48 protein-coding genes, 3 tRNA genes, 1 other RNA gene and 1 pseudogene are annotated in these 57,671 nt (G+C 33.6%); 25 read left to right on the forward strand and 28 right to left on the reverse strand.

Annotated features, from left to right (window positions below; all coding sequences use genetic code 11):
* Positions 1-153: 153 nt before the first annotated feature.
* Positions 154-1,125, reverse strand: coding sequence for a helix-turn-helix transcriptional regulator (locus J3U36_RS07650; RefSeq protein WP_267378761.1), 972 nt, complete (start codon positions 1,123-1,125; stop codon positions 154-156).
* A 127-nt stretch (positions 1,126-1,252) separates the two neighbouring features.
* Between J3U36_RS07650 and J3U36_RS07655 the strand changes: the two genes are divergently transcribed.
* The gene (locus tag J3U36_RS07655) at positions 1,253-1,633 is read left to right on the forward strand and encodes a VOC family protein (RefSeq protein WP_267352264.1); all 381 of its coding nucleotides are present in this window, start codon (positions 1,253-1,255) and stop codon (positions 1,631-1,633) included.
* Between the two features lie 287 nt (positions 1,634-1,920).
* On the opposite strand, the gene J3U36_RS07660 is transcribed toward J3U36_RS07655, so the two are convergent.
* From J3U36_RS07660 to J3U36_RS07730, 15 genes and pseudogenes are all read right to left on the reverse strand, one after another.
* A tRNA-Gly gene (locus tag J3U36_RS07660) sits at positions 1,921-1,996 on the reverse strand.
* Between the two features lie 19 nt (positions 1,997-2,015).
* Positions 2,016-2,103: transfer RNA gene (locus J3U36_RS07665), tRNA-Leu, on the reverse strand.
* A 223-nt stretch (positions 2,104-2,326) separates the two neighbouring features.
* Entirely contained in the window at positions 2,327-2,881 is a 555-nt protein-coding gene (gene pgsA, locus J3U36_RS07670) for a CDP-diacylglycerol--glycerol-3-phosphate 3-phosphatidyltransferase (RefSeq protein ID WP_267350991.1), read from the reverse strand.
* A gap of 106 nt (positions 2,882-2,987) precedes the next feature.
* Positions 2,988-4,823, reverse strand: coding sequence for an excinuclease ABC subunit UvrC (gene uvrC, locus J3U36_RS07675; protein ID WP_267378758.1), 1,836 nt, complete (start codon positions 4,821-4,823; stop codon positions 2,988-2,990).
* Position 4,824: 1 nt separating this feature from the next.
* Entirely contained in the window at positions 4,825-5,502 is a 678-nt protein-coding gene (artM, locus tag J3U36_RS07680) for an arginine ABC transporter permease ArtM (protein ID WP_267378755.1), read from the reverse strand.
* A 9-nt stretch (positions 5,503-5,511) separates the two neighbouring features.
* A complete protein-coding gene (gene artQ, locus J3U36_RS07685) occupies positions 5,512-6,243 on the reverse strand; it encodes an arginine ABC transporter permease ArtQ (protein WP_416379825.1) in 732 nt (243 codons plus the stop codon).
* A 131-nt stretch (positions 6,244-6,374) separates the two neighbouring features.
* Positions 6,375-7,109, reverse strand: a complete 735-nt coding sequence (locus tag J3U36_RS07690) for a transporter substrate-binding domain-containing protein (RefSeq protein ID WP_267378750.1) — start codon at positions 7,107-7,109, stop codon at positions 6,375-6,377.
* 23 nt (positions 7,110-7,132) lie between these two features.
* On the reverse strand, positions 7,133-7,861 hold the full coding sequence (gene artP / locus J3U36_RS07695; protein WP_267378748.1) for an arginine ABC transporter ATP-binding protein ArtP: 729 nt from the start codon (positions 7,859-7,861) through the stop codon (positions 7,133-7,135).
* A 173-nt stretch (positions 7,862-8,034) separates the two neighbouring features.
* Positions 8,035-8,670 (reverse strand): annotated as a pseudogene (locus J3U36_RS07700) (SanA/YdcF family protein); the annotation flags it as partial.
* Between the two features lies 1 nt (position 8,671).
* Positions 8,672-9,361, reverse strand: coding sequence for a CidB/LrgB family autolysis modulator (locus tag J3U36_RS07705; RefSeq protein WP_267350978.1), 690 nt, complete (start codon positions 9,359-9,361; stop codon positions 8,672-8,674).
* On the reverse strand, positions 9,358-9,813 hold the full coding sequence (locus J3U36_RS07710) for a CidA/LrgA family protein (RefSeq protein ID WP_267350977.1): 456 nt from the start codon (positions 9,811-9,813) through the stop codon (positions 9,358-9,360). The genes J3U36_RS07705 and J3U36_RS07710 overlap by 4 nt, the downstream gene beginning before the upstream one ends.
* Positions 9,814-9,893: 80 nt before the next feature.
* Entirely contained in the window at positions 9,894-11,327 is a 1,434-nt protein-coding gene (sbcB, locus tag J3U36_RS07715; RefSeq protein WP_267378744.1) for an exodeoxyribonuclease I, read from the reverse strand.
* Positions 11,328-11,619: 292 nt separating this feature from the next.
* Positions 11,620-12,675, reverse strand: a complete 1,056-nt coding sequence (locus J3U36_RS07720; protein ID WP_267378743.1) for an alpha/beta fold hydrolase — start codon at positions 12,673-12,675, stop codon at positions 11,620-11,622.
* A gap of 278 nt (positions 12,676-12,953) precedes the next feature.
* Positions 12,954-13,466, reverse strand: coding sequence for a ubiquinone anaerobic biosynthesis accessory factor UbiT (gene ubiT / locus J3U36_RS07725; protein ID WP_267378740.1), 513 nt, complete (start codon positions 13,464-13,466; stop codon positions 12,954-12,956).
* On the reverse strand, positions 13,467-15,095 hold the full coding sequence (locus J3U36_RS07730; protein ID WP_065557733.1) for a Na+/H+ antiporter: 1,629 nt from the start codon (positions 15,093-15,095) through the stop codon (positions 13,467-13,469).
* A 159-nt stretch (positions 15,096-15,254) separates the two neighbouring features.
* Between J3U36_RS07730 and recO the strand changes: the two genes are divergently transcribed.
* Positions 15,255-15,947 carry a DNA repair protein RecO gene (gene recO / locus J3U36_RS07735; protein ID WP_267378738.1) on the forward strand — a complete coding sequence of 231 codons (693 nt, stop codon included), beginning with the start codon at positions 15,255-15,257 and terminating at the stop codon, positions 15,945-15,947.
* A gap of 23 nt (positions 15,948-15,970) precedes the next feature.
* Here recO and J3U36_RS07740 read toward each other — a convergent pair whose 3' ends face one another.
* Complete coding sequence (locus J3U36_RS07740) at positions 15,971-16,426, reverse strand: YaiI/YqxD family protein (protein WP_267378736.1); 456 nt, start codon at positions 16,424-16,426, stop codon at positions 15,971-15,973.
* Positions 16,427-16,670: 244 nt separating this feature from the next.
* On the opposite strand from J3U36_RS07740, the gene thrS reads away from it, so the two are divergent.
* From thrS to J3U36_RS07790, 10 genes are all read left to right on the forward strand, one after another.
* Complete coding sequence (thrS, locus tag J3U36_RS07745) at positions 16,671-18,596, forward strand: threonine--tRNA ligase (RefSeq protein WP_267350967.1); 1,926 nt, start codon at positions 16,671-16,673, stop codon at positions 18,594-18,596.
* A gap of 27 nt (positions 18,597-18,623) precedes the next feature.
* Entirely contained in the window at positions 18,624-19,163 is a 540-nt protein-coding gene (infC, locus tag J3U36_RS07750) for a translation initiation factor IF-3 (protein WP_065557737.1), read from the forward strand.
* 85 nt (positions 19,164-19,248) lie between these two features.
* Entirely contained in the window at positions 19,249-19,446 is a 198-nt protein-coding gene (rpmI, locus tag J3U36_RS07755) for a 50S ribosomal protein L35 (protein WP_065557738.1), read from the forward strand.
* A 32-nt stretch (positions 19,447-19,478) separates the two neighbouring features.
* Positions 19,479-19,832 (forward strand): 50S ribosomal protein L20, encoded by a 354-nt coding sequence (gene rplT, locus J3U36_RS07760; RefSeq protein ID WP_024496189.1) that lies wholly within the window; start codon positions 19,479-19,481, stop codon positions 19,830-19,832.
* Between the two features lie 216 nt (positions 19,833-20,048).
* Positions 20,049-21,032 carry a phenylalanine--tRNA ligase subunit alpha gene (gene pheS / locus J3U36_RS07765; RefSeq protein WP_267350965.1) on the forward strand — a complete coding sequence of 328 codons (984 nt, stop codon included), beginning with the start codon at positions 20,049-20,051 and terminating at the stop codon, positions 21,030-21,032.
* Positions 21,033-21,048: 16 nt separating this feature from the next.
* On the forward strand, positions 21,049-23,436 hold the full coding sequence (gene pheT, locus J3U36_RS07770; RefSeq protein WP_267378733.1) for a phenylalanine--tRNA ligase subunit beta: 2,388 nt from the start codon (positions 21,049-21,051) through the stop codon (positions 23,434-23,436).
* Between the two features lie 5 nt (positions 23,437-23,441).
* Entirely contained in the window at positions 23,442-23,735 is a 294-nt protein-coding gene (locus J3U36_RS07775) for an integration host factor subunit alpha (protein WP_065557741.1), read from the forward strand.
* Between the two features lie 140 nt (positions 23,736-23,875).
* An RNA gene (ffs, locus tag J3U36_RS07780) (signal recognition particle sRNA small type) lies at positions 23,876-23,971 on the forward strand.
* Between the two features lie 181 nt (positions 23,972-24,152).
* A complete protein-coding gene (gene htpX, locus J3U36_RS07785; RefSeq protein WP_267378731.1) occupies positions 24,153-25,022 on the forward strand; it encodes a protease HtpX in 870 nt (289 codons plus the stop codon).
* 138 nt (positions 25,023-25,160) lie between these two features.
* On the forward strand, positions 25,161-27,098 hold the full coding sequence (locus J3U36_RS07790) for a peptidase U32 family protein (protein ID WP_267378851.1): 1,938 nt from the start codon (positions 25,161-25,163) through the stop codon (positions 27,096-27,098).
* 289 nt (positions 27,099-27,387) lie between these two features.
* On the opposite strand, the gene J3U36_RS07795 is transcribed toward J3U36_RS07790, so the two are convergent.
* Positions 27,388-27,786, reverse strand: a complete 399-nt coding sequence (locus J3U36_RS07795; RefSeq protein WP_267359769.1) for a phage/plasmid replication domain-containing protein — start codon at positions 27,784-27,786, stop codon at positions 27,388-27,390.
* 196 nt (positions 27,787-27,982) lie between these two features.
* Here J3U36_RS07795 and J3U36_RS07800 point away from each other — a divergent pair, with 196 nt between their 5' ends.
* From J3U36_RS07800 to J3U36_RS07810, 3 genes are all read left to right on the forward strand, one after another.
* Positions 27,983-28,201 (forward strand): hypothetical protein, encoded by a 219-nt coding sequence (locus J3U36_RS07800; protein ID WP_267378726.1) that lies wholly within the window; start codon positions 27,983-27,985, stop codon positions 28,199-28,201.
* A 591-nt stretch (positions 28,202-28,792) separates the two neighbouring features.
* A complete protein-coding gene (locus tag J3U36_RS07805) occupies positions 28,793-29,506 on the forward strand; it encodes a helix-turn-helix domain-containing protein (RefSeq protein WP_065557746.1) in 714 nt (237 codons plus the stop codon).
* Positions 29,507-29,569: 63 nt separating this feature from the next.
* On the forward strand, positions 29,570-30,625 hold the full coding sequence (locus J3U36_RS07810) for a YdgH/BhsA/McbA-like domain containing protein (RefSeq protein WP_267378723.1): 1,056 nt from the start codon (positions 29,570-29,572) through the stop codon (positions 30,623-30,625).
* A 46-nt stretch (positions 30,626-30,671) separates the two neighbouring features.
* Here the strand turns inward: J3U36_RS07810 and hrpA are convergent, their stop codons facing one another.
* Positions 30,672-34,553 (reverse strand): ATP-dependent RNA helicase HrpA, encoded by a 3,882-nt coding sequence (gene hrpA / locus J3U36_RS07815; protein WP_416379822.1) that lies wholly within the window; start codon positions 34,551-34,553, stop codon positions 30,672-30,674.
* A gap of 73 nt (positions 34,554-34,626) precedes the next feature.
* Between hrpA and J3U36_RS07820 the strand changes: the two genes are divergently transcribed.
* The 4 genes from J3U36_RS07820 (at position 34,627) to J3U36_RS07835 (ending at position 40,515) form a co-directional block, all read left to right on the forward strand.
* Positions 34,627-35,046, forward strand: coding sequence for an META domain-containing protein (locus J3U36_RS07820; RefSeq protein ID WP_065557749.1), 420 nt, complete (start codon positions 34,627-34,629; stop codon positions 35,044-35,046).
* Positions 35,047-35,380: 334 nt separating this feature from the next.
* On the forward strand, positions 35,381-36,793 hold the full coding sequence (gene pykF, locus J3U36_RS07825) for a pyruvate kinase PykF (RefSeq protein ID WP_267350949.1): 1,413 nt from the start codon (positions 35,381-35,383) through the stop codon (positions 36,791-36,793).
* Positions 36,794-36,918: 125 nt separating this feature from the next.
* Positions 36,919-38,979 carry a polyphosphate kinase 1 gene (ppk1, locus tag J3U36_RS07830; protein ID WP_267350947.1) on the forward strand — a complete coding sequence of 687 codons (2,061 nt, stop codon included), beginning with the start codon at positions 36,919-36,921 and terminating at the stop codon, positions 38,977-38,979.
* 66 nt (positions 38,980-39,045) lie between these two features.
* The gene (locus tag J3U36_RS07835; protein ID WP_416379824.1) at positions 39,046-40,515 is read left to right on the forward strand and encodes an exopolyphosphatase; all 1,470 of its coding nucleotides are present in this window, start codon (positions 39,046-39,048) and stop codon (positions 40,513-40,515) included.
* A gap of 80 nt (positions 40,516-40,595) precedes the next feature.
* Here the strand turns inward: J3U36_RS07835 and J3U36_RS07840 are convergent, their stop codons facing one another.
* The 3 genes from J3U36_RS07840 to J3U36_RS07850 all read right to left on the reverse strand — a co-directional run bounded on the left by J3U36_RS07840 (position 40,596) and on the right by J3U36_RS07850 (position 45,894).
* Positions 40,596-42,059 (reverse strand): DASS family sodium-coupled anion symporter, encoded by a 1,464-nt coding sequence (locus tag J3U36_RS07840; protein ID WP_267378713.1) that lies wholly within the window; start codon positions 42,057-42,059, stop codon positions 40,596-40,598.
* 81 nt (positions 42,060-42,140) lie between these two features.
* Positions 42,141-43,106 (reverse strand): FAD:protein FMN transferase, encoded by a 966-nt coding sequence (locus J3U36_RS07845; RefSeq protein ID WP_267378710.1) that lies wholly within the window; start codon positions 43,104-43,106, stop codon positions 42,141-42,143.
* A gap of 16 nt (positions 43,107-43,122) precedes the next feature.
* Positions 43,123-45,894, reverse strand: a complete 2,772-nt coding sequence (locus tag J3U36_RS07850) for a flavocytochrome c (RefSeq protein WP_267378707.1) — start codon at positions 45,892-45,894, stop codon at positions 43,123-43,125.
* Between the two features lie 503 nt (positions 45,895-46,397).
* Between J3U36_RS07850 and J3U36_RS07855 the strand changes: the two genes are divergently transcribed.
* Positions 46,398-47,450 carry a hypothetical protein gene (locus tag J3U36_RS07855; protein WP_267378704.1) on the forward strand — a complete coding sequence of 351 codons (1,053 nt, stop codon included), beginning with the start codon at positions 46,398-46,400 and terminating at the stop codon, positions 47,448-47,450.
* A 63-nt stretch (positions 47,451-47,513) separates the two neighbouring features.
* Here the strand turns inward: J3U36_RS07855 and J3U36_RS07860 are convergent, their stop codons facing one another.
* Positions 47,514-47,882, reverse strand: a complete 369-nt coding sequence (locus J3U36_RS07860; protein WP_267378702.1) for a YbaN family protein — start codon at positions 47,880-47,882, stop codon at positions 47,514-47,516.
* A 278-nt stretch (positions 47,883-48,160) separates the two neighbouring features.
* On the opposite strand from J3U36_RS07860, the gene J3U36_RS07865 reads away from it, so the two are divergent.
* Both J3U36_RS07865 and J3U36_RS07870 read left to right on the forward strand, forming a co-directional pair.
* Positions 48,161-49,750 carry an ATP-dependent nuclease gene (locus J3U36_RS07865; RefSeq protein ID WP_267378700.1) on the forward strand — a complete coding sequence of 530 codons (1,590 nt, stop codon included), beginning with the start codon at positions 48,161-48,163 and terminating at the stop codon, positions 49,748-49,750.
* Position 49,751: 1 nt separating this feature from the next.
* Complete coding sequence (locus tag J3U36_RS07870; protein ID WP_267378698.1) at positions 49,752-50,615, forward strand: HNH endonuclease; 864 nt, start codon at positions 49,752-49,754, stop codon at positions 50,613-50,615.
* Between the two features lie 64 nt (positions 50,616-50,679).
* Here J3U36_RS07870 and J3U36_RS07875 read toward each other — a convergent pair.
* Together J3U36_RS07875 and dnaQ are read right to left on the reverse strand one after the other, a co-directional pair.
* A tRNA-Asp gene (locus tag J3U36_RS07875) sits at positions 50,680-50,756 on the reverse strand.
* 112 nt (positions 50,757-50,868) lie between these two features.
* Positions 50,869-51,609: a DNA polymerase III subunit epsilon gene (gene dnaQ, locus J3U36_RS07880; protein ID WP_267350934.1), complete on the reverse strand. Its 741-nt coding sequence runs from the start codon at positions 51,607-51,609 to the stop codon at positions 50,869-50,871.
* 181 nt (positions 51,610-51,790) lie between these two features.
* Between dnaQ and rnhA the strand changes: the two genes are divergently transcribed.
* The 3 genes from rnhA to J3U36_RS07895 all read left to right on the forward strand — a co-directional run bounded on the left by rnhA (position 51,791) and on the right by J3U36_RS07895 (position 54,372).
* Entirely contained in the window at positions 51,791-52,264 is a 474-nt protein-coding gene (rnhA, locus tag J3U36_RS07885) for a ribonuclease HI (protein WP_267350932.1), read from the forward strand.
* Between the two features lie 80 nt (positions 52,265-52,344).
* On the forward strand, positions 52,345-53,073 hold the full coding sequence (gene gloB, locus J3U36_RS07890) for a hydroxyacylglutathione hydrolase (RefSeq protein ID WP_267378695.1): 729 nt from the start codon (positions 52,345-52,347) through the stop codon (positions 53,071-53,073).
* A gap of 42 nt (positions 53,074-53,115) precedes the next feature.
* Positions 53,116-54,372, forward strand: coding sequence for a transglycosylase SLT domain-containing protein (locus J3U36_RS07895; protein WP_267378692.1), 1,257 nt, complete (start codon positions 53,116-53,118; stop codon positions 54,370-54,372).
* On the opposite strand, the gene J3U36_RS07900 is transcribed toward J3U36_RS07895, so the two are convergent.
* The 3 genes from J3U36_RS07900 to J3U36_RS07910 all read right to left on the reverse strand — a co-directional run bounded on the left by J3U36_RS07900 (position 54,350) and on the right by J3U36_RS07910 (position 57,487).
* Positions 54,350-55,132 carry an endonuclease/exonuclease/phosphatase family protein gene (locus tag J3U36_RS07900; RefSeq protein WP_267378689.1) on the reverse strand — a complete coding sequence of 261 codons (783 nt, stop codon included), beginning with the start codon at positions 55,130-55,132 and terminating at the stop codon, positions 54,350-54,352. The two genes, J3U36_RS07895 and J3U36_RS07900, sit on opposite strands and share 23 nt — an antisense overlap.
* Before the next feature lie 5 nt (positions 55,133-55,137).
* Entirely contained in the window at positions 55,138-56,697 is a 1,560-nt protein-coding gene (gene gshA / locus J3U36_RS07905; protein ID WP_267378686.1) for a glutamate--cysteine ligase, read from the reverse strand.
* Between the two features lie 265 nt (positions 56,698-56,962).
* Positions 56,963-57,487 carry a HugZ family protein gene (locus tag J3U36_RS07910; RefSeq protein ID WP_267350922.1) on the reverse strand — a complete coding sequence of 175 codons (525 nt, stop codon included), beginning with the start codon at positions 57,485-57,487 and terminating at the stop codon, positions 56,963-56,965.
* Between the last annotated feature and the right edge of the window lie 184 nt (positions 57,488-57,671).

Raw genomic sequence — 57,671 nt, forward strand, 5'->3', positions numbered from 1 at the left:
TGAATTGAGTAAGAATTATTGGATTCATCCATTTGATTGGTGATAGGAGACTTGCATGTAATTTTTTAGTTCATGTTATTGTACAATACAAACCACTCATTACTAGACCTTGACTTACCATTTTATGGTACGAGACTATTCATTGATGATAAGTTATTTAATAGAATAATTTGACATCAATGAATTAACCGATTTTTTATAAGATTTAATTATTTTTTCTGCTCGTTCAACCAGTTCGTGACGTATATGTTCAGGCTCTAAACAAATACATTGATGACCTAAGCTCAGCAAAATGCCATAACTGTAGTCATCATCAATAAAGTCAAAATTTACAAGATACTGTTGTTCGTTTAATTTCTTAATATCTTTTTCATCACAAAAATTTAAAATACGTTCCAAAAGCGATTCATCTATTAGTAATTTTATTTTAAAAATCTTTTTTTTCATTTCGGTTTGGAATAAAGAAAATGCTTTAGGCGTTGTTTGCCTAATAAATTTAGTGTTTGTTTTTCTAATGTTTGACATTTTTGACAATTTAAATACACGAAAGTCATTTTTAGTTAGACAAAAAGCTTGTAAATACCATTCTTTTTCCTTAAAAATAAGTTTATATGGCTCAATTAAACGTGTTGCTTGTTTATTCCTAATACTTAAATAATCAAACGATAAAAGCAGTTGTTCTTTCAGTGCCAGTCTTATAATAGATATTTTGTTATCAATATTTTGTTTGGAAAACCAAGGAGATAAATCAACAATAAGTTGATTTAAGTTATTTGTCACTTCATCAAGTTCTTGTTCTGATAAAAAACTCTTTATTTTCTCGAGTGTTCTTAAATTTTCACTTTCTTTTAAAACTGGTGAGGATAATAAGTTGAGGCCTTTTAATAAAACAATGACATCTTCTTTAGTGAATAGACCTTTACTAATTTTATAATTTTTTAAAATACTTATTCCACCGGCACTTCCTTGATAGGTAATAATGGGTATACCCGCTCCCTCGATAACTTGTATATCTCGGTAAATAGTACGCAATGATACATTTAATTTTTCGGCTAATTCTTTACCACTGATTTTTTCTCTTTGAAGCAATACCATGATGATAGTAATTATACGATTAATTTTCATGCTTTATGTTTGCAAAATAATTTAGATTGAATTTTAAATATGACATACAGTTGTCAGCAATGCTACATCAAAATAGAGATAACTAAAATTAATTGAACTAATTTTTATCACTAAAAGGAAAGAAAAAATGTTTAAACCTAATAGCGTTATTGTTTATGTCAAAGATGTCGATGCTAGCACAGAGTTTTACACAAAAATACTTGGGCGTCCACCTGTTGAAACTTATCCTGGCTTTGCTGTATTTTTATTGAATGATGGTTTTATTTTGGGACTTCAAGAGGCTGATAAAATAACACCAAAGGCACCTAATCATTATGGGGGATTTGAGCTGTCATTTAGTGATGTAACAAAAAATGATGTAGATGCGATTTATTCTGCATGGAAAAAACTAAACGTTAAAATTGAACTTGAACCCCAAATGCTCGATTTCGGATACACATTTGTAGGAAATGATCCTGATGGCCATCGACTCCGTGTTTGCGCTACCGATACTTCAAAGTTTGAGTAGAATAATGTCTTAAGAGATTAAAACCATGGGGACTGTATTATGCACTCATTGTTTATGAGGAATTCATTTCATGAAAAAAGTGTAGTTGAGCATGCGAGCATATTGTGGATTTTATTTCGCTTGGGAAAATCTAATTGGGTTTGAGGAGATAATTTGATTTGCAATAAACGTTAACAATATAGTTGTATTTAAACAAATATATTTTTTAAATTTCATTTCAGTACAAGTAAGGTATTAAACAAAATTGAAACCTTTCTGACTTCAATAGGTTGTATTGAATGTGATATTGGAGCGGGAAACGAGGTTCGAACTCGCGACCTCAACCTTGGCAAGGTTGCGCTCTACCAACTGAGCTATTCCCGCATAAGAAAAGTGTAGTAAATGGTGCCCGGGGCGAGACTTGAACTCGCACGGCCAAAAAGGCCGAGGGATTTTAAATCCCTTGTGTCTACCGATTTCACCACCCGGGCTCAAAACTTAGTTACCTGAAGGTAATTGCGTTTCGGATGCTGTGCATTTTACCTGTCTTATCTTTTCAGTCAATAGAAATTTTAGATAAATTGTTTGATTGATTAATGTTTAACTTTATTCTGAATGTAAATTGCACCATTGTATTAATAATCAGCAAAATAGGTCGTTTTAAAATGGCAAATTGCTTTAATCATTTATGTCTTAAAACGATCATTTGGAAACCTATTGATTATCGAAAAAATCATTTTGTGCAATCCATAAATATTGCACCATTGATATTAACGTTAAAACTGTTGCAATAAATAGTGCGACAAGGCCTGCATATATTACAATATCGCAAGGGCGCCAAAGGAGCCATGTTAGGGCTGTCATTTGGGCGATAGTTTTATACTTGCCTATAGATGAAACCGCAACATTACTCCGTTTTCCAACCTCAGCCATCCATTCTCGCAAAGCAGAGATGATGATTTCACGTGAAATGATAATTATAGCCGCAATGGAAATCCACCATGCTTGATAATATTGAGTGATCAGAATTAAGGCTATTGTGACAATAATTTTATCTGCAACTGGATCTAAAAACGCGCCAAACTTGGTTGTTTGTCCTAAACGTCTAGCTAAATAACCATCAAACACATCGGTTATTGCAGCAATAAGAAAAATTAATGCTGAAAAAAAACCAGACCATTCAGTTGGAAATAAATAAAAAGCCAGCACAAAAAAAGGAATTAAAATAACTCGAAATAACGTTAATATAGTAGGAAGATTAATTTTCATGTGACATAAGCTCTTTTTTGTTTAATTAATCAATAGATTAACAAAAATTAAAAAACGGGGTTTCTTAATGCTTATGTTGCCTGAAATATTATAATTTTTCAATGTGTTATTGTTGTAAATTTAAATAAATTTTTTCGGCTAGCGATTTAGAGATTCCTTGCACTTGTGCTATTTCATCAATACTGGCATTTTTTAATTCTCTTAAACCACCAAAGTGTTTAAGTAATGCTTGCCGTCTTTTTGAACCAATTCCTTCGATGTGTTCTAAAGCACTATCGGTGAGTTGTTTTACCCCTTTTTTTCGTTGCCCCACAATGGCATGATCGTGCGATGCATTACGAATTTGTTGGATAAGTAATAAAGCAGGCGAATGGTCATCAAGATAATGTCCGGTTCCATGTGCTTCAAAAAATAGTGTTTCAAGTCCTTCTTTGCGCTCAGCACCTTTTGCCACCCCCACTAAAATAGGGTGATGTTTGTCCCAATTGACATTGAGCCCTTCAAATACTTGTAAAGCTTGGTTTAACTGTCCTTTACCACCGTCAATAAAAATAACATCAGGTATTTTATCATCGGGTAGATCTTTTTTATTGTAACGTCTTGTTAATACCTGTTCCATTGCTGCATAATCATCACCCGGTGTAATACCCGTAATATTGTAGCGGCGAAATTCAGATTTTACCGGACCTTTATCATCAAAGACAACGCAAGAGGCTATTGTGTTTTTCCCCATGAAATGACTGATATCAAAACATTCCATACGATTGATTTTATCAATGCCCAAAAAGGTTTTAAGTGCATCGTAACGTTGTTTATTTGTCGAATTGGTTAATAATTTATTCTTCACTTCAGTTTGCGCATTGACGGTTGCAATATTGAGTAACTTTAAATTATCGCCTTTGGGCTGATCAACCAATTTGACTTGATGCTCAGCAATAAGTGACAGTGTCTCTTCCATGGGTTGTTTATCCGACAACGAAAAATTGAGTAGGATCTTTTTCGGAATATTACGATTTTGGTTGCCTTGCAAATAAAATTGCCCTAAAAAGGTTTCTATTACTTCTTCCAATTCAGTATTTGATGGTACTTTAGGAAAATAAGAACGATGCCCAAAGGTTTGTCCATTTCGGATAAATAAGACATAAATACAGGCTATACCAAACTCGTAGTGGAAGCCAATAACATCTAAATTATCATTATTGTTGTAAATGGCTTGTTTTTCGTTGATATGTTTAATGGCTTGTAACTGATCACGTAATGCTGCTGCTTTTTCAAAATTGAGTTCATTACTTGCTTTTAGCATATCTTCAGTGATTTTTTGTAAGATCTGATCGGATTGTCCTGATAAAAATAATCTCACATAATTAACTTGTTCGTTATAATCTTCATCACTCACTAATCCCGGCACACAAGGTCCTAAACAGCGTTTAATCTGATATTGCAGGCAGGGGCGAGTTCTGTTCCGATAGGTGGTGTTCAAGCACTGTCTAATCGGAAACGTTTTTTGTAATAGCGCTAAAATCTGTTTAACTGCATATCCACTAGGATAAGGACCAAAAAACTCATCTTTTTTGCGATTAATCGCCCCACGATAAAGTGATAATTGTGGATGTCTTTCTTTACTTAATTTAATAAAAGGATAGCTTTTATCATCTTTTAAAAGAACATTATAACGTGGTTGATGTTTTTTAATGTAAGTCTGTTCTAATAGTAGGGCTTCGGTTTCGGTATTTGTAATCGTAAATTCAATACGATGGATATGGCTAACTAACATATCCGTTTTCAGTGTTTTTTTACTACTATTAAAATAGCTTTTTAGTCGGTTATTCAGATCTTTAGCTTTACCCACATAAATAATCGTCTCTTTATCATTAAACATCTGATAAATGCCCGGTTTATGTGGGACTGTTTTTAAAAAAGATGTTGAATCAAATTGGCTCATATTAGTTTTCAAATGTGAGGGCTTTTTTCTCTATTATCCTCATAATGGTGCTTAATAATCCATTTATCAAGAGGTAAACGAATCCTGCAACAATAAATATTGAAAAATCGTAATAATCACCATTAAGTTGATTGCTATACCCCATAATATCCATTACCGGAATCATCGAGGCTAGGGCTGTGCCTTTAACAACAAAAACGACTTCATTGGAATAGGTGGACAAGGCTCGTTTTAAAGCATAAGGCATGACAATTTTTAAGGTTTGTCGTTTATTCATACCAAGAGCCTCACAAGCTTGCCATTGTCCATGTGGAACAGATTTTAAAGCACCATAAAAAATTTGTGTGGTATACGCCGCACTATTTAGCGTTAAAGCTAAATAAGCACAAAACCAAGGCGAAGATATGAGATCATAAAATGTCGGAAATTGACTTAAAAAGTCAGCAAACTGTGAAGGTCCATAATAAATTAAAAATAACTGAACTAATAGGGGAGACCCCGTAAAGATAATAATATAAGTACGTATTACCTTTGTTAATACAAAATGATTAAGTGATAATAAGCATGAAAAAACGATAGCCAAAAGCCCCGCAGTTAAGATACCTAAAATTCCCAGACTTAACGTGTCAGGAAGACCTTGTAGGATGATTTTAAGATAATAAACAAAATTATCAGACATAATTTAACCTTACAAACTTTTGGCAGAAGAGGGTTGTTCAAAATAAGTTGCACGTTTTTCGATTCGTTCAATCACTTTTTGACTTAAGATTGAAATAATCAAATAGATTACCATAGCGATCGCATACCATAGAAATGGTTGATTGGTTCGTGCAATAATCGTTTTGGTTTGCATCATTAGATCATTGATTGCAATGGCTGAGACTAGTGCGGTATCTTTTAATAATATCAACCATTGATTACTTAATCCTGGTATAGCATGGCGCCACATTTGTGGCATGATAATACGAAAGAACGTTCTAAATTTACTTAAACCAAGCACTTGAGCGGCCTGTTTTTGGCCGCTTGGTATTGCTTTAAATGCACCTCTGAGCGTTTGGGATGCATAAACTGCATAAAGTAGCGATAATGCAATGACACCACATAAAAACGGATCGGGCTGAGTATTGGCAATATGCATTTGGATATGAACTGAGGTAAATATCAATGACATATCAAATCCATCATCTAGTGCCATTAAAAGAAATGGTAAACCATTATAGATTGCAACGACAATTAATAATTCAGGTAGTGCTCGAATCGTAAGGCTAATTAAGAACATTAGCCATGCAACAGGTTTAAATGGAACGGATTCTAGAATTGTGAAAATAAAAGCAAAAACTATACCAACAATCATTGATACAAAAGCTAATGACAATGTGATGGATGTTGCTTTTGTTAAAGGCACGATAAAACCGTCCATTGAGGACATTATCCAGTTCATTGCATATGCTAAAAAGTCTGACATAAAAAAACCGTATTTAAATTAAAAAATAAATTCGCCGCATTTTAAGCGGCGAGATCACAATAATATCAAATTTGATAGTTTATTAGCTATTTGTTAAACCATTTTTTATAGATGGCGTCAAGTTCACCATTTGATTTTAATTTATCAAGTGCTTGATTAAACTGTTCTCTTAACTGATCATTGCCTTTACGTAAGGCAATACCTAAGCCTTCTCCAAAAAAATCATGATCGGTAATTTTGTCACCTAAAGCAACAATATCCGTTTCTTTGCTTAACCAATCACCCGCGACAAAAGAACTGGCTACAATCGCATCGATTCGTTTAGCTTTTAAATCTAAAAACGCATACTGATAGCTATCATAACTAACAGGTTTAACGTCAGGATATTTTTCATTTAAATATTTCAAATAGGTTGTCCCTTTTTGAATACCAATTCGTTTACCTTTTAGTTGTTCCAAATCTGTTAAAGTGTCTTTCAATGTAATAAATTGAATTGAGCTATCATCGTAATAAATCTTTGTAAAATCAATTTGTTTTTGACGTTCAGGCGTGATGTCTATCCCAGCAATTGCTGCATCAATTCGACGCGTTTTTAAACTAGGAATTAATCCATCAAAAGATTGATTAACAATTTTACAAGAAGCGTTAATCTCTTCACAAATTTTGTTGATCACATCAATATCAAATCCGACAATTTCGTTTTTGTCATTGGTGAATTCGAATGGTGCATAAGTGGCTTCTGTACCGATAGTTAAATTTTCAGATGCTTGAGACGTCAATGCAACGCTGGCAAGCAAAATAGCAAATAAAGTTTTTTTCATATCTCCACCCAATTTTATAATCATTAATGTGATAAATAAGCTTTAAATTCTTCGGTTTTAGGATGAGCAAAACATTCTAATTGTCCTCGCTCAATAATTTTACCGTGTTCCATATAAATCACTTGTGAAGCGACTTTACGAGCAAAATCGACTTCATGAGTTACAATAATCTGCGTTATTCCTGTTTGCGAAAGTTCGTTAATAATTTCAGCTACTTGCGATGTAATAGCCGGATCTAATGCTGCTGTAGGTTCATCAAACAACAAAATTTGTGGCTCCATCATCAATGCTCTGGCAATTGCTACTCGTTGCTGTTGACCACCCGAAAGGTGCAGAGGATAGCGATTTGCCATTTCGTCAATTTGCAAACGTTGTAATATCAACATTGCTTTATCAGTCGATTCTTTTTTAGATAAATTTAGTACTTGGCAAGGTGCTTCAATCAAGTTTTCAAGTACCGTTAAATGGGGCCATAAATTATAGTTTTGGAAAACCATACCCACATTTTTACGTAATTGTCTGATAGTGGTATCACTGATTTTTTTGGAAAAATCAAAATGGGAATTAGCTATTGTCATTTCACCTGATGTTGGTATTTCAAGTAAATTAAATACTTTTAGTAAAGAGCTTTTTCCTGCGCCACTTTGACCTAATAATACAATGGTTTCACCTAGAGGATAACTAAGTGAAACATCTTTCAATGCATGATGAGTACCATAAAAACAGTTAATATGGCTTAATTCAATATTCATTATAAATGTTGGCTAAATTAAAAAAATTGACTAAATATTACTTTTTTTTGCATAAAAATGCAATCTAAAATATGAGACAAATAGTATTCTAAATGAATCTAGTATTTATCTTTATGATAAAATTTGAAAATTTAATGATATTCAAATTTAAAAATTAATTATTTTTCAGATATGATAGGAATTACAGGACCCAAATATTTAGGTTCTTTATTCAAAATATAGAGATCGATGAAGGCACTAACACGAGCTAATGTTTCACGAATTCTGACTAATTTCATACTATCTGGTGCAGGAACAGCAAAACATTGTGCTTGAATGTTCTGGGCTAATGCAATAAATATTGCTCGTTCACAATGAAATTCTTGCGTAATAATTGTAAAACTTTTAGCGTCAAAAACTTTGTTGGCTCTGACAACTGAATCCAATGTTCTAAATCCGGCATAATCTAATACGATTGCATCGCTAGGGATTCCCGCTTTAATTAAATCTTTTTTCATCGTGACGGGTTCATTGTAGCTTTGAAAAGAATCTTCACCATCACCACTGAGTAATAGATAATCGACTTTATGCTGATTATAAAGGGAGATGGCGCCATTAATTCGATTTTGATAAAAAACATTTTTACTACCACCTCGAACATATTTGGAGGTACCAAGTACTACACCTACGTTTTGATAGGGCAGTTTATTTACATCGTGGTATATATAAGGTGCGGTTTCATAGCTTATCCAATAATCCAAGCCAGCAATTACACATATGAGTAAGAAGCAAAGACTAAATAAACTTTTAATTATTTTTTTTAATTTCATGTTAGAACCAGTTAAAAATAAAGACTAAAATTGGAAATAAAAATGGAGCTATTAAAGACGTCATTATACCACATAATACTAATGATAAAGAACTATATGCGCCTTCATTATAATCAACTTCTATACACCGAGCAGTACCAACTGCGTGCGAGACTGCACCTATTGATAATCCTCTAGCAGAAGCGGATTTTATTTTTGCTATATTTAATATTTGATGACCAAAAATTCCCCCTAATGTGCCAACCAATATAACACAAAGGGCTGCGATTGATGGAACACCGCCTTCGTTGTTGGCAATCGTCACAGCAATAGCCGTAGTGACTGACTTTGGTAAAACCGACGCAGCTATTTCGGTATTTCCACCTAACCAAAATACAATACTGACGCCAGTTATCATTGAAGCAATTGACGCGCTAAAGGTAATAATGATAATTGACTTCCAACGGGCTTTAATTTGTGGAATGAGTTCGTAGAGCGGAAAGGCTAAAGCGACAACAGAATAAGGTAATAATTTATTTATAATATCGACATTACTAACATATTCTGAATAACTGGTTTGACTTATTATCATAATTGGAATAAGCACTATCACCGAAATCACTAACGGATTAAATAATGGTGTTTTAATTTTGAAAGCAATTTTTCGAATAATCAGAAATACACAAACAGTTAAAGGTAACATCCAGATCATAGTGGTTTTTCCTCATTATTATCTGATAAATCGAAATTTTTGGCTGTTTTTTTATGAAGTTTTTCTGTCAACCAAGCTGTTAATAGTAATACCAACAGTGAACTACCAATACTTCCAAAAATGATGGGTAACCAATTATTTAATAACAATGTGTAATTATCCATTATCCCCATTGCAGCAGGAATAAATAGTAATGTCATATAACGCATAAATAAATTGCAGCTATTTTTTATCCAACGAGTAGGGATAATTTGAAAAGCTAATAAAAAGAATAGGGTTAAAAGACCGATAATACTACCAGGAATCATGATGGGTAAGAGCTGAGAGATGAAATTACCCACCCAAAGACTTAACGTTAAAATTAATAATCCGCGACCATAACTAAACAACGAATAGTATAAAGAATATAATCGATGTTTGATTGTGGCGTGTTTAGCTAAAAAATGTTTCATAGTCTAAAATTTAATAACTTGTTTGATTGTTAATAACAGACTGCTTTATTTGGCGTCTATAATACGCCCCTCAATTTTAATTATCCAACTAAATAATGGCAGTAATGATAAAGCTGTTTTATCAAAGCTAATTTTTCGGGTTGTTGAACATAAGTTTCAGCAAGTAATTCTAAAGTTAAAATGTAATCTTGAATCTTAGGCGTATTTAGTTTATCACGACAATAATCTTGCCAAATCATCTGTTCGTGATGAGTTAGGGTTTGAGGAAAGTTTCGAGCTTTGTATCGAAAAAAAAGTGTACTTAAGCGAGGGTCTTCAAATTTAAGAGATAAACTATCTAATAACTGTACTGGTGTTGTTTGTACTGTTTCACAATATAGTTTATCCTGATTACTCAAAAATCCATTATATATTTGTGCATCTACATCCGTATTAGCCGGATAATCATGACTTAAGCTAAATAATTCTCGCATTTTATCTTGCAACAAAATTTGATTTTGTAATAGCTTTTGTTGTTTGTTTAAGCATTCTTCAATATTAATGGAAAATCGTTTAGCATTTTCAGGCAGTAAAGTTTTTATCGGTGCAAGGATAGGGCATTTGTTAATATGGACGAGTTTTAATGGAATGCGAGACTCATCAAGTTCAAGATCTTCCGTTTTTGTATAAAGTTTTTCGCGTATTATATTCACTGGTAAATCAATAATTGAATCAATATCGCCAGTGAGATCACAAACAATGACGGCATTATTTTGTTGTGGATGCCAAGCGATAGGGCATACTAATGACATATTTCCTCGATAACTACCCAGCATACCCGAAACATGTACCAAAGGGGTCATATTGATTATATCAATAAGTTCAGCAACTTTATTTTTATTGCGCAATGTAAAAAAATAGTTAAATAATTTAGGTTGTTTTTCTTTAATTAATTTTGCAATGGCGATAGTGGCATACACATCTGACATTGCGTCATGAGCATGTTCATGCGTAATATTATTTGCTTTGGTTAAATGTTCTAACCGAAAACTGGGATAACCCGAATCGTTAGTAGGCCAATGAATACCTTCAGGTCGCAAGGCATAACACGCTCTTACTACATCAAGAAGATCCCATCTTGAATTACCATTTTGCCAACAGTAGGCGTATGGGTCGTAAAAATTACGGTAAAGGATATTGCGGGTCACTTCATCATCGAAACGAATGTTATTATAACCTAAAATGCAAGTATTGGGTTCACTAAATGCTTGATGAATTAATTTGGTAAATTGAGCTTCATTCACTCCTTTTTGATTTGCTTGTTGTGGAGTAATACCCGTAATGAGAACCGCTTCAGGATTAGGTAGATAGTCTGGTGCTAGCTTACAATATATAACTAAAGGCTCTTCAATAATATTAAGCTCAACATCAGTTCGAACACCCGCAAATTGAGCGGGTCTATCAAGAGCTGGATTAATACCAAATGTTTCATAATCGTGAAAGTAAAAAGTAGGTTGTTTGGCGTTATTTTTCATTTTATCGTTTTACTCTTGATGATTTTTGATCTGTCACTTACCTAAATTATACAATATTTTACTTAATTTAAATTATTTAAACGTATTTATTTTGCCATATAAGTAAGTAATTTTTGTTGAAACAAATGGCTTTATTCGTTTAATATCCACGGATAAAAATTAGAAAGATTACAAGTTTAAAAAATGGTTATATTATTTATAATATTAGGTTAGTTAATTGTGAGTTTTTTAATAAGAAAGAAGTGAATACTTAAGCGTATTTATTCACTTCATGAGTAAATAATATCAACTATTAATTTAAATTATTCTCTTCTAGAAAAAGAATCAATTGGGCTTTCCACAAGTCCGCTATCATTGTTGTGCCATGTCCGGTAGTTTTTTCAGAAGCTGGAATCAAGTAGTACTTTGCATTGGGAATCTTCTGTATGGCTTTTTCCATTAAATCGGTCGAAGCTGGATTTCTTTCATCATCCTCAGAGTTGATAGCTAAAATTCGTGCTTTGATTTTATTTAAATCTTTGGTTGGATCATAATTTCTTGCCGCATCCCATTGATATAAAAAATCGTTAGTATCCATCGTAACACGTTCGTTTAATTTATCTTTTAATATTTTTTCTGTTTCTTCCGTATTATATGCTTGCTTTTGCCATGCAATGTCACCGCCATTAGTTGCGATATTGTAGTAATTATAGACTAATTGAAACTGTTGGGGTTGTTTGGTATAAAAACCTTTGTTCCAGTCGGGATCATCTTTGATAGCATTGATAACCATTTTACGCATAATCCAGTTACGGCTGGACATTGGCGCAGGGGTAGCAGCCATAGGAATAGCGGCTGTCATATAATCAGGATACATTGTTACCCATTTCCATGTATTCATACCTCCCATCGAGTTACCGATGATTAATTCTACATGCTCAATATTTAACTTATTTTTTAATAATTGATATTGAGCATTAACCATATCGGTATAATCATAATGAGGAAAATCGCCTTTTAAACCGTCAGAAGGTTTAGACGATTTACCCGTGCCTATTGCGTCGGGGAGGATAATAAAATATTTTTCGGCATCTAATGGCATTCCTTTATCAAACAATGCATGACCAAAGCTATTATTTAACATTGCGCTACCACTTCCAGTTGTACCATGCAATATTAAAACGGGTTTGTTGTCAGGATTGCCAAGAGTAGTGTAATGTATTTTTATACTTTCAGTTTTTCCGTTATTAAATTTGAAATGTTCAATCACATAATCCGACTCTTTTTTGTTATGAAAACCTAAACAATGACCAAAAAAAGGTATTGTTAATAAAACAAATATGAAGAATTTAGTCTTTCTTTTGAGCATAATTTATCTCCATTTTCTGTACGCACCATAAAGATAAGGAATATTCATTAAGCCACAATGAACCAGATAGGAAAATCAAGTTTTTGCCACATTGTGATTTTAATCACAATATGATGATAATATTTTTTTAAGTAACAGATAAATAGGCAATTTAAACAATCTTTTCTAGAGAATTCATACCTGTTTTATTAATAGTATAGGTAAGAAAAAGTAAGATAGGGGGGATGATATAATCAATAAAAAAGGGGGAAATATAATCCCCCATAGCTGTTATCAGTTTAAAATGTATTTTTCGGCGCAGATTCTATAATGTTGGCCATTTTTTCAAGGGTCAGCCTTAAAAGTTTAGGCATTGAATCAAGTTCAATGGAATCCATTAGATTTTTTACATACAGTCCTAATTCTGTATCACCTTCAACGATTAGTCGCCGTTGGAAGAATAGGGTGTCTGGATCTTGGCGCCGAGTTGCTATCATAATCAGATCGTTTGCATTACCAATAAAACTTACATCAGCAATTTCCTCTCGACTCACTACGAGTTTATTATCAATTAAGCTAACAAACCAAGTAAGTTGAAGATCGGTAACTTCAATTTTTAACCAACGATTTTCTAAAAAATCGAGATAACCATCTTCTAAAGAATGTTTAAATTGTAGTTGTAATAGTTGTTCAATTGCCTGTTTTTTCAAATTAAACGGAATACAACGTAAAGTTAGCCCCAAAACATGAGGGGCTTTGTCAACAAACTGTGAATGAATATGGCCTAAAAACTGATGTTTGTTTGCTATCATTTATGAATCTCCAGATATCATTTTTTCATAAATATCGAGGTCAGTATTTAAATGTTCAAATGTTTCTTCACTCACTTCATTACGAACTTTCATTTGTAGTAAAGCTGTGCGTTCTGCACCAATTGCCACAAGACGCATACGTCTTTCAAGATTTTCAGCTTCCATTGCTTTTTGTTCTAAATCTTTTAATCCTGTTCGACGTCTTAAAGAACCGATAACACGTGAACCAACTTCATGTATTATTTCTTGATCTAAGCCCGCTTCAGACGTTTCTTGAAGTAAATTGTTTTGCATTTTTTCAAGACTTACAATAGCTTCTTCCGCCATTTGCCCCTTAACTGTCAAAATTTCATTATCTTGTTGAGAGTTATCTAAAATAACACTACCTCGTAATAAAATAGGTAAGACGATAACCGCAGTAATTAATGAAATTAAAATAATGCCAGCTGCGATAAAAACAAGTTGATAACGACCACCAATTGTCATTGGAATAGATAATACACCCGCTAGGGTAATAGCTCCGCGAACACCAGCAAAAGTGGAAATCCAAAGATCGCGTGTAGTATAAGAACGGAATGCAAGTGGACGTTTTGTTCCAAATGGTAAAGTAGGCATATGTTTCATAGCCCATAACCAAGCAAATCGTGTTCCCATTAATACGATAAATACAAACACGACAATAAAGCATAATTGCCATACTTCAATAGAGGAGTCTGTTTGGTTTTCAGCAAAAGTATTATTTAAAATACTTGGTAATTGAATACCTAATAAAATAAAGACAAATCCATTGAATACGAATGTTAACATCGACCATGTACTATCTGATTGTAAACGAGCGGTCAAAGGGGCGTTGCGCATCATACCAGAATGGTTAACGGTCATACCAGCACTCACAGCGGCTAAAATCCCTGAACAGTGACATTCTTCAGCAAGGATATAGGCAGCAAAAGGAAGTAAGAATAGTAAAACAATTTGGATGGCGGGATCATTGTGGGTTAATTTATTAATTAAACGTAAAATACGTGCATATAACCAAGTAAATAAAACACCAACAGCTAAGCCACCAAGAGCGACAACAAAGAAAGAAAGACTAATTTGTAATAAATTAAATTCAAGCAAGCCCGTTGCAATTGCAATAGCAAATTTTAATGATACCAGACCAGATGCATCATTCATTAAAGCTTCGCCTTCAATAATCTCCATTTTTTCTTTTTCTATACGCCCTTTACCGACTATTCCACCTAGTGCAACGGCATCGGTAGGTGATAGTACTGCAGCTAACGCGAGTGCGGCAGCTAATTCAACTTTTGGTAACATCCAATTTAGAAGGTAACCTAATGCAATTATAGAAATAACGACAAGAACGAGTGCTAATCCAACAATTTCTCTGGCATTATGTACAAAGTCTTTGACTGATGTTTTTCGTCCATCTGCAAAAAGCAATGGAGGTATAAACAATACCAGAAATAGTTCAGGGTCAAATTTTACATAAATACCAAAAGCTGCTAAAACACAACCCAGTAGTATTTGCATAAGTGGTAACGGAATTTGGAATGGTAGTAATTTTATTACCACACCTGAAAGTGATACAATTAGCACTATAAGTAATATTGTTGAAAAAAGTTCCATGGTTTTCTATTAGTTATCCTATAATCATCTCATTAGTTAGCTATTGATTATATCGGAAATTTAGTTTAATTTCAGTTGAAAATTTAAAAAAATTATTCATTTTTTAATCAAGCACTCTTTTTAATCAAAATTATAGTTATATGATAAAAGGCATTTTAAATGGAAAATTGGCAAAGGGCATTTGTCTTACATACTCGTACTTATAGTGAAACAAGTCTATTAGTCGATTTATTTGTTGAAAATGCAGGGAAAATAACGGTGTTAGCCAAAGGGGCTAGACGTAAAAAATCTTCATTGAAGGGCATTTTACAACCTTTTACCCCCATTATTGTTCAATATTCTGGTATGGGTGAAATAAAAACTTTACGACAAGTTGAAGGTATAGCGCTAATGTTGCCGCTTTTTTCTGTATCGTTATATAGTGCTTTTTATTTGAATGAGTTATTGCATCGAGTTTTAGTCCCCGAAGTTGGCGTACCTACACTTTTTGAACACTATCTTAAAAGCTTGCAACAATTAGCGCAGCTGGTTCCGGCTGAAAATGTGTTACGTTCATTTGAATTAGCATTATTAGAAAGTTTAGGCTATCACATTGATTTTTTTCATTGTAGTGCAACGGGGGATGAAATTATCGAATCGATGTATTATCAATATCAGTCGGAAAAGGGCTTTATCAGTAGTTTACTTGAAAATAGTACCAGCTTTACGGGTAAAGAAGTATTGGCATTAGGTTATCGTCAATTTTGTGATGAGGATACATTAAAAGCGGCTAAACGGTTTACTCGAATGGCATTAAAGCCTTATGTTGGTTCAAAACCATTCAAAAGTAGAGAGCTGTTTCTGAAAATTTAAGAATTATGCACTATAAAAAATGATTACCCTTCTTTTGATAATTCACAAACTAATTTATCAAGTTGATTGGCAAATTTTTCTCTATCCTTGTTTGAAAATGCAGAAGGGCGTTTAGATTGTATACCACTAGCCCGCATAGTTTCCATAAAGTCTCGCATCACAAGTCGCTCTTTTATGGTTTCTAATGTGAAAGGTTCACCTCGTGGTGTTAGCACAAAAGCCCCTTTATGAAGCACATCAGAGGCTAATGGAATATCAGACGTGATTACTAAATCATTTTTTTCAACTAATTCAACTATTTTATTATCAGCTTCATCAAAGCCATTTACTACCTGTAATCTTTTTATAAACGGAGACGTGGGAATAGTTAACCATTGGTTTGCAACTAAAGTTATAATTATTGATTTACGATTCGCTACCCGATATAGGATTTCTTTAATAGGGTTAGGGCAGGCATCAGCATCAATCCATATTTTCATCATTTTTCATAATCAAATTTTTCATTTACAGGCAGAAAATTATAAACTTTAATCACTCTACAAAGTAACTTATTTTTAATTGAGTTAATCAATTTTATTGTTCTCATAATGAGTTGATAAAACAGTGACAAGATAAAGCATATGTTTATTTGAAAAATAGCACATAAATGGTATTATACACGGTCAATTTTTTATGTACGCATGTGCGCTTTCGTGTGGCGCACCACTGTTATAAGGATTTTATATGCCAATTATTACTCTTCCTGACGGAAGTCAACGTCAATTTGATAAGCCTGTTAGTGTTTTAGAAGTTGCTCAAAGTATCGGAGCAGGCCTTGCCAAAGCGTGTATTGCTGGGCGAGTTAATGGTGAACGTAAAGACGCTTGTGATTTGATCGAGCATGATTCAACTCTAGCGATTATCACATCAAAAGATGAAGATGGACTTGAAATAATTCGTCACTCATGCGCTCACTTGTTAGGTCATGCAATAAAACAGCTATGGCCAAATACGCAAATGGCAATTGGGCCAACAATTGATAATGGCTTCTATTATGACGTCGATCTAGATCACTCTTTAACTCAGGAAGATCTTGATGCATTAGAAAAACGTATGCATGAATTGGCCAAAAAAGATTATGAAGTAAAAAAAGAAGTGGTGAGCTGGGAACGAGCAAGAGAGGTTTTTTGGGAACGACGTGAACCTTATAAAATTGCAATCTTAGATGAAAATATTCCTAAAGATTCTACTCCAGCACTTTATCATCATGAAGAGTATATTGACATGTGCCGCGGTCCTCATGTTCCTAATATGCGTTTTTGCCACCATTTTAAATTACAAAAAGTTGCTGGCGCTTATTGGCGTGGTAACAGTGATAATAAAATGTTACAACGCATTTATGGCACAGCTTGGGCAGATAAAAAACAATTAGATAGTTATCTGCAATTTTTAGAAGAAGCGGCTAAACGGGATCATCGTAAAATCGGTAAACAGCTTGATCTTTACCATATGCAAGAAGAAGCGCCAGGAATGGTGTTTTGGCATAATGACGGTTGGATTATTTTCCGTGAGCTTGAAGTATTTGTTCGTACCAAATTAAAAGAATACGATTATCAAGAAGTGAAAGGACCTTTTATGATGGATCGTGTTTTATGGGAAAAGACAGGGCATTGGGGTAACTATAAAGAATTAATGTTTGTTACCTCTTCTGAAAATCGAGAATACTGTATTAAACCAATGAACTGTCCGGGACATGTTCAAATTTTTAATCAAGGTTTAAAATCTTATCGTGATTTACCATTACGTATGGCTGAATTTGGTAGCTGTCATCGTAATGAACCTTCTGGATCTTTACATGGTTTAATGCGTGTTCGTGGTTTTACCCAAGATGATGCCCATATATTTTGTACAGAAAGTCAAATTCGTAGTGAAGTAAATAGCTGTATCAAAATGGTTTATGATACTTATAGTACTTTTGGCTTTACAGACATAACTGTAAAATTATCAACTCGTCCGGAAAAACGAATTGGTAAAGATGAAACATGGGATTTAGCAGAAAAAGACTTGGCTGAGTGTTTAACTGAAAATGGTATAGAGTTTGAATATTTACCGGGTGAAGGTGCTTTCTACGGACCAAAAATCGAATTTACTTTACACGATTGTTTAGGTCGAGCTTGGCAATGCGGAACAGTTCAACTTGACTTTATGTTACCAGAGCGTTTAGATGCAACTTACGTGGGTGAAGATAATGAGCGTCATGTTCCTGTCATGATTCACCGCGCAATTTTAGGATCAATGGAACGTTTTATGGGAATTTTGACAGAAAACTGTGCGGGATTCTTCCCTACTTGGTTAGCACCATTGCAAGTTGCAGTTATCAATATTACCGATAATCAAGCTGAATATGCTAAACAATTGACCGAGAAACTGCAAAAAGTTGGAATTAGAGCAAAAGCAGACTTGAGAAATGAGAAAATTGGGTTTAAAATCCGCGAGCATACTCTAAAACGTGTTCCTTATATGTTTGTCTGTGGTGACAAAGAGATGGAATCAGGTAAAATATCAGTTCGAACGCGTCAAGGTAAAGATCTTGGTAGCTTTGAAGTGAAACATGTTATAGAATTGTTGCTTAACGAAATTCATAGTCGTTCATTAGAACAGATGAATTAAAGATAAATTAATTTGGAGGAATGAGATATTAAAGTCAGTAAACGAATTCAGTCAACACGTGCGCATAAAATCAATGATGAAATTACTGCTCGCGAGGTGAGATTAACCGGCGTCGATAGTGAACAGCTCGGTATTGTTAGCTTGGATGAAGCTTTAAAACAAGCTGAAGAAGCTGCTTTAGATTTAGTTGAAATAAGCCCTAATGCAGAACCACCTGTTTGTCGAATTATGGATTATGGCAAGTTCCTCTATGAAAAAAGTAAAGCAACAAAAGAACAGAAGAAGAAGCAAAAGGTTGTTCAGGTTAAGGAAATTAAATTCCGACCTGGTACAGACGAAGGCGACTATCAGGTAAAACTCCGCAGCCTGATACGCTTTCTTGAAGATGGCGATAAAGCTAAAGTCACGCTACGTTTCCGTGGACGTGAAATGGCTCACCAGCAGTTAGGGACTGAAATGCTTGATCGCATTAAAGAAGACTTAGCTGATTTGGCAACGATTGAATCTTATCCAACTAAGATTGAAGGTCGTCAAATGATCATGGTGCTTGCGCCGAAGAAGAAATAATGGTTCATCAAGCTAATTCTTAATTTTATTGAGAATTACACCATTTTTTCATTGTCATTAACAATGCGAAGTAGGAATTAGTAAAATGCCTAAAATTAAAACAGTAAAAGGCGCAGCAAAGCGCTTTAAAAAAACAGCTTCTGGTGGCTTCAAGCATAAGCAAGCTAACAAGAGTCATATCCTAACTAAAAAATCAACCAAACGTAAACGTCATTTACGTGGTTTGACAACTGTGTCAAAAGGTGATTTAGGTTTAGTTGTAGCGTGTGTTCCATACGCTTAATTTATTGGTTAATTATTTAGAGGATATTATTTATGGCTCGTGTTAAACGTGGTGTTATTGCTCGTGCACGTCACAAGAAAATTTTAAAACAAGCAAAAGGGTATTACGGAGCTCGTTCACGTGTATATCGTGTTGCTTTCCAAGCTGTAATCAAAGCTGGACAATATGCTTATCGTGACCGTCGTCAACGTAAACGTCAATTCCGTCAATTATGGATTGTACGTATCAATGCCGCAGCTCGTCAATGTGGTCTTTCTTATAGCCGTTTCATCAATGGATTAAAGAAAGCATCAATTGAAATCGATCGTAAGATTCTTGCTGATATTGCTGTATTCGACAAAAATGCATTTGCTGCATTAGTCGAAAAAGCAAAAGCTGCACTATAATTGCTTTATAAGAGCCGAGTTATCTCGGCTTTTATCGTTATGGATAGCAATAGTTATTTTAACAAAGTGAATTAATGATGATATTAATTATTTTTCGTTTCTTTTTTAGCTTTAATGACGATATGCATTCGTGAGGCAAATGAAAAACGAAAGATAATTATAAAAGCCTCAGAAAGAGGCTTTTTTTATGTAATGAACAATAAGCAGGAGAATTTTATGTCTCAATTAGTTGAACTGGTAAGCAATGCCAAATCCGCTATTGAAAGTGCTGATGACATTAATATGATCGAACAGATCCGAGTGGAATATTTTGGTAAAAAAGGCTATTTTACGTTACAAATGGCTTCATTACGTGATGTTCCTGCGGAAGAGCGACCAGCTGTAGGTCAAAAAATTAATGATGCTAAACAAGAAGTTGTCGAATTATTAAATCAAAAACGAAGTTTCTTAGAGCGTCAAGCTCTTGATGCGAAGCTTGCCAATGAAACAATTGATATCACTTTACCAGGTAAAACACTTGAACTCGGTGGCCTACATCCTGTCACCAAAACGATTCATCGTTTAGTTGAGTTTTTTGGCGAACTCGGGTTTGTTGTTGAAACAGGTCCAGAAATTGAAGATGATTATCATAATTTTGATGCATTAAATATCCCTGCTCATCATCCTGCTAGAGCAGATCATGATACTTTTTGGTTTGATGCTAAACGTTTATTACGTACTCAAACTTCTACCGTACAGATTCGTACCATGGAAAATCAAAAACCACCAATTCGAATCATTGCACCGGGCAGAACTTATCGTAATGATTACGATCAAACTCATACACCAATGTTCCACCAAATGGAAGGGCTATTAGTTGATAAAAATATTAGTTTTACCCATTTGAAAGGGCTATTACATGATTTTCTTCACTGCTTTTTTGAAGATGATATGGAAATTCGTTTTAGACCCGCTTATTTTCCGTTTACCGAACCTTCTGCCGAAGTTGATATTAAAGCTAAAAATGGTAAATGGTTAGAAGTATTAGGGTGCGGAATGGTACATCCTAATGTCTTACGAAATGTAGGTATCGATCCAGACGTATATAGTGGTTTTGCCTTTGGTATGGGAATCGAAAGATTAACCATGTTACGTTACGGTGTCACTGATTTACGTTCTTTCTTTGAGAATGACTTACGTTTTTTAAAGCAATTTAATTAATTCTGGAGATCAAAACATGAAATTTAGTGAAAGTTGGCTACGTGAATGGATCAATCCAGAAATAAGTAGCGATACCTTAGCCGATCAATTAACCATGGCAGGCTTAGAAGTTGATGATGTTGAGGAAGTGGCAGGTAACTTTTCGGGAGTTGTAGTCGGGAAAGTTGTTGAATGTAAGCAACATCCAAATGCAGATAAGCTAAGAGTTACCAAAGTAGATATTGGAAAACCAGAATTACTCGATATTGTTTGTGGTGCTCCAAATTGTCGTCAAGGATTAACTGTTGCTTGTGCAACTGTTGGTGCAATTTTACCCGGTGATTTTAAAATTAAAGCCGCAAAATTGCGAGGTGAACCATCAGAAGGGATGCTCTGCTCTTATTCAGAACTTGGTATAACGGACGATCATAATGGCATAATTGAATTACCTGATGATGCTCCTTTAGGGCAAGATATTCGTGAATACCTGAATCTTAACGATGTTTCAATTGACATCAGTGTAACGCCAAATAGAGCTGATTGTTTTGGAATCATTGGTGTCGCTCGTGATATTTCAGCAGTGAACAATATTCCAATGAAATCACTCCAAGTTGAAAGCGTGCCTGCAACAATTTCAGATACATTATCAATTCAAATTGATGAGCCTAAAGCTGCGCCTCGTTATTTAGGGCGTGTTATCAAAAATATCAATGTAAACGCAATAACCCCACTTTGGATGAAAGAAAAATTACGTCGTGGTGGAATACGGTCTATTGATGCGGTTGTCGATATAACAAATTTTGTTTTGTTAGAGCTTGGTCATCCAATGCATGCATTTGATCTTGCCGAAATAGAAAAGGGCATTATTGTGAGATATGCTCGAAAAAGTGAAAAAGTTGTTTTACTTAATGGCAATGAAACTGAATTGAATGATCAAACTTTAGTTATTGCGGATCATGATAAAATACTTGCTTTAGCCGGTATTATGGGCGGAGAAAAATCTGGTGTGACTCAATCGACGAAAGATATTTTTCTTGAATCGGCCTTCTTTGCACCATTAGCTATTACCGGGAAAGCTCGTGAATATGGTCTGCATACTGAAGCGTCTCATCGGTATGAAAGAGGAGTTGATCCAGCTTTACAAAGCATTGCGATGGAAAGAGCAACACAACTTATCCTCGATATTTGTGGCGGTGAGGTCGGACCGATTGTTGACAAAACCAGTTCAACTGAATTGCCAAAATCAGCTAACATACAACTACGCCGTAATAAAATTGATAGCATAATTGGTTATACAATTGATACACAAAAAATCACTGATATTTTAGAAAGACTTGGATGTAAAGTTAATTATAAAAATGAAATTTGGTCAGTTGAAGCACCAAGTTGGCGTTTTGATATACAGATAGAAGAAGATCTCGTTGAGGAAGTGGCGCGTATTTATGGATATAACAATATTCCAAACGCCAACTTAAACATTGAGTCTGTCATGCAGCCAAAACCAGAAGGTCAAATTTCATTAGCTAGAATAAAAGATTTATTAGTTGATAAAGGTTATCAAGAAGCTGTAACTTACAGTTTTGTTGATCCAAAAGTACAACAAATTTTGCATCCCAATTTAAACCAAATTCACTTACCTAATCCTATTTCAAGTGAAATGTCAGTTATGCGTTTATCATTATGGACTGGATTATTAGGCGCAGTGTTATATAATCAAAACCGACAACAATCAAGAATTAGATTGTTTGAAACTGGCTTACGCTTTATTCCAGACGATAAAAGTGAATTTGGTGTTCGTCAGGAACAAATGTTATCGGGTGTAATTACGGGTAATTTATATGAAGAACATTGGACATTACCTAAAAAAGCTGTTGATTTTTATGATCTAAAAGGGGATATTGAGTCAATATTTTCGATTCTAGGATGTGCTCAAGACGTACGCTATGAAAAATCTAATTTGTCTGCTTTACATCCTGGACAAAGTGCCGCTATTTTTGTAAATGATGAAATTATTGGTTATTTAGGTGTTTTGCATCCAGAAATTGAAAAAAAATTATCTTTAAATGGTAAAACGCTTGTTTTTGAAATAAATTTAGCTAAAATTAATAACAAAAAGGTACCGTCGGCTCAGGACGTATCAAAATATCCGTCAAATAAACGAGATATTGCTATTGTCGTTTCAAATACAATTCCAGCAGCAGATATTATTTCTGAGTGTAAAAAGGCTGGTGGTGAGCAACTTATCAAAGTTAATCTGTTTGATGTTTATCAAGGCGATAACATTAAGGATGATGAAAAAAGCCTTGCTATCAGTTTGATTTTACAAGACAAATCACGTACACTTGAAGAAGAAGATATAACAAACATTGTAAGCAGGTGTGTTACTGCTTTACAAATTCGTTTCAAAGCCCTATTAAGAGAATAATAATTATGACATTAACTAAAGCTGATATTGCAGATCGTCTTGCCGATAAATTTAATATTGATCGTCAAGAAGCTAAAGTCCTTGTTGAACTTTTTTTTGAAGAGATACGAGTGGCTTTAGAAAAAGGGGAACCTGTTAAATTATCTGGGTTTGGTAATTTCACTATTCGTGATAAAAATTCACGACCGGGTCGAAATCCAAAAACGGGTGAAAGTGTAGATATCTCTGCTCGTCGGGTTGTTACCTTTAGACCAGGAATTAAATTTAGAGATCGCGTAGAAAAAAACCTAACGCTTTAAAAGTTAGGTAAGTATTCGTGCGATAATTAAACGACCTTTTTTTGATTGATTAAAGAAAGGTCGTTCAATTTTTTTTATTAAAAAAATGTTTGTATTAATTAATTGATTCAAGCATAATACGACCTCCTCAATGGAGGCTCTATGGGTCCTCTTGCAACATTTCTTTGCTCATCAGGTCAGGTCCGGAAGGAAGCAGCCAAAGTAAAAAATATGTGTGTGGGATGTGGCTGATAGGGTCTCCTCCAAACTATCTGCAATGCTTTAATCTTTTCAAAAACAAAACTAACTAACTGATCATTCTATATAACAACATATAGCCTTTCTATCTAATAGAAAGAAGTATTTTTGTTGAATTAATATAATAGGCAATTTTCTAGGCTTTTTTATTAAAAGCTAAAAACAATATGGAGTAGATTTATGATGCGAGTAGGGCTATTTATACTGACTAACTTAGCAGTAATGTTTGTCTTTGGTATTATCCTAAGTATATTGGGGGTAGATGCTCACAGTACTTTAGGATTATTGATTTTTGCAGGTATATTTGGCTTTGGTAGTTCATATATATCTCTTTTATTCTCTAAAACAATAGCATTAAAATCGGTTAAAGGAAAACTGATTAAACGTGCGGCCAATGCTCAAGAACAATGGTTATTAAATATTGTTCATCATCAGGCAGAACAGCTTGGTTTAAAAATGCCAGATGTGGCAATTTATGAAGCTAATGATATGAATGCATTTGCTACAGGAGCAAGTAAAAATAGTTCATTGGTTGCCGTTAGCTCAGGTTTATTAAGTACGATGTCACAGGATGAAGCAGAAGCTGTCATTGCACATGAAATGAGTCACATCGCTAATGGAGATATGGTTACAATGACTTTATTACAGGGTGTAATTAATACATTTGTTATTTTTATATCCAGACTATTAGCTTCATTGGCAACTCAAGCCATGGATGAACGTAATCGAGGATCATCCCAAATGATTTATTATCTAATTGTTATGGTCTTTGAAATCATTTTTGGTATTTTGGCAAGTATTATTACTATGTGGTTTTCACGATACCGAGAATTTCATGCTGATGCTGGTTCGGCAAAATTGGTAGGTGCAAATAAAATGATTGCAGCGCTAGAAAAGTTAAAAACAAGTTACGAACCTAAAGAAGATTCATCGATAATGGCATTTTGTATAAATGGTGCGAAAAAAACCAAAATTTCAGAACTATTTATGTCTCATCCGCCATTAGACAAACGTATAGCGGCTTTAAAAGCACGACATTATCTTAAATAGAAATCACAAATTAACATTTTATTAAATAAAAGTATTACCCTGTTATTATTGACAAGTCTTAGTGAATTCACTATAACGCTTGTCAATAAATTAAAACACTAAAATTTGAAGTATTTTTGAGAATAAACGATGTCACAGATGGATCAATATCAGAATAAAAACCAATTAGAATTACTAAGTCCTGCAAAAAATATTGAAATTGCGATGCAGGCAATTTTACATGGTGCAGATGCTGTATATATAGGCGGGCCTAGTTTTGGCGCTCGTCATAATGCAGGAAATTCGGTTAGTGATATTGCAAAATTAGTTGAATTTGCACATCGTTATTACGCTAAAGTATTTGTGACGTTAAATACGATTCTTCATGATAATGAATTAGAATCTGCAAGACAATTAATTTGGCAATTCTATCATGCAGGCGTCGATGCGTTAATCGTGCAAGATATGGGTATTTTAAATTTAGATATTCCACCAATCGACTTACATGCCAGTACGCAAATGGATATTCGAACGCCAGAAAAGGCAAAGTTTTTATCCGATGTTGGTTTTTCGCAAATTGTATTAGCACGTGAATTAAACTTAAATGAAATTACGACTATTTTTAAGCAAATAGATGCAAAAATAGAGTTTTTTATTCATGGTGCGTTATGTGTCGCTTTTTCCGGGCAATGCTATATTTCACATGCGCAAACTGGGCGTAGTGCTAATCGTGGAGATTGCTCACAGGCTTGCCGATTGCCTTTTACTTTAAAAGATGATCAAGGACGTGTTGTTGCTTACGAAAAGCATTTGTTATCGATGAAAGACAATTATCAATCAGATAATTTAGAATCGCTAATCCAAGCTGGTGTAAGATCGTTTAAGATAGAAGGGCGTTATAAAGATTTAACTTATGTAAAAAATATTACTGCACATTATCGACAAAAATTGGATAACATCCTTTCAAATTCATCGAATTTAACGGCTGCTTCTAGTGGCAAAACAGAATACTTTTTTACACCAGATCCCAAACGAACATTTAACCGTGGTAATACAGATTATTTTGTTACTGGTCGAAAACCTGACATTGGTGCTTTTGAGTCGCCAAAATTTATTGGATTACAAATTGGTGAAATAACTAATGTAACCGCTCAGTATATTGATATTAAATCTGAAAAAATGTTAACTAATGGTGATGGTCTAAATGTCCTCATTAAACGAGAAGTGTTTGGATTTCGAGCAGATAAAGTCGATAAATTAGGTGCTAATCAATATCGGGTTTATCCTAATGAAATTCCCAAATCGCTTAATACCATCAAATTGCCTTTTATTGTTAATCGTAATTTAGATCATTTATGGCAACAAAACTTACTCAAAGATTCAAGCGATCGTCGTATTGGTGTTTCGTTTGTGTTGTCTAATATCGATAATGGAATTCAGTTGATAGCCAAAAGTGAGGAGGGTATTTGTGTCGAATTAGATCTGATTGGTCAATTTGATTTGGCGAATCAAACTGATAAAGCGTTAAAAAATATTCAAGATAATCTATCTAAACTTGGGCAAACTATTTATTATTTGTCTGAGCTTATTATCGATTTATCGATAATTTATTTTATTCCCAGCAGTCAACTTAATCAATTAAGACGAGACATTATTGAAAAATTAACTTCAGCAAGGTTAGCAAGCTACCAAACCAATAAGCGTAAGCCTGAAACTAACCCAAAACCAATTTATCCCGATAATCAATTAACTTATTTAGCTAATGTCTATAATCATAAAGCCCGTGAGTTTTATAAACAACATGGTGTTCAATTAATAGAAAGCGCATATGAAGCTCATGAAATTAAAGATGATGTTCCTTTGATGATAACAAAACACTGTTTGCGATTTGCGTTCAATTTATGTCCGAAACAAGCTAAAGGTATTCAAGGTGTCAAAACAAAAGTCACACCAATGAAATTAATACAAAATAATAATGAAGAGCTCATTTTGAAATTTAACTGTAAAGCATGTGAAATGCAAGTTTGGGGTAAAATTAAAAATCATGTTTTAAAAATGCCATTGTCAGGAAGCGAAATTATTTTCATATCTAAATAAAATGCTTTGGTTTTGGTTCATTCAAATTTCAATACATTTATTTCAAATAATTTTTGGTTACAAATAAACATTCAACTTTAGAAATTTTGGCAAAAAATATTAAATGCTAAAGTATGAATGTTGATGTTAATTAGGAATAGGTTATAACTCAGTAAGGCAATAAATAGTATTATCATCAGATAAAATAACAGAATTTATGGATTCCTAAACAATAAATATTATTTAACATAATATACATTATCCGCACCACGATAAACGTACGTGAATTTTCATCATTCAGATAACCAATTTACGACGCTAATTTAAATATCTGTGGCATTTTGTACCAATCAGGAATTGGACAATCAGATACCGTCACCTGTCGAATTTCTCGAACTGAAATCGGGCTGAATTTTGCCAGATTGCAACGCTGTGCTATATCAATGCCGATTTTTCTCAAACGTGCTCTGTGTATTTGAACCTGTGATTTGTTAAAATCAAATGTTTGTCCATGCGCCCATTGAATCGCATACATTGCAGTAGTATTTGCTGAACGAGTGGTTTCTACTACGCCACACCTTATTAATTGTTCGCTGATAGTTTCAAAATCCATCGCATTAACCGCCAGTTTTTTATCTAAATTTAAAAATTCATCATGTAATTCATTTAATCGTTCATAGTTTGATAATCCCCAATAATGTGAAAACATATCTGTATAAATTTTGTTATGCGTTCTAGATAATAAATGTTACATTATTATTTAGGATTAGGATTTTGATTAAATCGTTTTAAGGTTTGGTAATTTTGACAGTGATTTTACGATAACCGTTTCAATTATTTTTAAGAAAAAGAATTCCGGGTAATTGCATTTATAGTTAGATATAGATAATGAGTTAAACAAAAATATGACAATTAATAATGATATGGTTTTAGCTGTTCCAATAGCTGTTTTATTGGTTATTTTGATATTATATATGAGTTATGTTGATAGAACTTATCTAAATAACACGATTGAAAAACTTTTTAAAAAAAGAAAATTTAGAATTATTTTGGCTGTTATCATGATATTTATTGTGCTTGTATTTTTTGATGGTAAACATAAAGGCTTATTTTTTATGATTTAACGGATTGTATTTAGCCAGTTGGGTATTCTATAATAAATTAATAAGTGAGCTTTAAAAAATTAACTTGAATTCGTAATTATAAATCATTGAACTAGATTTAATTTTTACTTATAAATCTTATATAACGCCCTATTCTTCATGAACATTATAACCATATGAATGAAAAAATATTTTAGATTTTTATTGTTTTTAATCAGTTGGATAAGATTTGGATAATGTATATTATGTTAAATACAATCATTATTACGAACTTAAAATGATTTTCAGTTATATCTCCGTTTTGCTAAACCCTACTTTCAATTCAAAATTGATTAAAAGTTCTTTAACTATCAGATCAAACCGTAATTTAACCTTTTAGAGTGATAGTCAATATCATAATATAAAATCGATTATCTTTAGTATATAATTGCCAACACCTATTAATACTTTTCATTATTATGCTTATTTTAATGCTTGCCTTCTGTTAATTTAAACTAAATGAACGTTTTGTTGATTAATAATTTAAACTATATGAATTGGCCAATTGTTGTTTTATCATAAAAATATGTTACTCTTGGCTAGAACTGAACTTGGATTAATGATTAATTTATTATGCAAACTACCAATAAGAATATACGATCAAAAAGTTATTCAGTTCCTTGCGAATTATGCAGTATAGGCTCTTTATGTCTACCAATGTTATTAAATAATACTTTAAATAATGTTTTGGAACGTAAAAAGACTTATGCTAAAGATGAACTCATAGTATCCAAGAGCACTGATTTTACTCGGTTTTTTATTATTCATTCTGGTGCTGTAAAAACCTATGTTACAACATCAGACAATAAAGAACAGATTAATGGCTTTTATCTACCTGGTGATATTGTTGGACTGGATTCTATATCAACTAAAATATATAATAACAACATTAAAGCGCTTACTAATACTTTAGCTTGTGAATTGCGTTATGAAGAACTAATGTCTTTAGTTGAATCAAATGCTTGTGTCAGAAGCATGATATTTAGGTTATTAAGTAATGACATTTATAACTATCAAAAATTAATTTTATGTTATTCTCAGAAAAAGGCTGATGAACGCCTAGCCTATTTTATATATTCTCTTTATAGAAGATATGAAAATCGTGGTCACACATCACTAAACATAAAGTTATCTATGAGCCGTAGTGATATAGCAAATTATTTAGGTTTAACGATTGAAACCGTAAGCCGAATTTTGTCGAAACTACAAGAACAAGATATTTTACACGTTAAAGGCAGATATATTTTCATTAAAAATTTAAATGCGCTAATAAGTTTAGGTAACTGATTTTTTTATGTTAAAATAACAAATATTTAATATACGATTTAAAAATTGTAAGGTTTATAGAATATGACGAGTTTAAAGAAAACACTTATTGCTGCTATGGTTACATTTGTTCCTATGTATTCTTATGCGGCTCAGCAGTTAACTGAAGAACAAGCAAGCAACTTGCAGTCTTTCAAACAAATTTCTGTTCGAGGTGCATTTTATACTGATAGCGATTATGTGTTGGCTATGTCTAAAGCAGCAGACAAAGAAGGTGCTGCGTCTTTCTATATTACAACGACAAATATCAGCCCTTCTAATGATACTTTGCGTATTGTTTATGCTAAATTGTACAAAGCTAATGCACCTAAAGCCGAAGAGAAAAATGACAGCTTTCGCCAATTTGGTGGAGTCTACGAATACCCTAAATCTAAAGCTATTCGCCTAGAACCTTATGATATTGTTCGTATTCGTGGTTATTTCCCAAGTGAATATGATATTAATCAATCAATTGCAAAAGAAGCTTTAAACAAAGGTGCTTATGCTTACTATATTGATAATCGTTCAGAATTAGGAAGTAATTTGCAGGTTGTTGCCTATTTATTTAAGAAAGATGCACCAGAACGTAAACTTCAACCTGAAAATGCAATCCCTTATGATTCCGAAGCAGGACAATTAGCTTTAGCCCAAGGTGGCGAAGCCGCAATGCAGGTTGAAAGACCGGGGTATTATTCACCATCTGCATTTAATGAAAAGTTTTATGCTGATAAATTTAATAACAAAGTCAAAGTTATCGATACAGCTTCTTCTACTAATTCGACTGCAACGACTATTACAACAGCACAAACTAATACTACTTCAGAAAAAACTGAAGTCATGAGCGAACCACAGCGCGTAAATCGTTACACTGTCACTCTTTCGGATGGTCGTAAAATTCAAGAATTAAATGATGGAACAGCAGCTAAAATGGTTCCTTTCAATACAATAAAATTCCGTGGCTATTATGTCACAGATCAGGAAATTTCATATCAAGCAGGTAAAAGAGCGATAGAAGCTGGTGCCAAGTATTATCATATTGCTAGAATTGCACAAGATACAAATGGCCCTAATATTACCGTGTTTGTTGACTTATATCGTTAATCTTTAATTTGGGCGCATTAGCGCCCTTTTCTATTAGGCTAATTTGTTATAATTCTGATTTTATCAACTCAATCTGTTGTTTAATTCTTTTAGCTGATATTGGATAAGGAGTGCCCATCTGCTGTGCAAATAAGTTAACTCTTAACTCTTCTATCATCCAGCGTATTTCAAGAACACGATTATCTAATTTCTGATTTTTTGAAAGGCTACTTAAAAAGTGATGATAATAATTCTGAATTTCCTCAATAATATTCATTGATTGTCTATCTTTTGTCGTATTAAGCATTAATTTTTCAATTCGTTTTTCAATTGCGGATAAATATCGATAGATATCATTTAATCTGTGGTAACCTGATTGTGCAACAAACCCCTTATAAACTAAATGATTAAGCTGATTTTTAATATCAGATAAGGCAAAAGCTAAAGATAAATCGACACGCCCTTTCAACCTTTTATTAATATTAAAATGAAGTGTTAAGATGGCTTCTACTTGTTTGGCTATATCAACCACAACTTGGTTAATATTCGCTTTTGTATATTCAAGTAATTGTTGATACTGCTCAGCAGTTTGAATAAGTTTATTATTCTTTCCAATCAAATAGTCAATGCCACAGGCTATACAATCATCAATAAGATCGAGTACAGTACCAAATGAGTTAAAATAGAGACCTAATTTAGATTTATTCGGTAACTTTTCATGTAAATATTTGATTGGTGAAGGAATATTTATCATGAGAAGACGTCTTAAACCAAGTTTAGTTAATCGCTGTTGCTCGATTTGATTATCGACTAACTTAATACTGACTGATTTATAATCATCTACAATGGCTGGATATGCTTTGACTGTGTAATTTTTTTGTTTTTCTTCATAAATAGCCGGTAGGGTACCAAATGTCCAATCGGTTAGGTTATTTAACTCAATTGGATTTGCTGATTTTTTAGTAGTCAATGAGGATAATGCTGATTGTATTTTAGCTTTTAATTGCTCTTTTAAAAGATTAAGATCTTTGCCATGAGCAATTTCATTACCTTGATTATCTATAATGCTAAAGATAATTCTTAAATAATTTGGAACTTGATCCCACTGCCAATCCTCATGAGTAATTTGAACCCCCGTCATTTTTCGAAATTCATGCTCTAATGTTTCAAGTAACGGATGTTTGATCGATGTTACTCTACTTAAGAATGCTTCAGCATAATTAGGTGCAGGAACCAAACTGCGCCGTAAAGACTTAGGTAATGATTTAATAAGGGATACTATCAATTCTTTTCTAAAACCGGGTACTTGCCAGTCAAATCCATCATTTTTGATTTGATTCAATATATCAATAGGAATTCTAACAGTGACACCGTCACGGTTATTACCTAAATCAAACTCATAATTAAGAGGCAGTTTGAATTGATCTTGATACCAATAATCAGGGAACTGAGTTAAATCAATCAATTGTGCTGATTGGTTAATTAACATCTGTTTTTCAAAATTGAGAAAATCAGGTGAAGTTTTTTGCTTTTGCTTCCACCAATTGTCAAAATGTTTAACTGAAACAATTGATTTATCAATACGCTGATCATAGAAATCAAATAACTGATCATCATCGATTAAAATGTCTTGACGACGGGATTTGTGTTCAAGATCTTCGACTTCATTAATCAACTTTTGGTTTAGTTTATAAAATTTATGATTAGTAATCCAATCCCCTTCTACCAAAGCATGTCTTATAAAAAAGTGACGGGATAACACAGGATCTATCTGGCTGTAATTTACAATTCGATTTTGGACTATAGGCAATCCAAATAATGTCACTTTTTCATTTGCAATTGTAGTGCCCTGTTTTTTTGACCACCTAGGTTCACTATAGCTGTATTTCACTAAATGTTTAGCTATGGGTTCAATCCATTCTGCATCAATTTTAGCTACTGTTCTCCCCCATAGTCGGCTGGTTTCAACAAGCTCACTGGCAACGCACCATTTAGGTTGAGTTTTAAATAACACTGAATTTGGAAAAATGGCAAACTTGATATTTCGAGCACCAAGGTATTCGTTTCTTTCAATCTCTTTTAAACCAATATGTGAAAGTAGACCACTTAATAAAGCCACATGTAATGATCGATAATCTGCGGGTTGACTATTGATTGGAAAAGATAATTGTTTAATGGTCTGACGAATTTGAGTATAGACGTCTTGCCATTCACGAATGCGGAGATAATTCAAATACTCTTTCGGGCATAACTTTCTAAACTGATTACCCGATAACAGGGTTTGTTGCTCTTGAATATAATTCCATAAATTAATAAGAGAAATAAAATCTGAATCTTTATCTGCAAAACGTTTGTGCTTCTCATCTGAAGCCTGTTGTTTATCAAAAGGGCGTTCTCTTGGGTCTTGAATTGACAACGCTGCGGTTACTATCATAACTTCTTTAGTGCAACCTAATCGTCTTGCTTCAACTAACATTCTGGCTAATCTAGGATCAATCGGTAATTGTGCCAAAATTTTGCCTATTTGAGTTAAATGATATTGATGATGCTTAGTGAATATGGCACCAAGTTCTTCTAATAAACGAATTCCATCACGAATATATTTTGAATCGGGAGCCTCGACAAAAGGAAAAGCAGCTATATCACCCAAACCTAACGATGTCATTTGTAATATGACAGAAGCAAGATTTGTACGTAAGATTTCAGGGTCGGTAAATTCAGGGCGAGATAAAAAATCTTGTTCATCATAAAGACGAATACAAATACCATCTGAAGTACGTCCACATCGACCTTTTCGTTGATTAGCTGAAGCCTGCGATATGGGTTCAATCGGTAAACGTTGAACTTTAGTTCGATAACTGTAGCGACTTATTCTTGCCAGTCCAGGATCGATGACATATTTAATTCCGGGTACGGTTAATGAAGTTTCCGCTACATTGGTAGCAAGCACAATGCGTCGTTTAGAATGTGGTTGAAAAATACGGTTTTGCTCGGAAGCAGATAACCTAGCGTATAACGGTAATATATCGGTATGACGTAATTCAAGCTTGTTTAGTGTATCGGCTAAATCACGTATTTCTCGCTCACCAGTTAAAAATATTAAAATATCATCTGAACTCTCTTTTGATAACTCATCAATTGCATCAATGATAGGTTGAAAATCACTATTTTTGTTAATCTCTTTATCATCTTCGTTATCATATATTGGCGGACGATATCGTACCTCGACAGGATAGGTTCTTCCAGATACTTCTATAATAGGCGCATGATTAAAATGGTTAGAAAATCGCTCAACATCAATGGTTGCAGACGTTATGATCACTTTCAAATCAGGGCGTTTAGGTAACAATTGTTTCAGATATCCCAAAATAAAATCAATATTAAGACTACGTTCATGAGCTTCATCGATAATGATAGTATCGTATTGCAATAAAAGTTTATCTTTTTGAATTTCAGCCAGCAAAATGCCATCAGTCATTAATTTTATCAATGTGGTATCACTAACCTGATCAGAAAATCTGACTTTATAACCGACTAACTGCCCTATTTCGGTATTTAACTCTTCCGCTATGCGATTAGCGACAGAACGGGCTGCAAGCCGCCTTGGTTGGGTATGTCCAATATATCCTTTTACACCTAAACCTAATTCTAAACAGATTTTAGGAATTTGTGTTGTTTTACCGGAACCAGTTTCACCTGCAATAATTACCACTTGGTGCTGCTGAATCGCATGGTAAATTTCTGATTTTTTTTCAGCCACAGGTAAATTAGACGGATATTCAATCTGTGCAGGTAAAGACGTCAATCTTGCTTGATAATGTGAAACAGCTTGAGTTACCGCTAAATTGATTTTTGCTAGATCTTGATTATTCTTAGCAAGCTTCAATATTTTATGCTTGTCTAAGAAAGACATTGATTCTAGAAATTTAATTTGCTGTTGAGATAACATAAAGAGTAAAATATTTGTAAGTAATTTTAATTAAATCTATTATAACAAATTTAAACTATCATTAGGAGTTAAGATGAAAAAGACATTACTATTAACATCATTATTTGCAGGAGCTTTAGTAGTAACTGGATGTGGAGAATCAAATAAAATTAAAGCTGAAGATTTGTTACATCACCATTTTGTATTGGTAAAAGCGAATGGACAAGATGTTTCTTCAGATAAAGCTGCAGAACTTGAGTTTGGCGAAAATATGAATATTACTGGAAAAATGTGTAACCGATTTGTCGCAAAAGTTACCTTAGAAAATGAAACAATCAAAGGTGCAGGCGTTGGTATGACAAAGATGCTTTGTAATGATGAACAATTAGATAAGTTAGATGGCATTATTACCCAAATGATTACAGAAGGTGCAAAAGTCAGCTTGAACAAAGATCAATTGACATTGAAAAATGAAAGCAATGAACTCATTTATCAACTTAAAGATCTGATGTAATAGCAATGAATGTCGTTAAGAACATCTTGCCATTTGTATTCGTTAATTAGGATGATTCTTCTTTTGTTTTCGTCAAATATAATCTAGTTTTTTTGATAAAAAACTTTATTTAAAGTGTGGTTAAGACTATAATAAACACAGATTTTTAAGGATATATATTTTTTGATGAAAATATTTAATTTTTCAAAGATTGCAGTTAATACAAGTAACTTTTTGGGTTACTGCTAACTTATTACATACCAATGCATGGGCATTGGTTTTTTTTTGCGTGAACATAATTAAAAACAGTTTATTTAAAATTAAACTTCAACCTTAACAACTAGTAGATAATATTATGAAAAAGACAAAAATCGTTTGTACTATTGGACCAAAATCAGAATCAAAAGAAATGCTAGCTAAGTTATTAAATGCAGGCATGAACGTAATGCGTTTGAACTTTTCCCATGGTGATTATGAAGAACATGGAAATCGTATCAAAAACCTACGTGAAGTCATGCAAGAAACAGGTTTAAAAGCAGCAATTATGCTTGATACTAAAGGTCCTGAAATTCGTACAATTAAATTGGAAGGTGGGAATGACGTTTCACTAGTTGCAGGTCAAACATTCACATTCACAACTGACGAAACAGTCATTGGGAACGCTGAGCGCGTAGCTGTAACATATAAAGGTTTTGCTCAAGATCTTAAAGTGGGTAATCGCGTTCTTGTTGATGATGGCTTAATTGCGATGGAAGTCAAAGAAATAAAAGGCAACGAAGTCATCTGTACCGTATTGAATAATGGTGATTTAGGTGAAAACAAAGGTATTAATTTACCTGGTGTTTCAATAAAATTACCGGCACTTGCAGAAAAAGATAAAAATGACCTTATTTTTGGTTGTGAACAAGGTGTTGATTTTATCGCTGCGTCATTTATTCGTAAACGCTCAGATGTTGAAGATATTCGCGCACATTTGAAATCTCATGGCGGTGAAGAGATTAAAATTATCTCTAAAATTGAAAACCAAGAAGGATTAGATAATTTTGATGAAATTTTGGAAGCATCTGACGGTATCATGGTTGCTCGTGGTGATTTAGGTGTGGAAATTGCGGTTGAAGAAGTTATTTTTGCTCAAAAAATGATGATTCAAAAATGTAATAAAGCTTCTAAACCTGTTATTACTGCAACTCAAATGCTTGACTCTATGATTAAAAACCCACGCCCTACTCGTGCTGAAGCGGGTGACGTGGCAAATGCCATTATTGACGGAACTGATGCAGTCATGCTTTCAGGCGAAAGTGCTAAAGGTAAATACCCATTAGAAACCGTTAATGTTATGGCGACTATCTGTAAACGTACAGACATTACCATTCCTGCTTCTTTAGAGCTTACTGCCAAAGAAGAAAAATTACGTATTACTGCGGCTGTTTGTTGTGGTGCGGTAGAAATAGCTGAACGTCTAAGTGCGCCTTTAATTGTTGTTGCAACTCGTAGTGGTAAATCTGCTCGTGAAGTCCGTCATTATTTCCCTAGAGCGCGTATTTTAGCATTATCATCAAGTCAAAAAACGGTTAATCAATTAGCCCTAACAAAAGGTGTTGAGCCAATTTTAATTGATGCTATTAATTCAACAGATGATTTTTACCGTTTAGGTAAAGAGTTAGCTGTAAAAATTTGTGGTTTACAACAAGGTGATACTATTGTCATGGTATCAGGTGCTTTAGTACCAAGTGGCACAACGAATACCACTTCAGTTCACCGTATTTAGGTAAAGTTGCTTTAAAGCAAAAATTGTTTAATATATTTAAATTAAAAGCTAGCGTTATGCTAGCTTTTTTTTTAAGTTAAGTTATCCTGTATTAAATTTCATTATTGTATTTTAAGAGATAAAGAATGCTACAAGAAAAAGTGTATTTTCCCAAAGAACTTAGTTGGCTTGCTTTTAATCAACGTGTTTTACAAGAAGCAGCAGACAAAAGTAATCCACTTATTGAGCGTGTTCGATTTTTAGGCATTTATTCCAGCAATCTCGATGAATTTTATAAAGTACAATACGCCAATTTGAAAAAATATGTATTAATTGAACAGGAACAAGGACAGTCCGCTACTTCTAACGCAAAGTTATTATTAAGGCAAGTTAATCAGAAAGTCATACAACTTGAACTCCAGTTTGATCAACTGTATAACGAATTATTACTTGAAATGGCAAGAAATCAAATTTTCTTAATTAATGAGAGACAACTTTCATCTTATCAGGAAGATTGGATAAAAAACTATTATAAACAGAATTTAAGACAATACATTACCCCAATATTACTGGATAGTCACACAGAACTGATCCAATTTTTAAAAGATGATCATGCTTATTTGGCCGTTGAAATTATCTGTGATGAAAAGATAAGTTATGCCCTGCTTGAGTTACCAACCGACAACGCACCTCGATTTGTACTTTTGCCGTCAGAAGTATCAACCAAAAATAAATCAATTATCTTTTTGGATAACATCCTTCGTTATTGTTTATCTGATATCTTCAAAGTCTTTTTTGATGCCACAGAACTGAATGCATATTCAATCAATATCAATCGAGATGCAGAATATGAATTAAATACAGAATTAGACAGTTTGTTAGAATTAATGTCTCAAGGATTGAAGCAGCGATTGACGGCACAACCTGTTCGTTTTACTTATCAAAAAGATATGCCTAAAGCATTATTTGAGTTATTAATCAGTAAATTAAGATTAACTGAACAAGATGCCATGCCAGGTGGACGTTACCCTAATTTTAAAGATCTGGCTAACTTTCCTGATCTTGGTGGAAAAAACCTTTTAAATAAACGATTACCGAGTTTGGCTTATAATCGCTTTAAAAAGTTTAGAAATGCGTTTGCGACGATTAAAGATCGTGATGTACTTCTTTATTACCCTTACTACTCGTTTGGGCATGTATTAGAAATTATGCGACAAGCTTCATTTGATCCGGCTGTAACCCATATCCGCATGAATATCTATCGGGTAGCAAAAGACTCACGATTTATCCATGCAGCAATTAATGCTGCTAATAACGGTAAAAAAGTCACCGTAGTGGTTGAACTTCAGGCTCGATTTGATGAGGAAGCAAATATTAAATGGGCAAAAAGACTACTCAGTAGTGGAATCAAAGTTATCTATTCACAACCCAAACTCAAAATTCATGCCAAACTATTTTTAATTGATCGTCGTGAAGAAAACAAGATTGTTCGATATGCACATATTGGATCGGGGAATTTCAACGAAAAAACTGCTCGTGTGTATACAGATTTTTCATTATTAACCGCCGATCCAGCCATTACAGACGAAGTAATAAAAGTGTTTAATTTTATTGAAAATCCATTCAAGCCAGTTTCGTTCAATCATTTGCTTGTTTCCCCTCAAAATACGCGTTTGCGTTTTCATGAATTTATTGAAAGAGAAATTCAAAATGCCAAAGCAGGAAAACCTTCAGGCATCTATTTAAAGCTTAATGCGATCACTGATAAAGAGATGATAGACCAGTTATACCGTGCATCATGCGAAGGTGTAAAAATTAGAATGATTGTTCGAGGAACCTGTGTTTTAGAACCTCAAATTCCCAATCTGAGTGAAAATATATATGTAACTAGTATCGTCGATCAATATTTAGAGCACGCACGGGTATATATATTTGAAAATGATGGTAAAAAAGATACTTTCATCTCCTCTGCTGACTGGATGCCACGTAATTTGGATAACCGCATAGAAGTAGGTGTGAAGATATTTGATCCTATCTTAAAATCAACTATTCATGATATTTTTAATATCCAATGTAATGATAATGTCAAAGCACGAATTATTGATAAAGAAAACATGAATAATTATGTTCAACGCGGTAATAAGAAAAAAATTCGAGCACAGCACGCTATTTATGATTATTTAAAACAATTAGAAGCCAAACAATAAGGATATCTAAACGTGAAGAAATCTAATGAATATGCGGTTATTGATCTCGGTTCTAACAGTTTTCATATGATTATTGCACGAATCATTAATGGTGCAACACAGATAATTTATAAAAATAAAAAGAATATACATTTGGCGACTGGATTAGATGAAAATAATCAATTAAGTGACTCGAGTATTAAACGGGGAATAGAGTGTCTTGAACTGTTTGCTGAACGTTTAAATGGATTTCCTCCGGAAAATGTGAGAATTGTTGCAACTTACACACTTCGTGTTGCATCAAACAGGCATAAGTTTTTGAAGGCTGCAGCTAAAATATTACCTTACCCTATAGAAATTATTTCAGGTCAAGAAGAAGCCCGTTTAGTCTATTTAGGTACTATGACCGCTGAACCCACTTCATCAATTGATACTAAATTTGTTATTGATATTGGCGGAGGATCAACTGAAATTGCGATTGGCAAAGGCAATGACCTTAAACCTATCATTGTCGCTAGTCGTCCAATGGGCTGCGTAACCTTTAATAAAAGTTTTTTTCCACAACAAAAGATTGATGAAGAGTCATTTCAACGAGCAAAACTTGCAGCCGAGCAACAAATTGAAACCATGATTAGTACTATCAAAAAACAGAATATTACGGTTGCTTTTGGTACATCAGGAACCATTAAATCTATTCATCATATTCTATTAGATCTTGGTGTGAGTGACGGTATTATTACCCCGAAGAGATTAGATGATTTAGTTAGTTATGTATTGGACTTTGAAACATTTGATGATATTACCTACCCTTCACTATCCGATGAACGTAAACAGGTTTTTGTGAGTGGACTGGCAATATTTTGTGGTGTATTTAATGCATTGGGATTAAATTCGTTGCAGTATAGTTCTAATGCTTTACGTGAAGGGGTTTTATATGAATTAATCGGTGGCCCTAATTATCGAGACATACGTCAAACCACCGCCGAATCTTTATCTAAACACTACAATATCGATCAGCGTCATGCTATGCAAGTTGTCAAAACAGCAAAATACTTTTTTTTACAATGGAAAGAGCAAGCACAAATCGATATTCCAATTTGTGTCGAATCCATTTTATATTGGGCGGCTCTTTTACATGAAGTAGGATTAAAAATTAACTTTTCGTCTGTGCATAAACATTCAAGTTACATTCTGCAAAACAGCAATTTGCCGGGATTTAACGAAGAACAACAACTGTTATTATCGACACTCGTTCGTTATCATCGAAAATCAATTAATATTGAAGCATTTCCTTATTTTAGCCTTTTTGAATTTAAACATATTATTTCATTATTACAAATACTCAGACTCTCCATTCTGATCAATAATCAACGCTCTACAGAGATTAATTTGAATGCATTTCGATTAAAATTAGTTAAAGACAAATTGACCAAAATGACATTCGAAATTGACACTAATTTTGTGGAAAGTAATAAATTGATTTTATTAGATTTAGAGCAGGAACAAAAATATTGGCAGGCCATTAATGATTGGAGTTTATCGATTATTTTGTTATGAGATTATCATAATTAGAGGATAAAAAAACCGCCAATTTCTGACGGTTTTTTTGTTGAATAGTGTTTAAGATACGTTATTTCTTAACCTAATTCCAACATTTTCCACCACAAAAGACCAACGGTAAACACAATGGTTAAGTTAACAACGCTACAGATAAATCCTACTTTCCACCATGTTTTGACTGGAACAAAACCTTCAGCAAATAACAACGGATTTCGAGCATTGGCAAATTGGGTAATGGAACCAAAATAGTTGGTACAAATAACTAATGCAAATATCGCAATCATTGGTGGAACATGAAGTGCCACGGCTACAGATAAGAATACTGGAAATAGCGCCGCAATATGCGCATTGCCACTAGCAAAGAAATAGTGTAAATAAACATAGGCAATAGACAAAATAATAATAACTTGTACCCAGCTATTATCAATAAATTGGTTTTCTACTGCACGACCGATAGTATCGCCTAACCATTTTGTAACACCTAGCTTATTGACTTGTCCTGCTATCATTAATAAAGCCGCAAACCAAATTAAGGTATCCCATGCCGCTTTTTCACCTTTCACATCATCCCAGCTTAGCACACCAGTTAAGATTAAAATTGTTAAACCAATAAAAGCAGTCGTTGTTGCATCAACACCTAAATAGTCTTTACCGAAAATCCAAAGACCTAACAATAAAATTACCGTACCACCCATGATAATTTCTTTAGCGGTGATTGGTCCCATTTTCTTCAACTCTTCAACAGCTAATCTTGGTGCATCAGGTGTTTTTTTAAGTTCTGGATTGGTTAAAAAATAAATAACTAATGGAATCACAATAAAAGAAACCAAACAAGGTACGATAGCGGCAATAAACCACTGTCCCCATCCCAATGTCACGTCTAATGTTTCTGTGACTAATTTAGCGGCTAATAAATTACCGGTAAATGCAGTCAAAAACATTGCTGAGGTAATATCATTGATATGACTTATGGTTAACATTAAAAAAGTGCCAATTCGATTTCTTGATTCATCCTTCGGATTAGAATTAAAGTTAATCGATAACGCTTCAGCGATTGGATAAATCACACCACCAGCACGAGCTGTCGTACTTGGAATGGCAGGCGCCAATGCCACATCTGTTACAGCTAAACCATAAGCTAAGCCTAAAGTGTTTTTACCTAAAATTTTTACTAAATAATAAGCAATACGTTTGCTTAAACCAGTTTTAATAAATCCTCGCGCAATCATAAATGCAACAACGATCAACCAAATTAAGCTACTATTCAATTCGCTCAACGATATTTTGATTGATTCGGTTGCATTAGCGGCACCAGATGGTCTTAAAATAGCAAAAACCGTAATGGCTAATAAGCCAATTGCGCCAATTGGCATAATTTCTGCAACAATACAGGCAATCGTTGCCACAAAAATAATGCTTGTTCGCCAACCTTCTGTACTTATTCCTTGTGGAGGCGAAACAAATAGCCATAATATTGCTGAAATAGCAGCAATAATTATGAGTGGTAACCATTTTACTGGTGGTTTTTTCACTGCGTTCATAATAATTTCCTTCTTTAATGTAAAAACGTAATTAATTCATTTAAAACAATAAAAGTTTAGCAATTTCATTGTCATTGGTTCTTAATGTAGATTTATTTCATAGTGTTTATCAATTAGATCAAAATTAAAATTTTTCGGATTGATCAGTGTCATCGTTTTATTTTTTAGTAAAAAAATGCCTGAAATATCTGGATGTTTTTTTAAATATTCACCACTGGCATTTACGCCTAATCCATAAAAAATCGTTGAATAAATATCGCCTTCAATAGAAGTATTTGAAATAACGGTAACGCTTTCAATTTCATTATCAAGAGGATAGCCAGTTAAAGGATTGAAAATATGATGATAAAGCCGATTATTTTGCACAAAATAACGTTCATAAATGCCCGAAGTAACGACTGATTTATTTTTAACTTTTATTATACCTGCTAACTCATCAGATAAAGAAAAGGGTTTTCTTAACCCTATACACCAACAACCTGACTTTTCTATTGGGGAGGCTCCTAACGTTAGTATATTTCCACCTAAATTTATGATGCCATGGTGAATATGATGTTCAAGTAACAGATTTTTAATGACATCGGCGATATAACCTTTTGCGATAGCACCAAGATCTATCTCCATTCCTGCTTTTTTTAAAAAAACAGAATGGGTTGTATCATTTAATTCTATATCAAATGGATCGGTTAATAATAGTTGTTGTTTGATATGATGATCGGCAGGAATACTATCTCCTTTAAACCCTATTTTCCAAAGTTTGACAACAGGGCCGATAGCCATATTAAAACAACTTGAGGGATTCACGCTCAGTTGCCAAGCCTGTTTAATAAGTGAAAATACAGGTAAGCTTACCTCAACAGGATGTTTGCCTGCTGCAAGATTGATTGACATAACCTCCGAAACTGGGCGGTTAACAGTCAATTTATCTTCAAGCAATTTAATGGTAGCAAAAGCAAGTTTTGCGACGGTTTCATTTTGCTCTAATAGCGTCAATGTTACCGTCATCCCCATCAATGTTTGAGAATAGTCGTAGGTAGAACTTACCATTTTTAGCAAAGTTCAATTAACTATTAATGTAATCTGTGGCTTTTTTACCTGCTTGTATACCAAAAATAATGATATCAGCAACAGCATTACCACCAATGCGATTTGCTCCATGCACACCACCAACAACCTCACCAGCCGCAAAAACACCTTTAATCACATGTTTATCATTATCTAATACTTGTGTTTCAGTGTTTATCGTTACACCTCCCATTGTATGGTGAACACCTGGTGCAATTTTAATTGCATAAAATGGTGCGGTGTTAATTGGATGACGCATTCCCGTCGTTCGACCAAAATCCTCATCTTGTTTGTTAATTACAAACTCATTATAACGTTCAATCGTTTTTGACAGATTATTAGCATCAATAGAAAGTTTGTTAGCTAATTCAGTAATTGAATCGGCTTGAACAACGAGATCATTAGAAACATACTCTTCAACGGCTTTGTTTTCGTCACGAACTTGTTGATCGAATAAAATATAGGAATAGTGTTCAGGTAATTTGATAATATCCGCTGAAACCTTATCTCGGGTATCTAATTCATTAACAAAACGTTTACCTTCTTGAGAAACAAGAATTGCGCCACCGCCACGTATAGATTCTGAGATCAAATATGAGGTAGTTTGTTCAACAGTTGGATGGATTTGAATTTCGCCCATATCAACAGTGCCAGCCCCAAGTTTTTCTAAGATCATGATACCAGAACCTGTCGCCCCTTTATGGTTGGTTGTCACAAAACCTTTTAAGTCAGGACGATATTTTTCAACCATTTCACGGTTAGCACTAAATCCGCCCGTTGCAATCACCACCGCTTTCGCTTTAATGATATAATTTGTGCCGTCTTCTTCAACGACTTTAACGCCAACAACTTTATGATTTTCGGTAACGATTTCAGTCACATTGGTATCTAACATGACTTCAATACCACGTTTATTAAGATTTTTTACCAATCCACTAATCAAAAATCCGCCAACAGCTGCACCACTTGCTGGTCGATGTGTACGGTCGATACTCATTCCACCTGTTGTCGTAATACCACTTAGTTCAATACCGTTTTCATCTAACCAATCAATCGCATCGGGGGCATTTTCAACAAAGTAACGAAGTAATTCCGGATTATTTTTATTTTTACCACCAGCCAAAGTTTCTTTATAGAATAGATCCTTACTGTCAACAATGCCTTTAAGTTTTTGGAATTTAGTTTCAGCTGCATTCATACCAGCAGACGCTTTATTGGTATTTCCGCCAATAACAGGCATTTTTTCAACGACAACAACGCTAGCCCCTAAATCATGAGCTCGTATTGCAGAAGCCAGCCCTGCTCCCCCGCTTCCCACAACAACAATATCGTAAGATTTATCATTTGGATCACCACCTTCAGCAATAATGGCTTCTTTATTCGATTGTGTCATGGCCTTAGTAACGGCTTTTTTGAATGCTTCACACTGTGATGTAGCCCCAGAAATTGCATCCACATGTGGACTGTTTGAATTAATAATTCGTTGTTTAATTTCTGCAAAATTATCTAAAACTTGGTTATCAAACTCATTGGCATTCACAAGTTGCATATCTTTAATGAAATCTTTGCCTAACTCGACATTAATAAGAAATTCATAAGATTCATCATTAACTTTTTCTTGATATTGACCAGGTTTGAATTTCTTATTATTTAGACTTGCATCACGAATTAATGCTTCAACTAATGAAAAACGCCATAAAGGTTCAGGGATATTCAATTCTTCACGTTTGTCACTACTGATAGTTAGCTCCAGTTGTTCACCTTTTTCAATACGGCTAATCCAGTCTGGATAAGCGATGCATGCTCGACCAACAGCGACCAAATCGTAACCATTATCAATCGCCGTTTCTACATCAATTTGATTAACCACATTACCTACACCTACTACCGGAATTTTAGCTAATGTCGCAGATCGCATTGCCACATATTTATTGATTAACGGGGTTGGATCTTGGGTATCAACAATTGAAGGTCTTAAAATCGCGCCCATTGAAAAATGGATATAATCCAGACCTTTGTCTGCTAACTTTTCAAGTAGATACATGGAGTCATCAAAACGAATACCCGGTACTTCCAGTTCTTCCGGAGAAAAACGATAACCAACAATAAATTCTGGCGTTGCAAACTGTTTAACCATTTTATGTGTGATATCTAAGATTGCTAAAGGGAATTGCAAGCGATTATCACGGCTTCCACCCCATTTATCGGTTCGTTGATTTGAATTTGGAGAATAAAATTGTTGGATTAAATAAGTGTTAGCACCGTGGATTTCAACACCATCGAAACCGGCTTCAATAGCACGACGTACCGCTTGACCAAATTTTTCGATCATGTCGTCGACTTCGTCTGCCGTTAATGCGATCGGTGTTGCTGCGCCTACTCTAGGGGCTGCGATAGCACTTGGTCCAACAGGAGATTGTCCACCAATGAGTTTTGGCTCAACCATTCGACCACCGTGATAAACTTGAATGACTGCTTTCGATCCCTTTTCTTTAATTGCTTTCGCAATTTTAGCTAATCCTTCAATTTTATCATCGTTATCTAAACCTATTGCACCAGGAAACGCTAATCCTTTATTATCGACAAACCCGCACTCAACGATGATTGTTCCAATTTCACCTGCTCGATCTCGATAATACTCGATTAAATCATGCGTGACTGAACCGTCATAAAATCCGGAACAGGTCGTCATTGGCGCCATCATTATTCTATTTTTTAATTCAACGCCATTGGGTAAAGTGAAGGGGTTAAAAATATTTTCTTTTTTCATTATTATATACCTAATTATTTTATTCAGATTTATTAACTGTTGTTAATAATAGCATTACTTATAATCATTCTCCACTTCGAAACAGACTATTAATGTACTGATGTATTATTTTTTAGACAAAAATTTTTATATATTTTTTAAAGTATTATGTGCTATTTGTTTATCTAAACAAATAACATTGTAGCTTAAGTAAGCAAAACAGTTTTCAAGATAGTCATATTGCAACGATAAATCTAAAAAAAAACACTGCAACTATTTCATTTAGTTACATATTTATCATTATAATTGGCTTGAAGTTTGAATAGATTAAGCTAGAATGCATGCAAGTTTGTCCAAGAGAACCTAAGAATGATTAGAGTGAAAAAAGAAAAATTATTATCCAAAATTAAGTATCACTCTTTTTTAATTCAATTTATTGATCCTCCTTTATGGAGGATTTTTTTTATCAAAAATATACACCTCTTTCCTCAGAATTTTTTTAAGTGCTCATCACAGGAGATATTATGAAATCTTTAACACCGTTTTACGATCCCACTATCAGTTATGAAGATAATTATGCAAACGGTCCTTTTGGGCTTTTTACACAATTAAGTCACGTTGAACATGTCGCAACCCAAACCAGTCAATTTCTCAATCTTGATGTTAATTTACCATTTGGAATGCCTGCCGGTCCCCTCCTAAATGCCAATTATATTAAAGCTGCGTTTGCGTATGGATTTGACTTATGCGTCTATAAAACTGTAAGAACAAGATTTCACAAATGTCATCCATTGCCGAATGTGCTATCTGTTCATCCTAACGGTAAATTATCCAGTAATCTTGATACTGTCTTAGCAGATACAAATTATACTCAACCGCTATCAATTACCAATTCGTTTGGTGTTCCTTCTCTTGCTCCCGATGTTTGGCAACCTGATATGGCTGATGCGGTAAAAGCCGCTGGTCAAGGTCAATATGTTATTGGTAGCTTTCAAGGAACACAAGGACATGGCGAAATTGAAAAAGATTATGCGTTAGCCGCTAAATTAGTAAGAGAAACTAATGCCCCAATTCTTGAAGCAAACTTGAGTTGCCCAAATGAAGGAGCGAGTAAATTACTCTGTTTTGATGTTAATAAAGTAGAACGCATTGTAAATGAAATTAAAAATGCAGTTCCCGATCGTCCACTTATATTGAAACTAGCCTATTTTCCGGATGATGAAAAAATTATTTCATTACTTACTAAAGTCGGATCGATAATTGATGGATTAAGTGCTATTAATACCTTATCAGCTAAACCTGTTAACGCAAATGGTCAGCCAGCTTTAGGAGAAAATAGAAAGGAAGGTGGAATTTGTGGCGATGCCATACGTTGGGCTGGATTAGATATGGTGAGTCGCCTTAATAAATATCGTCAACAAATGGATTTAAAATTTACCATTATAGGTGTTGGTGGAGTTAGCAACAGTGAACATTATCATCAATTCATTAAAAACGGTGCTGATGCTGTGATGAGTGCGACAGGAGCCATGTGGAATCCGTTACTTGCTATAGAGATTAAGAAAAGTCTGAACTAGATTATTAGCAATATTTATAATTGTTACAGGGTAACTTACCCTGTAATTACGTTTCTTTTCTCTTTAAATTTTCTTTTTTCTAAAATAATAAAAGCCAATAACAATATGCGCTAAAAAAACGATTACTAAAATAATGCGCACATGCAAGGAATGAATAAAAATAAATGGGATTAACAATGCGATAAAAACCATAGCTAGCATTTTAAACAAACTTTTTTTAGATGCTTTTTTCTCAATAAGCATCTTTTGTATATAAGTTTGATAATAATGACTTTGAGTAAAACAGCGATAAAGACGATCTGAACTATTAAGCCACAAATATGCGGTTAACAAATAGAATGGTACTGTTGGCAAAAGTGGCACGAAAATGCCTACTGTTCCCAGCAAAAATGAAACACTACCTATAATAATAAATAACCATTTTTTTAACATAACTAAGTATACTTATAGATAATTATTAAAATTTTTGATTGCGAATAACAAAGCATGAATTCAATATTCCAAGAAACTTAATCATTACGGCTAAAGTTAGGATAAATTATTCATTGTGTGACAACTTAAGTATATAACAGAGTTTTAAAAGAAAAAAACGTTATGAAACACGATTTTTTCATATTGATTAAATTACATTTTTCTTTGCATTTATGTTAAATGTGTTATATAAAAACAATTACATATTTAGGTAATTTTGGTTTTGGATCAGTTTTAATATGGAAAAAAAGGAAAAGTTAACTATACTTCTTTGTTCTCCTGATTGTTCGACAAAATTTTTAACAGAAGGATCGGTTTTTATAAAACCAATAGATAGTTATTGGAATGATTTTGGATACCAATTAGCGACAGAAATAGGTATTCGATTAAATGATAATTCAATTGAATGGTTTGATTCAAAATTTGCTTTCAAAGATCAAGATAATACTTATAAGTATGTTTCTACAATTCTAAAAAAAGAGAAATTTGTAAATCTTTTTTCGATAGATTTAGCTTTTGCTCATTTATTCACAAATCAAAAATCTTATAGCGCCATCAGCCGATTAATTGGTTTTGAAAGAGCAATAAACATTCTGGAAGAAATAAATGATATTTGTTTATATGTGGATAAACCTTCTAGAATACCAAAGTGGGATGATTTTTATAAAACCGATGTGTATAGTAGAGCTATGCTTAGAACGAGTGAGGCGTATTTTGCTTATCGGCATGGATATTCTATTATACAAGGTAAAGTCATTGAAAATGCCGACTCTAAACAAACCTTCAACATTACGTTTAAAAATTTAGATTCTCTTCAACTCGAATTTAAATTTACCAATCAGAATAAATTACGGGGTCGCATTGCGACCATAATAGGGCAAAATGGATGTGGAAAAACAACGATACTGACAGAACTCGTTAAAGCGCTTGCTGATAGACAATCAAAACATATCTCAATTGTTCCACAACTTGACTTTAACCAAGTTATTTTGTTTGCTCATCATGCAACACTTAATTCAATTGACAAAGAACTTATCAATAATCCTAGTGTTTCTATTTCACAGCTAGATCCTAATATTCAGAACAACAGGGTTTTTAATGAAAAAACAGACAATCATTTATTGGTAGATGTGTTAAGAAACAATAGAATATCCGAATTATGTAATATCATTTCCCAAGAATTTTATGATTTAACAATAAAAGTTCCGCTTTTAGTGGATCATTCGGCTAACCTAGATCAACACCACGAAATCGCAATAAAAAACTTTGCCCGATACAATGGTGAACAACGTTGGCTTGATAGGATAGCGACGATTGACCGGGAAAAAAATCTCGTTATATATAAAAATGACGAAAAATATCATCCAAGTTTAGGACAATCAACATTTATCCGTTTCATTTTAAATGTTTTTGCCAATGTCGGACCGGCATCAGTACTGCTTATTGATGAACCAGAAACTTTTTTACATCCTAACCTTATTTCTCAATTTATGAGAATTCTTAATAATGTATTAGAGACCACAAAATCCATCGCTATAATCGCTACTCATTCTCCTTACATTGTCAGAGAAGTACAAAGTGCACAAGTTCATATTATTGAAAAGGACGAAGTAGATTTCAAAATTAAGCAGCCGCGAATGCAAACATTAGGCGCAAATGTGACCAGCATCTCAAATGAAATCTTTGGCGATGATCTGTTAATCCATCTATACAATGAATTAGTTGATAACATTAAAGATGATTTAACCTTCGATGAAATTCTCGATAAGTATATTGGAGAAATAAGTCCAGATGCCCTCTTACAGCTAAGGAATAATATGGAATATTAATATGAGAAAATTAAATTTTCCACAATATAATAGCGCAGAAATTATTGATAGCTGTCAATTAGATGAACTTTGTCAAAAAAATCGAAAAGGAAAACATATTCGGTTTATTTCATCTTATATCGATATTATTAAAAAATCTTACGAACATTATGATAAGCATAATGGTAACCCTTGGTTTATTAATTCATTGTCAGAAGAAACAATACCTTCATTATCGGCATTTAAACAACACATGAATCTTTTATATGATAACCCGCCACAAGCACTTAAATTCATTAAATCGCTGAGAGAAAGTATTCAAGGTGCATGCCCAATGTGTGGGAGACATGGCAATGGAACAATCGATCATTATTTACCTAAATCAATCTTTCCAGAATACTCTTTTTTTTCCAAGAACCTGATACCTGCTTGTGATAGATGCAATAAGGAACGATCATTAAAAATAAAAGGAGATATATTACATGAAAGGCCTATTCACCCTTATTTTGATAAATTTATTGAAAAAAGAATCATGTCATCTCACTTTAAACCAGACTGGCGAGCACCGTTAATTACTCCTATAGCCATAGATGTAAAAGATGAAGAAAAAATTATAGTTGAATGGCACATCAAGAATATTGTCATCCCTTCAGGAATCAAGAATCATTTCTCTTATTTATGGACAAAATTATGTGAATCACCAAAGATATATATAAAAAACGCAATTAATTTAGAAGACATCATAAAAAAATTATATGAAATCCAATTAATTTACGAGAATAATGGCGGAACACCCAATAATTGGGATGCCTGTTTTTATCATGGATTACAAAATAACGAAGAAGCACTCAATTATTTGATTAAAATTCAAAAAGGCGAATTATAAATAAATAACTATTGATTTTATATAGAGGATTGGAACAAAAACATTATGGAAAAACTGATGAAATTGGCGGAACGGACGGGGCTCGAACCCGCGACCCCCTGCGTGACAGGCAGGTATTCTAACCAACTGAACTACCGCTCCGCTTTTTAGACTACTTCAAGGCATCACTGCTGAAGTAGGCGTGATATTAAAGATTATTTTCGATGGCGTCAATAGATATTTTAAAATATGCAATCAATTGAATAGAAAACAATCATTTACTGGCACGCCATAATGCTCCGCCACTTTTTTTATCAATTTTTGATAAAACAGTTTCATGTTCTGAAAGTTCATATTCTGAGGCTTTTATGACTTTTAAAGGGGTCGATCCTCGCTCTATTCTTTGAAGAGTATTGCTGTTTTCACCATTAGCTAGACTATGTTCATCCATATTAAAGGATAATGTCGTTTGTCCCCCCGTCATAGCTAAATATACTTCAGCTAAAATCTCAGCATCCAGTAAAGCGCCATGAAGTGTACGATGAGAATTATCAATTTGGTAGCGTTCACAAAGCACATCTAAATTATTACGTTTGCCAGGGAAGAGCCGTCTTGCCATTGCTAATGTATCGGTAACAATACAGTGATCAGCAGTTTTATAATCTAAACCACAAAGACGAAACTCATAATCCATAAACCCGACATCAAACGATGCATTATGGATAATTAATTCAGCACCATCAATAAACTTAATAAAATCATGGGCGATATTTTTGAATATGGGTTTATCTTTAACAGCTTCATTGCTTATACCATGAACTTTAAACGCTTCTTCATCAATTAAGCGTTCTGGATTAATATAGACATGAAAATGATTGCCTGTTAAACGGCGATTGATGATTTCAACAGCACCAATTTCAATAATCTTATGTCCTTCATAATGATTATTTCCATCTTGATTCATACCTGTTGTTTCTGTATCGAGTACAATTTGGCGAGTAGAATGAGTTATCACGTTATTCTCTTTATATCAAACATTGGGAAAACTACGAATTAGTGATATAGTTTACCATTAAATACTATTAATGTTGATACCTACCCGCTATTGGAAGCTGAATCTTCAGATTTGCTTACCATTTTTAAATTGTGTTACATTTTGGGAGTTATCAACCTAGTTTGCCGAAAAGTTTGCAAAAATGTTAAAACAAATCAGAATATACACAGATGGTTCTTGTCTTGGAAACCCTGGGCCCGGCGGATATGCTGCCATATTAAGATATAAGCACAATGAAAAAATATTAGCAGAAGGATATTTTAATACAACTAATAATCGAATGGAGTTATTAGCTGCAATTGTCGCTTTAGAAAAATTAAAAGAGCCTTGTCAAATTGATCTCTATTCTGATAGCCAATATTTGAAAAATGGCATTTCAAAATGGATTTATACCTGGAAAAAAAATGGATGGAAAACCGCAAATAACAAATCTGTCAAAAATGTTGATTTATGGATGCGGCTTGATAAAGCGGTACAAACACATAAAATCGATTGGATTTGGGTTAAAGGCCATGCAGGGCATCCTGAAAATGAACAATGTGATATCATAGCCAAATCTAAAGCTGAGTCCCCTACTTTAGTGGATACTTTTTTTGAAGAATCAAATTCAGCGTAATAAGTTTTAAACCCTATTATTTCACATGAGACCAACCCATTATAGTTATCAAATGTCACTCAATAGCATGGATTTCATTTATGTATAAATTACACATAATCCCCGTTTTAAAAGACAATTATGTCTGGTTATTAGAAAATAATGCTAAACAAGTTATTATCATTGATCCAGGGGCAGCCGAACCTGTTTATAACTATCTACATCTACATAATTTAACACCCCTTGCAATTTTGCTTACTCATCACCATATAGACCACATTGGCGGTGTGGTAAAACTACAAAATGATTTTAATTCTATTGAGGTATATGGGCCCAAAGAGATTCCTTTACCTATTCAATATGTAGAAAATAGGGATAAATTAATTATTGCCGATTTTAAATTTGAGATAATTCCTGTACCAGGTCATACATTGGGTCATTTGGCTTACTATTGTCAGCCTTATCTTTTTTGTGGCGATACGCTGTTATCGGCTGGTTGTGGACGTGTATTTGAAGGTACTTATCAGCAAATGCTAAATTCACTTAACAAATTAGCCCAATTACCTGATGATACCCTAGTCTGTGCTGGTCATGAATATACCAAATCTAATCTTGATTTTGCACTAAATATGTTACCAAATGATACTAAAATTAGTGCCTATTATGATTTAATTTCCGATAAATCAATTACTTTACCATCTACTTTAAGAAATGAAAAACAAATTAATGTTTTTCTACGATGTAAAGAAAAAAACATACAAAATAAATTAAATTTTAACAATGAGTTAGATTTATTTGTTTTTTTTAGAAGCCAAAAGGATATTTTTTAGGTATAATATACGGTTTTAATAAATGTTTAATGTTTTAAGGTAATGAAAAAGTTATTTATATTCACAGCATTATGTTCGTTTTTGGTTGCATGCCAAAACCATCAATCTCAATATAATAGTAGTGTCTATCCAACACATAACTCAGAATCAATCGTTACCAGTGGACTTTTAAAAAGTAGTGGAATTAATAATAAATTAATTACTCAAAATCCTTGGCATTATATGATAAGCCAACTGAATGTGAAAGTCCCTGAAAATAATCGTATTAAAGAAGAAAGAGCGCTTTTATTACGCAACCCTAAAGCTTTTGAAACTACAGCGCTTCGTTCTGAGCCTTATGTATATTACATAATGGATCAACTACGTCAAAATAATTTACCGGTAGAATTAGCTTTAATTCCACTGATTGAAAGTGCCTACGATCCGTTAGCAACATCGGCTGGTAAAGCTGCCGGTTTATGGCAGATTGTACCCATAACGGCCAGAGAATACGGTCTCAATAAAAGTCACTCATTTGATCCAAGACGTGATCTAATTGCATCAACGAATTCAGCGATAACGCTGTTAAAAGATCTGAACGGTCGTTTTAAAGGAGATTGGTTATTAACTCTTGCTGCTTATAATGCTGGCGAAGGTCGCATTAGAAAAGCAATTGCACAAAATAAAGCAAATTGTTTACCAACAAATTATTGGGCGCTGGATTTACCAACTGAAACCCGACACTATGTACCGAAGATTTTAGCCATTATTGATATTGTAAAAAATAGTGAACGTTACGGTATTAAATTACCCGATTGTAACTATGAAAACTCATTAGTTAGAATTGATATGTCTAAAAATATTTCATTAGCTAAAATTGCTCAATATACTGGGATACCAATTAACGACTTAAAAAGTTTTAATGCAGGCTATTTACAACAAACTGTAAGTGGACCATTTCATTTACTGGTTCCGTATTCTTATGCGGAAGATTTACATAAAAAGCTACAAGCACAAAATCTTGTTTCAGCCGAAATCACAGAACTTTTACAAGATGTGCCTCATAACACTATGCCTTTGGAAGTCAAAACAGTAGCAATCAAGTCCGAAGTGTCAAGTGGAATAAATAATAAGAATAAAACGCTTCATACTAAATCCAATAAACAGATCACTTATCAAGTTAAAGCAGGTGATGATTTAGTAACTATAGCTAAAAATTATCGTGTTAAAATTACAGATATTTTAACTTGGAATAATTTGACCGATCAGGATATCAAAGAAGGTGATGTATTAACCATTAATCTTGCAAATCCAATCTAAATTTGACCAATAAAGGATTATGATCAGATGCCGAAGTACTAATTATTTTTGCTGTATCTAATTGTAATCCTCGATAAAATACAAAATCTAATGGTCTTCCCATAAATGTTTTTCGAATATCAATTGAAAAATTCACCGGTTTGAGGTCGATTGTACTTACTAAATGATATAAAAGATTTAACCGCTGTTGACTCCAAGCATTGAAATCACCCGCTAAGATCACCGGTCCATTATGCTCCTTGATTCGATTTAATAGCATATGCATTTGTTGCCGATAACTTTTCACACCAATACTAAAGTTAACGGCATGAATGTTCGCAACCAGCAATTGTTGTGTTGAGTTATAAATAGGATATATCGTGATTAAAGCGGATTTTGGAACGCGAATAAGGGGTTCTTTTTCTCTAAATGAATAGATAGAGATAGGTAATGTATCTGTAATTGTCATCACACCAGCATAAATATTATTGAAGCAGTAAGCGGGCACATGGTCTGCTATCTTATTTTGTCGGGTAATAAAGTTCAATAATTGTGGTGTGGTTTGCGCTTCTTGTAATAATATCAATTTAGTTTCATCTGCATAATGTTCTAAAATTTGAATACAGTCGGCTCTTTTTTGTTTAAAAATATTCCAAACCATAATTGTAAAAGTAGTTTTATCAATTAATGGTTTATTTACTATCAATTGACTATTGGGCAAAATGATTTCTACTTCATTATTTGCCCGATATCGTAATGTATAATCTCGATGTTTAAACATATTAACTATTTATTTTGTTGAGCTAAATATTCATCAAACGATACTTTATCATTTTCTTCTAATTTTTTCTGTTTTTCGAGTGAAATATAGCGCTGTTGAACAAAATCATTATCGGTTAACACGGCTAAAGGTTCTGACAATAACTGTTTTTTATATTGACTTGCTAAAGCTAAACCAAATTTAGCTGTTCCCAGATCACTTATCGCCTGTAATGTTCTTGCTGATAAAGTTAATTCTGGATAATCAAACATAACATCAAGTCGCTCACAAACCTTACGGTAGTGCTGTTTTTCATCATGATGATCTAAAACATCAGCAACACGAAGTAAATCCTTAAATAATTGATGACCTACTTTGGCCATTGGTTCATGATAACTTCCACACCCCATTGTTATTTCAATCTCCGGTTTCCGACCTTCTAAAATAACTCGATTCCAGTTTAATTTTGCGCACTCTAGCTCTTGACTGCTCATTTCAGGTGCCGGTGCTAATGCACACCAAATTAAAAATAAATCGATAAATCGAATCTGTTCTTCTGTAATACCGATTGGTGAAAATGGATTAACATCTAAAGCTCTTACTTCGATATACTCAATTCCACCACGTAGCAATGCATCTGAAGGTGATTCCCCTGCCCTAGGAACACGTTTAGGACGAATCGGCGCATAAAACTCATTTTCAATTTGTAAGACTTTATCATTTAATTGACGATACTGACCCTCAACTTTAATGCCTAAGCGACTAAATTCGGGAGATTGTGTTTTAGTTGCGCGTTTTAATCCCTCGACATAAGTATTCAAGTGATTAAAAGTGATACCCAATTGCTTTTGAGCATTATTGGTATAACCAATATCGCTAAGCCTTAAAGATGTGGCATAAGGTAAATAACAGTTGCCGTTAGTTTGTTCAATGAATGCTTTCGCTTTTTCGGGATCTTGAATAAATGAAGAGCACATTGATGGTGATGCACCAAAAAGATACGGGATTACCCAACCAAAGCGATAATAGTTACGAATTAAAGTGAAATAGCCTTCTGAAATAACGTCTTTACCCTCTTCAGTATTTTTTACCCCGTCTCTTGCTTGCCAAAATGCTGTCGGTAAAGAAAAATTATAATGGACACCTGAAATAGTTTGCATCATTGCACCATAACGGTTTTTTAATCCCTCACGATACAGTGTTTTTAAACGCCCTTCGTTTGAAGAACCATATTGCGCTAAAATAATATCGTCTTCTTTCACAACAAAACACGGCATACTGAGTGGCCACATCATTTCATCACCAATATTAATACTGGCATAACGATGTAAATCTCGCAAAAACGTGAGCATATAATCAATGTTCGTATTGACCGGTGTTATAAATTCAAGCATCGACTCAGCAAAATCAGTTGTGATCCAAGGGTGAGTTAAGGCTGAACCAATTTTATTGGGAAAAGGCGTTTTAGATAAAGAACCATCGGGTAAAATTCGTAAGGTCTCTCGTTCCAGTCCACGTTGAATACCTTGTAAGATAGTATAATGTTTTTCTAACCAATTAAGTGCTTTAGAAACATCAGGTATCATAATCTTTATTTATCCTAAATTGAGTTTTATATATTCAATATTATCATAATTTACAAGCTTCTATTGGTAATTTTGGCTTTTCACTCATGCTTTATCAGATTAGAACTGATTTCAAAGATGAAAACACTCAATAATACTATTTATTATTGATAGTTAGGTCATGAATCGACATTTAATAATCTTGTCTATTTCATGGATAGGAATGGGTAATCATCCGCATTCCTTTTAATGTAAAACAATTAGATATCATCAATTTCACAAAGTGTTAACTCTGTTGTTGTGCTTTTTGATTGGCAATATAGCTTTCATCAACTTGTATTATACTATTAGTTTGATGATCGATTTGATAGGTTTTACCAAATCCAATAACCAGTCTGCCTTGCATTGGTGAAATTTTAAATAAGTTAAAGTCTTTCATTTCTGACAACATATAAACCATTTTACTGACTCGCAAAGCAAATTGCTCAATAATAGCATTAAACAATTCGGAATCTTTTTCAATCATGTTAGCAGTGGCTTGAAAACTTAAACGTTTACGAGCATAAATGTTCTTCGTTTTAGATTCATCTTCAATAATAAAAGCTGAGATATGGGCATTAGCTTTGATATTCTGACTATGTGGGGCTAAATCAGAAATAAGTATATAGTAATCCATACCATCAAAAAAATAAGGTGAATAACTTGTTTCGACATCGCCATTTGAATTAATGGTCGACAATATGACCGATAAAACGGACTCATGAAGGCTATTTATTGTATTTTGAACTATCTCAATGTTGGACTCAGCCATAAAAATCTCCTTTAACTTTTTAATTTATTTTTTATTAATTAGTTCGATAGATTAAAGTTTAATCGTTATTTGATCAATCAGTTAATCAATTGAATATAGAGTCATAACTTTAATCATTGTTATTGGGTGCACTGTGTAGCCCTATTGTTTTATAGGCATTACTCAATTAGCATTATGTTGTTAA

The organism is Gilliamella sp. B3817, from assembly GCF_026536705.1.
In the GTDB taxonomy this organism is placed as follows: Bacteria; Pseudomonadota; Gammaproteobacteria; order Enterobacterales; family Orbaceae; genus Gilliamella; species Gilliamella apicola_I.

What these genes read in the sequence shown, in the direction of transcription:
- J3U36_RS07730 (WP_065557733.1), bottom strand. Translation starts at nt 15,095, where the DNA reads ATGGAACTTTTTTCAACAATATTACTTATAGTGCTAATTGTATCACTT.
- pheT (WP_267378733.1), top strand. Translation starts at nt 21,049, where the DNA reads ATGAAATTTAGTGAAAGTTGGCTACGTGAATGGATCAATCCAGAAATA.
- J3U36_RS07860 (WP_267378702.1), bottom strand. Translation starts at nt 47,882, where the DNA reads ATGTTAAAAAAATGGTTATTTATTATTATAGGTAGTGTTTCATTTTTG.
- gloB (WP_267378695.1), top strand. Translation starts at nt 52,345, where the DNA reads ATGTATAAATTACACATAATCCCCGTTTTAAAAGACAATTATGTCTGG.
- hrpA (WP_416379822.1), bottom strand. Translation starts at nt 34,553, where the DNA reads ATGTTATCTCAACAGCAAATTAAATTTCTAGAATCAATGTCTTTCTTA.
- artM (WP_267378755.1), bottom strand. Translation starts at nt 5,502, where the DNA reads ATGTCTGATAATTTTGTTTATTATCTTAAAATCATCCTACAAGGTCTT.
- J3U36_RS07870 (WP_267378698.1), top strand. Translation starts at nt 49,752, where the DNA reads ATGAGAAAATTAAATTTTCCACAATATAATAGCGCAGAAATTATTGAT.
- J3U36_RS07805 (WP_065557746.1), top strand. Translation starts at nt 28,793, where the DNA reads ATGCAAACTACCAATAAGAATATACGATCAAAAAGTTATTCAGTTCCT.
- J3U36_RS07900 (WP_267378689.1), bottom strand. Translation starts at nt 55,132, where the DNA reads ATGTTTAAACATCGAGATTATACATTACGATATCGGGCAAATAATGAA.
- pgsA (WP_267350991.1), bottom strand. Translation starts at nt 2,881, where the DNA reads ATGAAAATTAATCTTCCTACTATATTAACGTTATTTCGAGTTATTTTA.
- pheS (WP_267350965.1), top strand. Translation starts at nt 20,049, where the DNA reads ATGTCTCAATTAGTTGAACTGGTAAGCAATGCCAAATCCGCTATTGAA.
- sbcB (WP_267378744.1), bottom strand. Translation starts at nt 11,327, where the DNA reads ATGAAAAATAACGCCAAACAACCTACTTTTTACTTTCACGATTATGAA.
- rpmI (WP_065557738.1), top strand. Translation starts at nt 19,249, where the DNA reads ATGCCTAAAATTAAAACAGTAAAAGGCGCAGCAAAGCGCTTTAAAAAA.
- J3U36_RS07740 (WP_267378736.1), bottom strand. Translation starts at nt 16,426, where the DNA reads ATGAAAATATGGATTGATGCTGATGCCTGCCCTAACCCTATTAAAGAA.
- J3U36_RS07850 (WP_267378707.1), bottom strand. Translation starts at nt 45,894, where the DNA reads ATGAAAAAAGAAAATATTTTTAACCCCTTCACTTTACCCAATGGCGTT.
- J3U36_RS07795 (WP_267359769.1), bottom strand. Translation starts at nt 27,786, where the DNA reads ATGTTTTCACATTATTGGGGATTATCAAACTATGAACGATTAAATGAA.
- J3U36_RS07650 (WP_267378761.1), bottom strand. Translation starts at nt 1,125, where the DNA reads ATGAAAATTAATCGTATAATTACTATCATCATGGTATTGCTTCAAAGA.
- rplT (WP_024496189.1), top strand. Translation starts at nt 19,479, where the DNA reads ATGGCTCGTGTTAAACGTGGTGTTATTGCTCGTGCACGTCACAAGAAA.
- thrS (WP_267350967.1), top strand. Translation starts at nt 16,671, where the DNA reads ATGCCAATTATTACTCTTCCTGACGGAAGTCAACGTCAATTTGATAAG.
- J3U36_RS07865 (WP_267378700.1), top strand. Translation starts at nt 48,161, where the DNA reads ATGGAAAAAAAGGAAAAGTTAACTATACTTCTTTGTTCTCCTGATTGT.
- J3U36_RS07845 (WP_267378710.1), bottom strand. Translation starts at nt 43,106, where the DNA reads ATGGTAAGTTCTACCTACGACTATTCTCAAACATTGATGGGGATGACG.
- J3U36_RS07910 (WP_267350922.1), bottom strand. Translation starts at nt 57,487, where the DNA reads ATGGCTGAGTCCAACATTGAGATAGTTCAAAATACAATAAATAGCCTT.
- J3U36_RS07655 (WP_267352264.1), top strand. Translation starts at nt 1,253, where the DNA reads ATGTTTAAACCTAATAGCGTTATTGTTTATGTCAAAGATGTCGATGCT.
- J3U36_RS07690 (WP_267378750.1), bottom strand. Translation starts at nt 7,109, where the DNA reads ATGAAAAAAACTTTATTTGCTATTTTGCTTGCCAGCGTTGCATTGACG.
- J3U36_RS07840 (WP_267378713.1), bottom strand. Translation starts at nt 42,059, where the DNA reads ATGAACGCAGTGAAAAAACCACCAGTAAAATGGTTACCACTCATAATT.
- htpX (WP_267378731.1), top strand. Translation starts at nt 24,153, where the DNA reads ATGATGCGAGTAGGGCTATTTATACTGACTAACTTAGCAGTAATGTTT.
- gshA (WP_267378686.1), bottom strand. Translation starts at nt 56,697, where the DNA reads ATGATACCTGATGTTTCTAAAGCACTTAATTGGTTAGAAAAACATTAT.
- artP (WP_267378748.1), bottom strand. Translation starts at nt 7,861, where the DNA reads ATGAATATTGAATTAAGCCATATTAACTGTTTTTATGGTACTCATCAT.
- uvrC (WP_267378758.1), bottom strand. Translation starts at nt 4,823, where the DNA reads ATGAGCCAATTTGATTCAACATCTTTTTTAAAAACAGTCCCACATAAA.
- J3U36_RS07800 (WP_267378726.1), top strand. Translation starts at nt 27,983, where the DNA reads ATGACAATTAATAATGATATGGTTTTAGCTGTTCCAATAGCTGTTTTA.
- J3U36_RS07855 (WP_267378704.1), top strand. Translation starts at nt 46,398, where the DNA reads ATGAAATCTTTAACACCGTTTTACGATCCCACTATCAGTTATGAAGAT.
- J3U36_RS07835 (WP_416379824.1), top strand. Translation starts at nt 39,046, where the DNA reads ATGATTATTGCACGAATCATTAATGGTGCAACACAGATAATTTATAAA.
- recO (WP_267378738.1), top strand. Translation starts at nt 15,255, where the DNA reads ATGGAAAATTGGCAAAGGGCATTTGTCTTACATACTCGTACTTATAGT.
- J3U36_RS07790 (WP_267378851.1), top strand. Translation starts at nt 25,161, where the DNA reads ATGGATCAATATCAGAATAAAAACCAATTAGAATTACTAAGTCCTGCA.
- J3U36_RS07820 (WP_065557749.1), top strand. Translation starts at nt 34,627, where the DNA reads ATGAAAAAGACATTACTATTAACATCATTATTTGCAGGAGCTTTAGTA.
- J3U36_RS07710 (WP_267350977.1), bottom strand. Translation starts at nt 9,813, where the DNA reads ATGAAACATTTTTTAGCTAAACACGCCACAATCAAACATCGATTATAT.
- J3U36_RS07705 (WP_267350978.1), bottom strand. Translation starts at nt 9,361, where the DNA reads ATGATCTGGATGTTACCTTTAACTGTTTGTGTATTTCTGATTATTCGA.
- J3U36_RS07720 (WP_267378743.1), bottom strand. Translation starts at nt 12,675, where the DNA reads ATGCTCAAAAGAAAGACTAAATTCTTCATATTTGTTTTATTAACAATA.
- ppk1 (WP_267350947.1), top strand. Translation starts at nt 36,919, where the DNA reads ATGCTACAAGAAAAAGTGTATTTTCCCAAAGAACTTAGTTGGCTTGCT.
- artQ (WP_416379825.1), bottom strand. Translation starts at nt 6,243, where the DNA reads ATGGACGGTTTTATCGTGCCTTTAACAAAAGCAACATCCATCACATTG.
- J3U36_RS07895 (WP_267378692.1), top strand. Translation starts at nt 53,116, where the DNA reads ATGAAAAAGTTATTTATATTCACAGCATTATGTTCGTTTTTGGTTGCA.
- ubiT (WP_267378740.1), bottom strand. Translation starts at nt 13,466, where the DNA reads ATGATAGCAAACAAACATCAGTTTTTAGGCCATATTCATTCACAGTTT.
- pykF (WP_267350949.1), top strand. Translation starts at nt 35,381, where the DNA reads ATGAAAAAGACAAAAATCGTTTGTACTATTGGACCAAAATCAGAATCA.
- J3U36_RS07810 (WP_267378723.1), top strand. Translation starts at nt 29,570, where the DNA reads ATGACGAGTTTAAAGAAAACACTTATTGCTGCTATGGTTACATTTGTT.
- J3U36_RS07775 (WP_065557741.1), top strand. Translation starts at nt 23,442, where the DNA reads ATGACATTAACTAAAGCTGATATTGCAGATCGTCTTGCCGATAAATTT.
- rnhA (WP_267350932.1), top strand. Translation starts at nt 51,791, where the DNA reads ATGTTAAAACAAATCAGAATATACACAGATGGTTCTTGTCTTGGAAAC.